The 40,601-nt window shown below is 39.8% G+C and carries 29 protein-coding genes, 3 pseudogenes and 2 CRISPR repeat arrays (1 of these 34 only partly in view); of the genes and pseudogenes, 17 read left to right on the top strand and 15 right to left on the bottom strand.

The annotated features are described in order from the left end of the window. Positions 1–51: 51 nt before the first annotated feature. Positions 52–447 (bottom strand): hypothetical protein, encoded by a 396-nt coding sequence (locus tag QL919_RS06925; RefSeq protein ID WP_290188830.1) that lies wholly within the window; start codon positions 445–447, stop codon positions 52–54. 258 nt (positions 448–705) lie between these two features. After that, positions 706–1,018: direct repeats of the CRISPR family, unit length 37 nt; unit sequence AGTCTTAATCCCTTACGAATCAGGGAGCGTTTCAGAC. A gap of 519 nt (positions 1,019–1,537) precedes the next feature. Here QL919_RS06925 and QL919_RS06920 point away from each other — a divergent pair. From QL919_RS06920 to QL919_RS06895, 6 genes are all read left to right on the top strand, one after another. Then, the gene (locus tag QL919_RS06920) at positions 1,538–3,316 is read left to right on the top strand and encodes a hypothetical protein (protein WP_290188829.1); all 1,779 of its coding nucleotides are present in this window, start codon (positions 1,538–1,540) and stop codon (positions 3,314–3,316) included. Between the two features lie 2 nt (positions 3,317–3,318). Next, positions 3,319–3,996, top strand: coding sequence for an RAMP superfamily CRISPR-associated protein (locus QL919_RS06915; RefSeq protein ID WP_290188828.1), 678 nt, complete (start codon positions 3,319–3,321; stop codon positions 3,994–3,996). Positions 3,997–4,000: 4 nt separating this feature from the next. Next, positions 4,001–5,659 (top strand): type III-B CRISPR module-associated Cmr3 family protein, encoded by a 1,659-nt coding sequence (locus QL919_RS06910; RefSeq protein ID WP_290188827.1) that lies wholly within the window; start codon positions 4,001–4,003, stop codon positions 5,657–5,659. Further along, positions 5,659–7,101, top strand: a complete 1,443-nt coding sequence (locus tag QL919_RS06905) for an RAMP superfamily CRISPR-associated protein (protein ID WP_290188826.1) — start codon at positions 5,659–5,661, stop codon at positions 7,099–7,101. Before QL919_RS06910 ends, QL919_RS06905 begins: the two co-directional genes overlap by 1 nt. Then, positions 7,101–7,610, top strand: a complete 510-nt coding sequence (locus tag QL919_RS06900) for a hypothetical protein (RefSeq protein WP_290188825.1) — start codon at positions 7,101–7,103, stop codon at positions 7,608–7,610. The genes QL919_RS06905 and QL919_RS06900 overlap by 1 nt, the downstream gene beginning before the upstream one ends. Positions 7,611–7,741: 131 nt before the next feature. Continuing rightward, entirely contained in the window at positions 7,742–9,871 is a 2,130-nt protein-coding gene (locus tag QL919_RS06895; RefSeq protein WP_290188824.1) for a TIGR03986 family CRISPR-associated RAMP protein, read from the top strand. A gap of 39 nt (positions 9,872–9,910) precedes the next feature. Here QL919_RS06895 and QL919_RS06890 read toward each other — a convergent pair whose 3' ends face one another. The 10 genes from QL919_RS06890 to csx16 all read right to left on the bottom strand — a co-directional run bounded on the left by QL919_RS06890 (position 9,911) and on the right by csx16 (position 19,313). Further along, positions 9,911–10,495, bottom strand: a complete 585-nt coding sequence (locus tag QL919_RS06890; RefSeq protein ID WP_290188823.1) for a hypothetical protein — start codon at positions 10,493–10,495, stop codon at positions 9,911–9,913. A 61-nt stretch (positions 10,496–10,556) separates the two neighbouring features. Next, the gene (locus QL919_RS06885) at positions 10,557–11,060 is read right to left on the bottom strand and encodes a hypothetical protein (RefSeq protein WP_290188822.1); all 504 of its coding nucleotides are present in this window, start codon (positions 11,058–11,060) and stop codon (positions 10,557–10,559) included. Between the two features lie 109 nt (positions 11,061–11,169). Beyond that, the gene (gene csm6, locus QL919_RS06880; protein ID WP_290188821.1) at positions 11,170–12,279 is read right to left on the bottom strand and encodes a CRISPR-associated ring nuclease Csm6; all 1,110 of its coding nucleotides are present in this window, start codon (positions 12,277–12,279) and stop codon (positions 11,170–11,172) included. Positions 12,280–12,381: 102 nt separating this feature from the next. Beyond that, the gene (locus QL919_RS06875) at positions 12,382–13,587 is read right to left on the bottom strand and encodes a DUF1887 family CARF protein (RefSeq protein WP_290188820.1); all 1,206 of its coding nucleotides are present in this window, start codon (positions 13,585–13,587) and stop codon (positions 12,382–12,384) included. A gap of 72 nt (positions 13,588–13,659) precedes the next feature. Beyond that, positions 13,660–14,349: a hypothetical protein gene (locus tag QL919_RS06870; protein ID WP_290188819.1), complete on the bottom strand. Its 690-nt coding sequence runs from the start codon at positions 14,347–14,349 to the stop codon at positions 13,660–13,662. A gap of 77 nt (positions 14,350–14,426) precedes the next feature. Next, the gene (locus QL919_RS06865) at positions 14,427–14,942 is read right to left on the bottom strand and encodes a GreA/GreB family elongation factor (protein WP_290188818.1); all 516 of its coding nucleotides are present in this window, start codon (positions 14,940–14,942) and stop codon (positions 14,427–14,429) included. 57 nt (positions 14,943–14,999) lie between these two features. Then, positions 15,000–15,461 carry a hypothetical protein gene (locus QL919_RS06860; protein ID WP_290188817.1) on the bottom strand — a complete coding sequence of 154 codons (462 nt, stop codon included), beginning with the start codon at positions 15,459–15,461 and terminating at the stop codon, positions 15,000–15,002. 47 nt (positions 15,462–15,508) lie between these two features. After that, positions 15,509–16,318, bottom strand: coding sequence for a hypothetical protein (locus QL919_RS06855; RefSeq protein WP_290188816.1), 810 nt, complete (start codon positions 16,316–16,318; stop codon positions 15,509–15,511). Between the two features lie 107 nt (positions 16,319–16,425). After that, complete coding sequence (gene cas6 / locus QL919_RS06850) at positions 16,426–17,439, bottom strand: CRISPR system precrRNA processing endoribonuclease RAMP protein Cas6 (protein WP_290188815.1); 1,014 nt, start codon at positions 17,437–17,439, stop codon at positions 16,426–16,428. A gap of 349 nt (positions 17,440–17,788) precedes the next feature. Next, positions 17,789–18,724: direct repeats of the CRISPR family, unit length 36 nt; unit sequence GTCTGAAACGTTCCCTGATTTCTAAGGGATTAAGAC. Between the two features lie 295 nt (positions 18,725–19,019). Beyond that, a complete protein-coding gene (gene csx16 / locus QL919_RS06845; RefSeq protein WP_290188814.1) occupies positions 19,020–19,313 on the bottom strand; it encodes a CRISPR-associated protein Csx16 in 294 nt (97 codons plus the stop codon). Between the two features lie 53 nt (positions 19,314–19,366). On the opposite strand from csx16, the gene QL919_RS06840 reads away from it, so the two are divergent. The 3 genes from QL919_RS06840 to QL919_RS06830 all read left to right on the top strand — a co-directional run bounded on the left by QL919_RS06840 (position 19,367) and on the right by QL919_RS06830 (position 20,565). Further along, positions 19,367–19,834, top strand: coding sequence for a hypothetical protein (locus QL919_RS06840; protein ID WP_290188813.1), 468 nt, complete (start codon positions 19,367–19,369; stop codon positions 19,832–19,834). Continuing rightward, the gene (locus tag QL919_RS06835) at positions 19,785–20,111 is read left to right on the top strand and encodes a S24 family peptidase (RefSeq protein WP_290188812.1); all 327 of its coding nucleotides are present in this window, start codon (positions 19,785–19,787) and stop codon (positions 20,109–20,111) included. Before QL919_RS06840 ends, QL919_RS06835 begins: the two co-directional genes overlap by 50 nt. Positions 20,112–20,301: 190 nt before the next feature. Continuing rightward, positions 20,302–20,565, top strand: a complete 264-nt coding sequence (locus QL919_RS06830) for a type I restriction-modification system subunit M N-terminal domain-containing protein (RefSeq protein WP_290188811.1) — start codon at positions 20,302–20,304, stop codon at positions 20,563–20,565. An 82-nt stretch (positions 20,566–20,647) separates the two neighbouring features. Here QL919_RS06830 and QL919_RS06825 read toward each other — a convergent pair. Further along, a pseudogene (locus tag QL919_RS06825) lies at positions 20,648–21,099 on the bottom strand (transposase); the annotation flags it as partial. 78 nt (positions 21,100–21,177) lie between these two features. Here QL919_RS06825 and QL919_RS06820 point away from each other — a divergent pair. Then, positions 21,178–22,288 (top strand): annotated as a pseudogene (locus QL919_RS06820) (IS256 family transposase); the annotation flags it as partial. A gap of 129 nt (positions 22,289–22,417) precedes the next feature. Here QL919_RS06820 and QL919_RS06815 read toward each other — a convergent pair. The 3 genes and pseudogenes from QL919_RS06815 to QL919_RS06805 form a co-directional block, all read right to left on the bottom strand. Next, entirely contained in the window at positions 22,418–22,570 is a 153-nt protein-coding gene (locus QL919_RS06815) for a hypothetical protein (RefSeq protein ID WP_290188810.1), read from the bottom strand. 308 nt (positions 22,571–22,878) lie between these two features. Continuing rightward, positions 22,879–25,632, bottom strand: a complete 2,754-nt coding sequence (locus tag QL919_RS06810) for a leucine-rich repeat domain-containing protein (protein ID WP_290188809.1) — start codon at positions 25,630–25,632, stop codon at positions 22,879–22,881. A 160-nt stretch (positions 25,633–25,792) separates the two neighbouring features. Then, positions 25,793–27,017, bottom strand: a pseudogene (locus QL919_RS06805) (IS3 family transposase). 896 nt (positions 27,018–27,913) lie between these two features. Between QL919_RS06805 and QL919_RS06800 the strand changes: the two are divergent. The 7 genes from QL919_RS06800 to QL919_RS06770 all read left to right on the top strand — a co-directional run. Then, a complete protein-coding gene (locus QL919_RS06800; RefSeq protein WP_290188808.1) occupies positions 27,914–31,432 on the top strand; it encodes a TM0106 family RecB-like putative nuclease in 3,519 nt (1,172 codons plus the stop codon). 86 nt (positions 31,433–31,518) lie between these two features. Then, a complete protein-coding gene (locus QL919_RS06795) occupies positions 31,519–32,022 on the top strand; it encodes a hypothetical protein (RefSeq protein ID WP_290188807.1) in 504 nt (167 codons plus the stop codon). Between the two features lie 248 nt (positions 32,023–32,270). Continuing rightward, positions 32,271–33,893, top strand: a complete 1,623-nt coding sequence (locus tag QL919_RS06790) for a leucine-rich repeat domain-containing protein (protein ID WP_290188806.1) — start codon at positions 32,271–32,273, stop codon at positions 33,891–33,893. Between the two features lie 165 nt (positions 33,894–34,058). Then, on the top strand, positions 34,059–36,341 hold the full coding sequence (locus tag QL919_RS06785) for a leucine-rich repeat domain-containing protein (protein ID WP_290188805.1): 2,283 nt from the start codon (positions 34,059–34,061) through the stop codon (positions 36,339–36,341). Between the two features lie 296 nt (positions 36,342–36,637). Beyond that, positions 36,638–39,073, top strand: coding sequence for an AAA family ATPase (locus tag QL919_RS06780; protein ID WP_290188804.1), 2,436 nt, complete (start codon positions 36,638–36,640; stop codon positions 39,071–39,073). Positions 39,074–39,077: 4 nt separating this feature from the next. After that, positions 39,078–40,241 (top strand): 5-methylcytosine-specific restriction endonuclease system specificity protein McrC, encoded by a 1,164-nt coding sequence (gene mcrC, locus QL919_RS06775; RefSeq protein WP_290188803.1) that lies wholly within the window; start codon positions 39,078–39,080, stop codon positions 40,239–40,241. 120 nt (positions 40,242–40,361) lie between these two features. Beyond that, a protein-coding gene (locus tag QL919_RS06770) for a hypothetical protein (protein WP_238049402.1) crosses the window boundary here: on the top strand, positions 40,362–40,601 show its 5' portion. 507 nt of this gene lie beyond the right edge of the window; only the first 240 of its 747 coding nucleotides appear in the window; it begins with the start codon at positions 40,362–40,364; its stop codon lies beyond the right edge, outside the window.

Genomic DNA, 40,601 nt, shown 5'->3' with positions numbered 1-40,601 from the left:
GGGTAGTCGTCTTTAGCTTCAATTAGCATACGGACGGCTCGCTCTTGCATTTCAGGGGTATAGTTTCGTGTTTTCATTGTCGTATTCTCTCAGAAAATTGAGTCTCCGACAATCCCGGGGCGGTTCAATCGTTCTAGTGACTGCCTCTGTGCGTTTGTTTTTACCCATTATCTGAGCTATAACACTGTTGAAGCGGTCAAAATGGCTTTTGCCATATAAGGTTGTATACATCACTGCTTGCTCTACAGAGGTCAGTGGTGTCTGCGCGCGGTTGGTTAGATGCGCAAAGGTTGAGTATGGCAGCCTCTTATATATACCTGACACATAAGCACCGACCATCGCATTATAATAGCGATCAAAGCCATGGAGTTGTAGCTGATCGGCAGCATGAGCAACGTGTTGTGCGACGCTCTGTACGGCTTCTTGTGCTTGGTTATATGCGATCATCGGTCTCTCTCCAGTAGGCGGTTGATGAGCCAATTATGGAGGAGAAGATACTAGTGCTAGTAAAATCACAAGCTTGCGACAATCTATTCATTAAACGCAAAAAACCACCTCGAAAGGTGGTTTTCTGTTTATCAGCTTTTTAAAATAGAGCGGTCTGTCTTCAAACAATCCTATTTAAAGGATTGTTACTTGCGAAGCTATGAGCTAGGAAACAATAAAGGTCTGGGAGACCTTTATCCTAAAAGGAAGTCTTATGGAAGTCTTAATCCCTTACGAATCAGGGAGCGTTTCAGACCAATTCATATTCATTCATTAGGAGAATTACCAGTCTTAATCCCTTACGAATCAGGGAGCGTTTCAGACTTCACATTCTTCCATTTACCACAAGTTTTAGTAGTCTTAATCCCTTACGAATCAGGGAGCGTTTCAGACGTAGTAATACTGTAGAGATTACTCTTCTCTCTGAGTCTTAATCCCTTACGAATCAGGGAGCGTTTCAGACACCAGGAGATCGATATGACCGAGAACAATAGCCGTCTTAATCCCTTACGAATCAGGGAGCGTTTCAGACTGCACAACGATTTTTATTATCAATAAAATCAACAACTTACAACCAATAAATTAACCGACAAAAGTCTTCTTAAAAGTTGGTGTTTTTTTGACCAATTTTTAGGTAGAAATTGCATAAATAATAACCAATTCTACATCTGAAACGTTAAATAACCACTATAATCTTCGTCAGATTATGTCTGAAACGCCCTGATAATTAGGGGCCGCTTAATAAAAAGCGACGCTGTTATAGTAAAACAAATATATGGTTTTTGCAATAACGAGTCAATCACTGTGCCATAGTGATATGAGGTTAATAAAGACTCTTACGATACTAATATAGTGAAGCCAAAATATGACAAGCTTGTGACAATAATTAATTGACCAGTTTTGCGTTATTTTAGCTATATAGATGATTTATTTCTGCTATGCTGACAGCCAAAATAATATGGTAAACAAAAGTAAGCGTAGCTGAAGATGTTTCTGCTAGGTTTTGACTTGGCTTAGAATATAGTTTACTTATCGAATATAAGGATGTGATATGAAAAACGCTTATCTTTTTGAAACCAGAGGTATTCAGCGGTTTTTATTTGCTACGGGTAAGCTCAAAGATATGCTTGAGGGCAGTGAGCTAATTGATTATATCTGTGCAGATAATGGTCTATTAGATGAGGCTTTAAGCAGTTTAAAATTGATGGATAAAGTGACGTCACCACGTAAAGCAGGTGGCGTTTTTTATTTGGTCTTTGATGAGTTAGCAGATGCAAAAAGGTTTCAAAGTACTTGGCGTTTACTCATGTCACAGTGGCTGCCGTCTGTTGAGCAGGTCGATGTGGTCAGTCAAGCAAGCTCTGCTAAAGAAGCTATTAATAACGGCATCAAGCAACTTGCCCAGCAGCGCAACATCATTAGTGTAGCGCTACCCAATGCAAGTCCCATCACAGAAAGAAGCCCAAGAACGGGACAAGCGGTCGTCAGACGAGAGGTACATGGCAAACGCGGAACTGAATCGCTTGATTTGAGTACCTCAATATTACGCAGCTTTCAGAGGCCTGCTAAGAGCCAATCACTAACCGAAAGATTTTTATACGGTTTTTCTGAGCGTGCAGAACACGACATTAATAATCAAAAAGTACATTTTCCTAACAACTTTGAGTCAGATGCCAAAGCATCAAAAAAGTTCCCTTTAGGCCGTCGCAAATTGGTGGGGTTGATTCATGCAGACGGTAATGGTTTGGGTGAGATACTGCGCTTGCTCAATGAAGCGTGTCAAGATGCCAGTGATGAGGTATATATTGATCTATATCGCACTTTTTCAGAAGGCATCACCAAAGCGACGATTGAGGCAACTAATCAAGCCGCAAATGACACGCTAGTGTCCAATATTACAGATGATAATGTAATTCCTGCCCGTCCATTGGTATTGGGAGGTGATGATTTGTCTGTCATTGTAAGAGCTGATATCGCTATCGAATTCACCCGTGCATTTTTACAAGCCTTTAAACAGACTAGTCAAGCTGAACTGGCACAGCTCAAACAGAAGTTTATAGACAATGGACTGACAACATCAGCAAACAAGCTGCCTGCTTATTTGACCGCTTGTGCAGGCATCGTCTATATGAAGTCCTCACAGCCATTTTATCAAGCCTACGAGGTGGCTGAAGGATTGTGTAAGCAAGCAAAAATGTTCTCGCGCAATCACAAGCAGTCGGTTGCAGATAGTGATGCGTCCATTATTCCATCGAGCTTAGCCTTCTATAAGATTGGCGACAGTCTGATAGAAGAGGTGGACATGATGGTCGAAAATAGCATGACAGTTACGACCGATCATGAAGTGTATCACTTATCTGCAGCTGCTTATATGGTGGATGATATACAGCAGCCAGAAGAAGGTGCGCAAGTAGCAAGCTTAAATCAGTTAGAAGAAATCAACGACTTATTGGTTAACTCTGCAATCAATCCGCGGGCACTCAGAGAGATTGCAACATTAATGTATCTCAATATAGATCAAGCACAGCATGTCTTTAAGCGCTGGGTCCAATATTCTAAGCGCTCTGATGAGCAACTAAAAAACGTTTCTAGAGCTGAACAACGAGAAGTCAAACAAATCAATGTGTTTCTACAAAAGCTTGCACAAGTCATCGGTGAGCTCGAAAGCGATTTACCCTTTAGTAAAGTTAAACCCAGCAGCACTGACATAGCTCATAAGCTCGAATATCAAAGCGTTATAGCGGATTTATTGACCTTAATGACTATAGCAGAAGAAAGAACCACCTACCAAAGTAGCGATCAAAACCCTAAAGACGATGAGGGAGTATAAATATGCAGAATGCATTAGAAAAAATAATTCATTTGGATTTTCAGGGCTATTGGCACGTGGGTAGTGGCAAAGGGCGGGGCTACTATCTCGATGAGGAATGCCTAAAAGACAATTATGGACTACCCTTTGTTTCAGGAAAACAATTAAAAGGTTTGCTGCGTCATGCGGTAAGACGCGCAGAGGCGTGGGGATGGTATAAAGACATTGGCTTAGCGAACTGTGATGGTGAGGCTACGAGCTTTGAAGACTTGTTATTTGGTAGTGCCTCTCAAAGCGAGGGTCGGTTTGAAACCTCTTCAGGTATGATCTTTGTAGGTAACGCTGAGCTTGCAAAATCAGAATACGACTATCTACGAGATGCTGAACAAGCATCATTACGTCAGTACCTGTATCAGCCACTATATAATACCAAAATAGAGCACGATAGTGGCACTGCTGAAGATATGAGTTTGCGCGGTATAGAAGTTGCATTGCCTATGTCACTATACACTGACCTACAGTTAAGGCTTACAGCACTTGATGACACGCTGTTGCAACAACAACAAGCAATGCTGGCTAGTAATCCTAATCCTTGGCAGATCATAGAAAAAGCATTACCGCTAATAGATGCTATAGGCGCGCATAGAAGTCGCGGTTTAGGAGAAGTAGTGCTCTCATTTGTTCAAGAGTTAAAGGACTAACCTTATGAAAACCAATCAATATCTCCTTACGCTTCGTCAACCTGTGATAATCAGTGAACAATCTGCATCTGTTGGCGCTCATCAAAGCTTAGATTATATCAAAGGGTCTACATTACTCGGTTTGCTGGCAAGTCGCTTGTATAAGAAACTGTCAGCAGATGAAGCTTTTTTAGTTTTTCATAGTGGAAAAATTAGGTTTAACGATGCGCTGCCCATGCTAAAAGGCAACGCACAAATTGCTTATCCTGTTCCTATGTGTTTGCATAGTTTCAAGGCTGAAAAGTATGCTGACGGACAAGCGCTGTTTGCCGATAAGATCTTTGACATCTCAAAAGTAATGACCGACGCGACTTTAAAAGAATCTATCAGAGAAAAACAGCCCGTACAGCTACGTAACTTTTATATCACTATGGATGGTATGCGTATCAGTCCAGATAAAGAGCATACACTCAAAACAGCCATTGACCCCGAACAAAATAGAGCAAGAGATGCGCAGTTGTTTGGTTATGAAGCGCTATCAGCAGGTCAGGTTTTTAGCTTTAGTATTGATATAGATGATGATGTTCCTAATGAACTGATTGATAAACTGTCAGCTATAGTGGGTAAAGCGCATTTAGGTCGCTCCCGATCGGCGCAGTTTGGCGCTGTAGATATCGAGCAACAAGATTCGGTACAAACCAGTCAAGCGACGATTCAGTCGCAACAGCTATTGACCTTATGGCTAACAAGCGACATGCAACTACAAAATAATGGACAACCGACCCTAATACCAGAGCCGCAAGTACTTGGAATGCCAGAGGGTACCACATGGATAACAGAAGCAAGCTTTTTGCGTACTCGTCGATACAGTATGTATAACGCCTATCGCCGTCATTATGACAAAGAATGTCAAGTCATCAGCCGTGGTAGTGTATTGAGATATCAGTTACCATCAGACTTTGTTGATTTTGATACGTTGTATCAAAATCTATTAAGAGGTATTGGCATACAAACAGAATGCGGCTTAGGTCAGGTATGGATCAATCCTGAAATCTTATCAAGTACGCATCCCTCTTGGTACACTCAGGATAATACGGCAAACATTGCGCATGCAACGTCAGCTGCCCAACCAAAAAACAGTACGCTAGTATCAACACTTTTAAGAAAACAACAAACGGCTGAAGTGGGTACTAAGCCACGCCAGATCGCTGCTGATATCTTTGAAAAGCTGTGCACCAAAATTACTCAAGCCAGACGCTTCCAAGGATTGGTTAGAGGCATGCCATTAGAGCCTACGCCCCCCTCAAGAACCCAGTTTGGTCGATTGAAGGAGCTAGCCAATCATCATCGTAGCGATGTTAACCAGTTATGGCAAAACTTATCAGTCAATAAAAATGCAATGCTGAAAATCGGTACGGAACAAGACCGCGATAACAGACAAAGTGGGTCATCGTATAAAAGTGCTGGCTGGGAGATTAAGTATGCGCCTAGTACTCACGCAAGCCTTGGTCAGTTTATGCAAGATGAGTTGGCCACACACAAGACCAAAAGTTATTTTGCTTATATTGTTGCTGAGCTGGCTATATTAGGGTTATCAGACGCGTGGGATGATTACTGTATCGGTATTAGACCGACAGCAAATGAGATGCAAGCAATGGCAAAACAACGTGAGGAGCAAGCGTAATGATCAGTTCTCGTCCAATATTCCACTTACTAAAAGTGACATTAGAAGCAAAGAGTGCTCACGCCATTCATACAGGGCATGGTGATACCGTTCATGATAGCTTGGTTATGCGCGACGCTAATGGACTACCTACCTTATCAGGGTCTAGCTTGGCTGGTGTATTACGCCATGAATATCAGCGTCAGTATGGTGAGTCTGCTACACAAGCATTGTTTGGTTATGCAAATGGTCAAGATGGTCAGACCTCTTGGTTAAACGTCACTTGGGGTCTAGCGCATAATAGCTTAAACCAAGCGCAAGAAGGATTGCTAACCTCAGCTCAGTTAGATGACCCTTTATATACTGAGCTTAGTGATGCCAAGCTGATTGTGCGTCAACGCGTTCGCTTAAATGACCGTGGTTCAAGTGTGGATTCCGGCAAGTTTGATGTTACCTTAGTACCCGCTGGCACTCGCTATAGCTTTAGCATCAGCTATTGGGGTGATGGCTCTGATGAGTCTAACAAGCAATGGAGTCGCTTACTCAAGCTGTTTGTTGAGCGAAATATACGCATCGGACGTGGCACAAAAAACGGCTATGGACTGTTTGAAGCGGTAGCGTTACACCAATCGGTATGGGATTTGACCACCGATGAAGGCCAAAGCGCTTATAGTAATCGTGGGCGTACGCGAATGGATTATAAGTACATGGAACCTCTCAACACTCAACCTGAGCTGGACGGCAACGAGACACCAATACAGCTATCAGCTTCGCTTGAGCTTAGCGCTGAGTCTGCTTGGCGATTGGGTGGGGGTGAGCGTTATTTGGCTAATGCCTCGTCATACAATGACGATAGAGAGCCTGACATGCTACCCATGCACGAAGCTAAAATATACTGGACAAAAAAGCCTAATGGTACACAAGTAGGTGAGATAGGAGAGCAGCAATATCTATTGCCTGCCAGCGCAATTAAAGGTGCCATTCGTCATCGTGTTGCTTATCATTATAACTGTTTGACCTCTCGCTTTGTAGATGATGACTCAGCTTATGAGTCAGATGAAAGCCCAGCGATAACTGCATTGTTTGGGTATGCTAAAGACAACGAGTCGAGAGCGGGGATATTGGCATTTCAAGATATCTATTTAGAAACACAAAAGCAGCAAGTACTGATGCACAACAAGATAGATAAATTCACAGGTGGCGTAATAAATGGGGCGTTGTTTAGCGAAAATGTCCTTTGGCACACCAGCATCAAAATAAAACTTGATGTGGTAAACCCTGACAAAGTTACAGATCCAGATATTAAATTGGCGCTACACAAATCATTGACAGACTTAGCAAATGGTTGGCTGCCTCTTGGTGCATCAGCTTCACGTGGGTTAGGTGTGTTTTTAGATAAAGATAATAAAGGTATTCAATGGTCAGATAACCAGACATGGATTGAGACAAGAGGAGCGGTGTAATGACGACTCAAAATTGGTTGTCTGAATTATTAGACGATATCGCCACGCTAAGCCAAAATAGCAGCTTAAAAATAGATATGAATAAGTTTAGAGCGGTGCACAGTAGTACCAGTCATCAAACGCTTGATAAAGATCAGCTAGCCGTGAAGGTTCAAGAAATAAACAACGTATCAGGCTGGGTGCAAGCAACGGGTGAGGTAAAGACGCTTGATAATGAGACTATCGTAGTGAGCAGTCCACTACTCAATGGTGAATGGGTAGAAGGTGATGCACAAGCGGATACTCAAACAAGCTATGTGCTTGAGTATATCGGTAACAATAAATGGATGTTGCAACAATGCGTTTTGGATTTTACCGATACAAAACCAGCTAATAGCTTAGCGGAGCGTGTGATACATAAAGAAGTCGGCGTCAAAAATACACGTAATCTGATTTATCAAAAGCTTTGGATTTATAAAGACACTGCCGCTGTCGCTGATATGGCTTTTTTTGTCGGCTTTGATTCATAGTGTCGTCATATTGATCTGATATTTGGCATGTTAGGTGTTGTGACGGTTTATATCAATTGCCATGGCACAAAAACGCTAACAATAAAAACGAGCAAATGATTGCTTAGTAACTGTACAAAAAGGAAAATCAAATGCCAGAAGTAACTGCCCCATATAGATTTGTACCGCTATCGAATTTAATTGTTTACCCAAGTTGGGCGAATAAAGTCAGTCATGATAAACCATTTAAAGATGGTATCTGTGGTGAGATCACCATAGCACTTAAAAATCAGACACCGCTATGTGTGGGTGGTCAGCAGTCTTCCTCATCGGAATATGAGGCTGGAAAAATACATTTTTATAGAACACCAGATGGCAAACCATCAATACCTGGTAGCTCATTAAAAGGTATGCTCAAAAACGTACTGGAAATTGCTAGTTTTTCGCCCATGCGTCAGATTGAAGATCAAAAACTAGGAGTTCGTGATTTAACGGACTCAAGAAACTTTTATATGGATAATATAAAAAGTCCTAAATCCGGGTGGCTCAAATTTGATGAGAAAAAAGGCTGGGTTATTTACCCGTGTTCTTATGCTCGAGTACATCAACAACAGATTATTGATACTTTTAATATTTCTTATAAAGACTGGGTAGACAGTCAAACGGTTATGGATAGATACTACAAAATAGGAGTTTGTCCGGACATTAAGTTTGAACAGACGGAAGAAAAAAACGGCAAGCAACTGACTGATATTAGTCATACTCAAGGTAATTCTGGTGTATTAGTCATGACAGGACAGCCAGGCGCTGCATTTGATAAAAGCAAAGGTGCTAAAAAATACGAATTTGTATTTTTTAATACTCAAGAAGGTGCTGTAGAGGTGAGTAGTACGGTAATGAGTGGCTTTCGCCAAATCCATCAAGACACCAAGGAATGGCAGTTTTGGCAAAATAACATCAATACACTAAAACATGGTGTACCTGTTTTTTATCATACTGATGGTAAATCGGTGCGCTCTTTAGGGCTAGCGATGATGTATAAATTGCCTTATAAGAACAGCATTCATGATGCAGTAGGACATACCAATGCGCAGCATATCAATGATAGTCATAAGGCTGGCATGGCTGACTTGTTGTTTGGGTACTTAGATGAGCAAGAAGGGGCATCAAGTTTAAGAGGTAGGGTGCAAATAGGATTTGGTATGTGGCAGGGTAATCAGCCATTATTACAGTTTAGCCCTGAGGTGGTTTTGAGTGCGCCCAAACCAACCTACTATCCTGCTTATATCTATCAAGATGGTAAAGGCAATGGCTTTAATCAATTAATGCAAAATCATGCAAAAATTGCAGGATGGAAAAGATACCAAGCTAAAGCCTGTGAAGACTATCCAAGGTTAGAGTCCAAGGTATTACAAAATAAAAAAGTACAAGTTAAGCTAGAGACATTAGCCAATGACAGTCAGTTTCAATTTAAAATTAGACTGCACAATATACGCCCTGTCGAGCTTGGCGCATTATTATGGTCTTTAGACTTTGGAGAGAGTGATAAATGCTATCACACGCTAGGTATGGGCAAGCCATTCGGTCTAGGACAAGTGAAGCTATCAGTGGTTGATAGCCATTTAATGCGTAATGATAGTAAAGATATAGAGGACGAGACTGCATGGCTAGCAGGATGCCGTATTGAGTTTCGTAATTATATGAACAAAGTGTTTGAAGCCAATGATATAGCTACAATTACTAAATGGGAAGACTGTGATGTCATAAAGGCCCTGCATGAGTATGCAACACCTAGCCATGATATTGACAGCTATCAGTATTTATCAACTCCCAAAGAATATGCAGACCTCAAAAAACAACAGTATTTAGATGACTTCGCTAATAATTTTCATCGTTATGTACCCGTCGAAATTCATGATCCAAAGCAAATCAAGGCGGTTGAGTATCAGTCTAATATTGATAAAAGTATAGAGGATGCAAAGGTACAACTAGTAGAACTAGCTAAGGCTAAAGTACGCGAGCAGGCAAAACAAAGCGCGACAGAAGAAGAAATGGCGTTATATGAGATTGAGGACTTCATTGCCAAAGCAAAGCAAGAGCTGACCAATACTATGAAAGAGGATGCTCATAAAATTCTAAAAGAATCGTTTACGACGTATAAAAACACCTTTACCGATGAGCAAAAGACTAAGCTGCAAACGCTATCGAGTGAGCTTTCTGAAATAGTGGGTACAAAAAAACAACTGGATAAAGTGGTTAAGCAAATTAATAAATGGAGCTGACTGATTAATTAAATAATCTGAGACACAAAAAAGCGGTCATCACGTCACGCCTTTAATAGCCGAGCGCAACCTTACGCGCTCGATACCACGCTCATACCAGTCGCGGCCTTTTTGACCGCAATAGTCTCGAATATATAGCTTGTACTCACGTGTCGACTGATTTATTTGGCGAATCTGAATCAACTTACGCTCTTTTTCTTCTGCTAGCATGACAAGATATTCTTTAGCTTCATTAAACTGCTCTCGCATTTGCAAAAGTTGTTCTCTGATGGCTTGTTTTCGTATACCCTTTGCAGCATCGCGTTGTTTCTTAAGCTCGCCAATGCATTGACCAAACGACTGTTGTTTCTCCCTAAACATAGCGACAATTTTTTTATGGCTTTCAAGTTCTTTGTATAGGGCGTCAGCCGTCAAATGAGAAGCATGGTGCAGCTCAATATGCTCATAGAAGTCTTGATTCTTTGCATAATTGGCGCGTCGCTCAGCTATTTGCTGCTGGCGCTGAGAAGTCTCTGTAGAGAGCCTGCGACTAGACGAGTGGTAGTTTGCACAGGCTGTCTGCTCTTCACCACTTAACCATGCAATAACACCAACTGCGGCAGCGACACCAACAACCCAATACATATGCTTCTCCTTAGTCAAAAACCAACATACATCACGTTATCAATCAACCTTACAGACGATATTAGCTGACGTCAGTAAAAGTGCGCGGTTGGTTGTCATTACGAAGCTCATCTATTACTATAACTAAAGCATCAATAGGCGCTCGTGAGTTCTGGATGTGACTATTTGCTAATTGCATGTTTTGCTGTGACAGTTGAGAAATCACAGTCATCATGCTTTGCTTAATATCATCTGAAACATCAGGAGAGACAACAACACTTAAATACTTATCAAGCTCTAATTGACCCCTTTCAATCATATTGACGACCTCCTCATTAGAGGTCTTTATACCATCAAGCGTGATTTTATGTGCATGAGCAATGGTATTTAGCCTAGCAATACTAGAGTTATATTCATTTTCAAGTTGCTGCATAAAAGCATTGGCCTTACTATGCATATGGGCGCGTTGTAACTCAATTTGTTGTGTTGCTATACGATAACTTATGATTGATTGGCACAAGCTTAGGCCTTCTTTTAAAGCGGCGACAGCAACAGTATGACTAACAACGATAGCAGGTAGAGCCATGGGATCTTCTCCTCAGGTATTTAATATTGGGTAGCTGATGACATTAAATATATCGTGTTTTAGCCTAAAAAACTGAGACGGCAAGCTTGTGCTTTACTTCTTGATTCTCTTAAGACATCTCATTAATGGTGATAGCGTCTGGTGCTATACGAAGTTGAAAGGGCGAGCCTTTGCCAGCATCAGATGTGATATCAAGCTTAGCCGCGAGCTCTATACCCAAAGCCTCCTTTAAAGCAGTTTGCAATCTTGATTTTGCACCGTCAAAAAAGTTTTTATCAACACTAACCATAATATTTTCATCGTTTTTATGGTCGTAATAATATTCTATGTATTCTTCAGACAACTGCTTGATATATTTTTCGTCAGCATTCTTAGTAGGTGCAACAATGCCACCTTTACTATCTTTGCGTCTATCAGCAAACCAGTTTAGTAGCGCCCACTCGCGTGGAGGCAGATCATCTATAATAAACTTGCCGTTGACGACGGCTTTGCGGCTAAAGGTATTTAGCTCCAAGCTCACATCCTCATAAGACTCGTTGATTTTTTGTACCACTTCGCTAAAGCTGTCTTCTTTTCTCAATTGATGCTTGGGTAGTATGGCTTCATGCATTCTTACAAATGGGATTTTTGCCAGCCAAACTTGTGCTTCTTGGGCGTTTCCGACGACTGTTGAATCACGATCAGAAACCAAGTGCTCCTTAGGAGTGGGATAAAAGAAGTTGACTGCTTTCTCAAACTCTGACTGTACTAAAACGTGAGACATACTGTCCTGTGCACGTCCATACAGAGATAAGGCATAGCCTGCATAAAAGCCCATAGTCTTGCGACCGCCAGCGATGGAGACGTGCACACTGGTGTCATCGATACTAGTAAAAGACTTGACCATCTCACAAATAATATCGGCTGATCTCTCATTGTCTTCAGGCGTTTTGAGATCCATCAAAGGCTTACCATTTTGATCAGTAATCACATGTAGATGAGTGGCAGGATCAAAGTCAACCTGTTCTAGGATAGGGTAGTCACGCTTAAACTGCGTAAACACACCATCTTCAAACAAGCGTTTACGAATTTGGTTGAGTCCATCTTGGGTACTCAAAACATGCACTTCATCAGGCACCCAGTTTTCTTCGGCACTATCGTCACAAGCAAGCGCCCAAATGGTTTCGGTAATGATTTGCGGGGTCATACCAGTAACCAAAAATAAAATATTGCGTGACATAAGCATTCCTTTTGTTAAATTTAACAGCGATTTAATGGGTTAAAGTGTAGCAGAGCTTATGACGATTTTGGCTTATTCACAAGCTTGTGAGATTGATAGCGATTAGGCGATGTAGCGACCAAAGTCTTGTAACTGCTTACCCATAATGACTCTTATACCTGTATCCTTGGCGACAGCGAGAGACTGATCTGAGATGTCAAACAAACTGACAAAGTATTTATGCGTATTAAGTCCGCCCACTTGACCAACAGAGTCAAATTTACGTAAGTCGGCATTGACCTTGGTCGTTGGGTTGTCTTGGCGCTCCCAATTTACGGTCTTACATTCAAACAGATGCAGATAGCTTGAATTAATATAGGCGACATCCACTTCGTTGCCATCACTGGTTTTTTTGAACTGTAAGCCAATTTGTACGTCAACCTGCTGCTTTTGAGCAAGATAATGCTGCACAATAAGCAAACCAGTCAGTACCTCAAACCATTTACCCCCAACGAATTCTACCGCTTCCTTATTCTCCCAAGTAATCGTGGCAGCTTCGCTATCATAGCTAAAGTAAGGCTGTGGTAGCTTTGTCAGTAGTTTTAACCAAGTGATACACTTTTTTAATCTATAGCCATCGCGCACTTCAATTGTCTGTGGAAAGCTATGCTCAGGCTCATTCATCACCTTAGCCGTCAGAGCATTGAGCAAAAACACTAAGTCTTTGGCTTTATCGATATTGATATCTAGATATTTATACATCTGCTGAATATAGTGATACTGCTGGGCTGGCAAGTCCAAAAACGAAGTCTCAGCACTGACAGTTTGATAGCCGCGCCCTTTAAGGCGTGCTTCGAGGTTTTCGGGCAGTACTAAATCGTAGCATTGCTTACCAGGCGGGCGGTTGTACCAGACCAGCTGATTGCTACCTCGGCTTTGATACACACAATCGTAGCGGCTGCTAATTTGTGCAATCTGATCTTGAGCAATACTCATAAGCTTGGTACCACCTGTGATATTAAAGATGATCTGCGAGGCTTTGTTGTGTGCAATCCACTGTAGCAGGACATCTTTGATAGCCTCGACGTTGTTTTCCTCGATACCGTTTTTTAGAGGCAGCTCTTCTATGGTGACAGAGGAGTTCTCAGAGCCAACTTGAAGGGCGTTTAAAACACTGGTCAAATTGTCCACATAGCCTTTTTCACGAGTAAAATCGGTACTGATAATGACGATTTTTTTTATGTCAGTATTACTTTGTTTAAAAAAATGCCAAATCAGGTAATAGTTGGCTTCGGTTTGAGCAGTGGCTGAGACAAATAAAGTTTTCATAAAAATACTCCTAAAGGTGTCAAAAAGTAGCAAATAAATGTGCTAGAGGGATCCAGTTGATAGATGAGTCTGTTATGCGCTAAGACTATACGAGTTTTTATGTGCTTTTTCACTAACAATATGAGACAAGTGTTGTCCTATATCATTTAGGATATGGTCACAAGTTTGTTCAGGCGTATGATAGGCTGTGTCGTATTGATAGAGCTCAATAGGCTTGTCAGTAACAGTTTGTGCTTGATGGCTAGCTAGCCAAGCGTACATTTGCTTATAATTACGCCGTAAAGTACTAATTGCAGCAAGCGTCTCTTCTTGTTTTCCATAGATACGTGTTCGCGTCTTATAGCGCGACATTAGTATGTCATCTGGCGCATCAAGCTGTATGGTGATGTCGGGCAGCGGAATAACAGACTCAAGCACTCGTATCTCTTGATAGTGCTGCAGCGCTGATAGCATCTTATTCTCTGAGTGGTGCCAACGAACGGCTAGGCTGGTAAACAAGCTGCGATCACTAATGATCAGATCAGCATTCCAATCTATATTGCTGGCGTGATGATTCGAACGCTTAGCATATAACTCCTGAAGGTAGTTATCATCATCTTGACGCGCAAAAAAATGCGCTTCCAGCGGATGATCTGGTATAGGCGTAGTCGGTGACAGTGTTTGGATGTCACAGGCTGCCAGTTGCTCTTGCAGTAACGGCAGCAGTGTCTGCATGAGCGTGCTTTTACCCGTACCTTTGAGTCCTTCGATAGCAATATACATACGTACTCCTGATTTTTTTATGCTGACGGGTCGTATTGGCTGGTCATCCATAGCTTTGATGTATAGGGTGTATGACGCTAGGTATGTGCATGTAGTGCTACCACTTCAATCTCCCACGTCTGATTACCCAATATCAGCTCGTCTGATATATCGCCAGCTTGCAAACCTATGATTGCTTTAGCCAGTGGCGCGTTATAACCGATTTTTCCTATCTCAATATCTGTCTCATCAAATCCGACAATCTCCCAAGTCTCACGTATCCCGTCGTCATCTGCTAAATTTAGATTCCAGCGGATGATATCGACCAACGACCCAATCGCCACATGAGTAGTCGGACGCTTGTTTGGGTCAATGCGCACCGGACGAGCAAATTGCAGGCGTTCTGTAAGCGCTTTTACGGTGTGATTAAGGTTGGCTTCAAGCTGCTGCTGACGGTTAAATTCAGGATTGTCATGCCAACCATCACCTGATAGCTCAAATGCGACTTGGCGATGGTCACGCACGTCTGCGTATTCTTGCTTTTTACGAGCTAAAAGTGCTTTTAGGTTATCAAAGCCGGTGTCGGTCATATAAACAGTGTTTGACTGGGTCATAATCTCTCCAATATGCATGATGATAAGTACAAAGGTGTTATGTCGTTGAGGGTTATACTATAGCGCTCGCCGAGCGGTCTGCTTTTTTTGACAAGCTTGCGAGTCGATAGGGTCATAAATCGCTAATAGTGAGGACAATGTCTGTAAGCACGAATGATAATGAGCACTATCGACCTCATCATCAGTCTTTTTTAGCCGATGGCGCAGCGCAATCATTTGACTGACGTGTGAGGGTTTTTTATATAAGCTTGCAATGCTGCGCAGCGTTTGGTGCGGTTGATGATCGCTTAAGGCATAGTGATGAGACAGCAGTGTCAAGCTAATGTGCCGAAACAGCCGGTCATAAGCGTTAATATAGACAGAACGAGGATCTATAAGCGATCGGGCTGCACGTAGCCTGCGTAAGCTCAGGGTTTCTTGTAGGCGCAGATCATGTGTTTGGCTGACAGGCTTGATACGCTTATCACGCTGCAGCTGAATGATAAGGTGCTGTGGCAATACTATTGATGGCTGGCTCATAATACTCCTAACAAAAGTGGTGTCTGGATAGACAGTCGATAGTTATGCTATGCGGCCTGCGGCATGGTGTGCGTCTGTGCCAGATAGCGCAGTAACGCCTGCTTGAGCTCAGTCGTATTCAGCTTAGCCGGATGTAGCTTTGGCATGTCTGTGTTGGGAAACAAGCGATTGGTCAGTACCGCAGTTGGCGCAGTGCAGATGATCGTAGCAACCAACTCTTGACCAGGGTGGTTGATACGGTGCAGCTGATCTTGCGTCATTACATAACTTGTGCCAGCGTGCTGGGTGATATCTTGCTGCTTGAGAAGAGCGGTGTGCCCAATCAGCTGTTTGGTCGCTTTAACGATATTTTTGTGCTGAGTATGCTCTGCGGTATAGCGATACTCGTTAGCTGTAAGGGTAGGGGTGTCATCGTTTGCCGCATCCGTCCACAGCTCGCTTTTTAGTGCGCCTGTTAGCACGTGGGATGCAAATGCCCAGCGATGGCTATGGATGTTTTCTTCGCAGGCGCTGCCCTTGAACCAAATATGCAAGCGTAGCTTATAGCCACGATCGAGCAGCACGACTTTTAAAAAGCCATTGCCATGATAATAAGAACGTGCGGCAATCTTATCGAGCAGTTTTGGACTGCCGACGACATCACGTAGTAGCGCATGTATGCTATCGGCATGGCAATGTGTGCTCAGAGTATCGGCAAGAGGGGTCAGTGCCTCACGTGGTATGGCCACATGACTCGAGTGCGCACGAGTAAATTGGGGCGCATCAAAGCAGTGCTGCAGTTGCTTATGAATATGTTCAAGCTGAATGCTGGCACGTGCTGTTGCATTGTGAGATGCGTCACCAATCATCGATATCATAAACGTCCTAATAGCTGCCCTGTGATGTGGGACTATTAAACCGTATATGAGAGGGGAGTGTTCAAACCCACAAGCTTGTGGCTAAGGAGTGGTGATGGAGGCTAGGATTAAGCGTTTGGCGTATAAGCCATTATCTTATATTGTCCAAGTCCAAGAGTGGTGCTTTTACCAATATGAAGCTGCTCGCCCAGTCTTAGTGCAGGCAATAAGCGCTCTAGTGCGCCACTACGATCGGGGTCGGACAGATGAATACAGCCAATCATTGCGTGTAGATGAATTTTGCGCTGCTGACGACTGGAGCGCCGAGAGATATTGGCGGGGCGTACATCGGCTGTCATATCAAGCTGTAAAATATCTGCTTTGAACGCATGATAATCCTCATAACCGATACGCCACGGAATATCAGGACTATGATGCCGCTGACACAGGCGGATACGGTTGTATAAAGATGCCAAAAATGTCACAGTATCTAGCACTTGTGCCTGATTGACAATGTGTCCTTTTTGTTGATGACGAAATGGTGTCAAAAACTGTAAATCAAGCTGATCTACTGATGCTGGCGTGCCAGATGGGTGACAGTCTATCTGTGAGTGCGTCACGGGTAGTGCTTTGATTTTGCCGCTGTTCTTGTCACTGTTGTCAATGTCGCTATGATCAAAGAGTAAGGTTTCACCCAGGCGCACGTATAATAAGCGTGCCCGCTGAAAAGGCGCACGCACACCCAAGCCTTGCGCTAGTGCCTGCTGCCATGCTCGAATAATCAGCGTACTATCACCAATGGCATCGCCCATAATACTCATCTTAAAATGCCAAACATCCCCACTGTGATAGGTGGATGGTGGCGGGGTATGAAGCACATAAGGATTGACTGCTTGCACGCTCGCTGGCATAAGCGCCGGCCTCTCAAAAATACGTGGAAAACGGCAATGCACCTTGAGTGGACAGTCTCTGCAAGCTGGCAGGTCAGTGACACAAGTTAGCCTGCGTAGCGCCGTACCAAATGCTCCGCGCAGCATAGACCCTGAATATTCAGGTATACGTAAGCCATCCACTTGCTGCACATCAAAGTGCAACGTGACGAGGTTGGCTATGCTAATAATACTGCGCTCAAACTGAGACATACATACTCCAATATAGCATTTATAACAATGACGTTATCATAACAAGCCCAAAGCAAAATGTACGACTAAAAAATAGCGTGCATCTTGTTGCTTAAGCGTACGCTATCTATTATGATAGACCAGTAGCGTGCTTAAAGGTGCGCTGCTCCCTGATATCAGGGACGGTTTCAGACATTATCTGATGAAGGTAGTGGTCACTATTTAATGTATCAGACGTATAATTGGTTGTTTTTTGAGCAATTTGCTCTTAAAAATTGGTTAAAAAAACAACAACTTTTAAGCCAACAATTGTCGGTTAAAATAATAGCAGTAAGTTGTTGATTTTATTGATAATAAAAAAGCTTGTGCAGTCTGAAACGTTCCCTGATTTCTAAGGGATTAAGACCCACCACGGTGATCACGTAGGCACATCCAAAGGTCTGAAACGTTCCCTGATTTCTAAGGGATTAAGACAGAATCTTCTCTGTAAAGACGAACTAAAGCTTCGTCTGAAACGTTCCCTGATTTCTAAGGGATTAAGACTGTTATGCGTTTCCACATTTATACGGAACTGACCGTCTGAAACGTTCCCTGATTTCTAAGGGATTAAGACAGCTACGGTGATATGAGGGTGTCTAAATGGAAGGTCTGAAACGTTCCCTGATTTCTAAGGGATTAAGACCATTGAGCTCAGCCTTGACGTTAATGCGCTCTGTCTGAAACGTTCCCTGATTTCTAAGGGATTAAGACCGATCTCACGCTTGCGATTTCTTAGAGAACGAGCCGTCTGAAACGTTCCCTGATTTCTAAGGGATTAAGACTCTGGATTTTCCTCCGCCATCTTGAGAATCAACGGTCTGAAACGTTCCCTGATTTCTAAGGGATTAAGACAGATTATCTGAGCAGACAGTTTGCCTTGAATCAGTCTGAAACGTTCCCTGATTTCTAAGGGATTAAGACGTCTACTAACGTACTATCTACTAAGTCACCTAGGTCTGAAACGTTCCCTGATTTCTAAGGGATTAAGACAAAGTTGATTTCAAAATTACCTCAGATGTAAATGTCTGAAACGTTCCCTGATTTCTAAGGGATTAAGACTAAAGCCTTTGGTGTACCTAAGTCGACTAAGGACGTCTGAAACGTTCCCTGATTTCTAAGGGATTAAGACAGGTTGGCGTAACCGTCAGGACGTTTCTTGTTAGTCTGAAACGTTCCCTGATTTCTAAGGGATTAAGACGCATTGCGGACGCTTTTAATGGCGTTGTTAGTAGTCTGAAACGTTCCCTGATTTCTAAGGTGAGAGACGTTAAGAAAAAGCACTGCTTTTTTAGTCTCGCAAGAGAGAATCCTTTAAATAGGATTCTCTGAAGGAAATAACGAAACACTGACTCAATCGAGTGCAAGAGGATTTATATTTTTGCAAACTTGATTAACTTGGTTAGAATGGCTTGAAGGTTTTTGAAAGACTGATTGCTTCTCAGGTGTTTATCATATACTTATTACCAAGCCATAAACCAAAAAAGCCACCTAGCTAGGTGGCTTTTTTGGTTTATGGTTCATCTGGTGTTATTGACAGGGCGGCAGTCGCAGCACAGTGTTATCTAAATCCGCTTGACCTCGTACGGCTCAAGCTTAGCATCAAGTGCGGATAGCTGCGCAGCTGTCAGCTCCATCCCGCGCAAATGCTCTGGGATGTATAGGCTTAGATGCTGATAACTCACACCTAACTCATTGAGATCAGCGACGATATTGATCGGCAATGACCCGATGATGGTATCACCAGCCGACAGCGCCTGATAATCAGTCAGATGCGTTAAGTGGGTATCATACAGATGCCCCATGTGGTTCATCCAATCCACTGCACCTTTATGACGACTGACCAAATAGATACTCATAACCGCTCCTATCTAATAAATGATGTTATAAAAACCAACTAATAGCGATTATAGTGCATTTCAAGCGGTCTAAAGGTTTTGACAAGCTTGTAGATACCTTTACTGAGATAACCATGTATGCGCTCATCGACTGCAACAGCTTTTATGCCAACTGTGAGAAGCTCTTTCGCCCTGATCTAAGAGATAAGGCGGTAGTAGTGCTCTCTAACAACGACGGCTGTGTGGTGGTGCGATCAAGCGAGGCAAAGCAGCTCGGTATCAAGATGGGTGTGCCATACTTTAAGGTTAAAGACTTCTGTGCGCAGAACAACGTTACCGTCTTTAGTTCTAACTACACCCTCTATGCTGATATGTCTCACAGAGTCATGAGTACCCTTGAAAAGCTGTGTCCTACCGTTGAAGTCTATTCTATCGATGAAGCCTTTTTATACTTAGCTGATTATCCTACTGCGATGACTGATCTTGATAGTTATGGGCGTAAGCTCAAAAGTATCGTCGAGCAGTACACTACTTATTCATAGCCCAACGACAACCTACTTGGTAGAAGTCGAAGGCGATAGCATGATCGATATGGGTATCTATCCTAATGATATCTTGATTGTGGATCGCTCATTAAGCGCTAAAAATAAAGATATCGTGATTGCACTAGTCGATGACGGCTTTACCGCCAAGCAGCTGATACTCGGTGAGCATATTATCTTACGAGCTCATAATGAGAACTATGCAGATATCGTGGTGAAAGGATCGCTTGAGCTGTTTGGGGTGGTGGTGAGTAGTGTTAGGCGGTTTAAGAGGTGAGGGTAATAGGTATAAGAAAGTTTTCATAACCCATCCCAAACAACGCAGTACCCCGAAAATTAGTTGGTAGATAAGCTTGCTTAAACGCATAATACCGCTAGAATTGTTACCACTAAGTAAATTCATCTCTTGTACGGCTAATTATTCATTCGTTGCATAATTACGTATCAAAATATAGAGACCCTAAAGCATGGCAAAAACAACCAAAAAGAGTGATAAAAAAGAAGTGCGCTTTGAAGAATCCTTATGGGATGTAGCCAATAAGCTACGTGGTAGCGTTCAGTCATTAGAATATAAGCACATCGTCTCACGTCTTATCTTCTTAGAGTTTATCAGTGATATTTTCAAGAAGCGCAAGCATGAGCTGATAGATGCAGGCCAAGAGAAGTGCATTGACGTAGTGCAGGCATACATCAAAGAGAACGTGTTTTATTTGGCAGAAGATCGATCGTGATAAGGTATATACAGAGATATTCGACCAGGCTGAGCAGTTTAAGAAGAGTAGAATAGGGAATTAGGGCATGGCTGAACAACAAACCCCAATTTTTATGACTGCTTGTTAAGTCAGTCAATAGCTTAGCTATCTGCTCATTCTCATCCGCTGTCTTTGGCTGATAGTAATAGCAGGTTATGCTGATATTAAAGATCAGACAGGCTAAACGGATGCTAATACCTCTGGCTTTGATGTAATGCTGAGCTAGCTCTTTGCGCCTAGAGGGCGCTACCACTTTTTTGACATGGCATCCTGTAGGATATCTGATTTTAACCGTTCTTCAGCGTACATTTTCTTTAAGCGAGCGTTCTCAGCTTCTAATTCTTTAAGACGGGTAATCAGTGAGGCATCCATGCCGCCGTATTTACTCCGCCATTTGTAGAAGGTGCTCTGACTTATATTGTGCTCACGCAGTATGTCACTGACAGGCACGCCTTGTTCTGCTTGTTTGAGTATATTAACTATCTGGGTGTCGGTAAATCTTGATTTTTTCATGTCGAAATCTCCTGCTGGTATTTTAGCAGTTAGTTTCTACTTTTAAGTGTTATTATTTTTTGGGGTGATTACCCAGACAGGCCTAATAAGCGCAATGGGTACACTAAAAAGAGAGTCCGTAGCGACACAGGCGAGCTTGAGATCTCCACCCCCAGAGACCGCGACAGTAGCTTTGAGCCTGTACTTGTCAGTAAGCATCAAACCCGTATTTCAGGTCTTGATGACAAAATCATATTTCACTACAGGCATAGCCTTACGTCTTGCGCTTCGGGCAAGTGTCTCCCAGACACTTGCTGATCCTCGCTCATACGCCAAAGGTCAAACCACTACTGAGATTGTCGAAACCATCAAGGACATCTACGACGTCGACATCTCAAGCAGCTTGGTTTCCAGAGTCACTGACAACATCTTGGATGACATCACCGCTTGGCAGAACCGGCCACTGAGCAGCGTCTATCCTATCGTCTACTTAGACTGCATTGTCGTCAAAGTTCGTCAGGACAAGCAGATCATCAACAAGGCGATCTATCTGGCGCTAGGCGTGGGACTTGATGGTAAAAAAGAGCTGCTTGGTATGTGGCTATCAGAGAACGAGGGCGCTAAATTCTGGCTTGGTGTTCTCACTGAGCTACAAAACCGCGGGGTTCAAGATATTCTTATTGCCTGTGTCGATGGTTTAAAAGGCTTCCCTGATGCCATCAATACGGTCTACCCTAACGCTCAGGTTCAGCTGTGTATCGTGCATATGGTGCGCTATTCGATGAAGTTCGTACCTTGGACGGACAAGAAGGCCGTAGCAGCTGATTTAAAGGCCATCTACGGTGCTGATACGCTTGAGATGGCAGAGGCCAATCTCGAGCACTTTGATGAGACTTGGGGCACAGAGTACCCGCATGTCATCAAGTCTTGGCGTAATAACTGGGAGGGCTTAACGGTGTTCTTTGAGTATCCGAAAGATATCAGAAAAGCCATCTATACCACCAATGCTATTGAGTCTTTAAACAGCGTGATTCGGACAGCGGTGAATAAGCGTAAGGTGTTCCCGTCTGATCAGGCAGCATTCAAGGTAGTCTACCTAGCAACTCAGCAGGCGTCGTCAAGGTGGTCGATGCCCATCCGTAACTGGACGTCTGCTCTTAATCGCTTTATGATTATGTTTGATGATCGTATCAGTAAGCATTTAATCTAAAGGGCAGTTACACAGAATTCGGGATGGGCTCTCTTTAGGTTCTGACTTGCCAAAGATGCCCGCAATTTTTGAAAAAAGACTAGACATAGAAATCTCCTTTTTTTGAGTATAAACAGTGGATTTGCTAGCCTAGCAGTTAAAGTACATGACAGGCTGGGCATTTCCTTTTTTAAACAAATGCTTAACCGATGCATTCAGATACTTATCTCTAATAGCATCTTCAGCTACTGTCCCAACGAATTCATAGCGCCCAGAACCTATAATGTCTTCACGTTTTGGCATAAAAGTAGTTCCCGCATCATACCACCCAGATACTTTATAGACTTCTTTTACAATACCTTGGTGAACTGATAATACATACTCTACGTTATTCGCACGCTCTAGATTAATTCTCCATGCACTGCGAGTAGTGTTGTACAGGTCTTGCGCACTAATATTGTCTGAGTCTTCTAGATTGATACGAATAATCAGCGCAGGTTCCGTTATTTCAAAAGAGTCATAAGTAGCTATATTGGATGAGTCATCTTCAGTTTCTGATTCGTAGTCTTCATCATCTTCCTCGTCATAATCCTCATCATATGGGTCTATTCCTAATATGGGTCTATTCCTAGGTATTCAGAAAAAGCATCAGAGACATCAAAATCAAGGCTTGTTAATTTATCGTATACAAACTTAATGGATGTATAGTAAAAATAGTCTAAAAAGTCATATTGTAATTGACTGTAATTTTCATCAATTAATTCATCAGCACTAAAAATTGACTCAGGTTGTTCATTGACTATATGGAGAAGACGAGCATACTGATTTTTATTCAGTACTTTTTTATAGATACCGTCTTCATACATAATGTAGTGAATCAAGCTTTGAAGGCTCATATCATACGAACCATCAACCCAGTCTAAATAGAACTTATCATAACCATAGCCTGGCCTGACTTTAAAATCACCTTGCTCTCTAAAGTGAGCAATATTATTAACAATGATTTGATCTAAGCGGTCTATAATTTCTTGTTCTAGTTCACTAAGGTCAAAGTCATCTAAATTAACAGTTTCTTTTACCTCATTAGGTACACTGTGAATATATGACTCAATAATATTGTCTGTCGGTTGTTCTTTAACAAAATCTTGAGGTTGCCAATCATCAAGAGCATTGTTATTAATCAGTTGAATTAAAAAATCCTTAACTTTATCGGAATAATTATTAAGCTCGTTACCTGAAAGTGAAATATAGAATAATTCAGTGAGATTGATGATGCTTTCAGGCAGTGATGTTAGCTGGTTATCACTAATGTCTAAGGTTGTTAAGTTTTCTAAATTACCAATACTTTCAGGCAGTGATGTTAGCTGGTTACCACTAATGATTAAGTATGTAAGATTTTCTAGGTTGTCAATAGTTTCAGGTAATAATGTTAGCTGGTTATTCCAAGTTTCTAAGCGTGTCAGTTTTTTTAAGTTACCAATACTTTCAGGCAGTGATGTTAGCTGGTTACGACTAATGTTTAAGTCTGTAAGATTTTCTAGGTTGCCAATAGTTTCAGGCAGTGATGTTAGCTGGTTATCACTAATGTTTAAGTCTGTAAGATTTTCTAGGTTGCCAATAGTTTCAGGTAGTGATGTTAGCTGGTTATCACTAATGATTAAGTCTGTAAGATTTTCTAGGTTGCCAATAGTTTCAGGTAGTGATGTTAGCTGGTTATCACTAATGATTAAGTCTGTAAGATTTTCTAGGTTGCCAATAGTTTCAGGTAGTGATGTTAGCTGGTTACCACTAATGCCTAAGCTTGTTAGGTTTTCTAAGTTAGCAATACTATCAGGCAGTGATGTTAGCTGGTTACGACTAATGTTTAAGTCTGTAAGATTTTCTAGGTTGCCAATAGTTTCAGGCAGTGACGTTAGTCCAAAACCCCTGATAGTTAGTGATTTAAGATTGCTAAAGTTACCAATAGTTTCAGGCAGTGATGTTAGCTCGCTAAAACTAATATCTAAGCTTGTTAGGTTTTCTAAGTTAGCAATACTATCAGGCAGTGATGTTAGCTGGTTATCATCAATACTTAAGTCTGTCAGATTTTCTAGGTTGCCAATAGTTTCAGGCAGTGATGTTAGCTGGTTACCACTAATGTCTAAGCTTGTTAGGTTCTCTAAGTTACCAATAGTTTTAGGCAGTGACGTTAGTCCAAAACCCCTGATAGTTAGTGATTTAAGATTGCTAAAGTTACCAATCCCATTAGGGATATTACTTAAGGAGCCTTTTAAGTATATATGAAGAAAATCCAAATTCTTTAGTTGTGCGAACTTATTACAGAACTCAGATAACTTCTTGGCAGTTAAATTATCAAGGGTAATTGCATAGGGGTTCTGTAGAAACTCAACATCTCTTGGAATATCATATTCGGATATCTTAGATTTATCAGCCCAATCCCAAAGCTCTAGCATCCAAGGTTCGGCGGGTTCTTTCTTTTCCCAACCAGAAACGGTATCACCCAGTTGAGTGAGAAACTCAGTGACTCCATGAGACAGACGGTCTAAGGTATTCATATCACTAGGACCTAGCTCTAGCTCTTCTAACTGGGTTAAATTAACAAAGCTTTCTGGGAGGCTTTGTAAGCTACAGCAATCTAGCGAGAGGTGCTTTAGATTGGTTAAATTACCGAAGCTTTCAGGTAGCTTAGTTATACGTTCGTTGACTCCTAAGTCTAAATACTCTAACTTTGTGAGCTCACCAATTTCTGAAGGTATCTCTGATAGGGCTCCCTCATTTAAACACAGCTCAGTAAGTTCTTTTAAATCGAATATCCAGACAGGAATTTCGTATAGATCTCCTGAAAGAGATAGCTTTTTCAATTTCTTTAATGAACCTATTTCATCTGAGTAAAGCTCAGTACTATAAAGTAGTAGCTCCTCTAACTGCGTAAGTTGAAAAAAATCATCTGGGAAATCTTGAAGCACATCACACGCAAATAGGTCTATGGACTTAAGATTCTCAAGTCTAGAGATATTCTCAGGTAACCTTTCTAATGCTGACTCATGTATTTTAAGCTGTTCGAGAGAGGTTAGATTAACAATTTCCTCTGGTAGAGATTCGCCTCCATAATAACTTAAGTCGAGGATTTTTAGATTGGGTAATTTTGAGATTAACTTAATTAGTTCAAAGGCCTCAGCGTCTAGATCTTCTAGTTTTAAGTCTAGATCTTCTAGTTTTAACTCATTTAGTTGTTCTAGTTTTAACTCATTTAGTTGTTCTAAACCTACTGCATCGCGAGGAATAACATCATCAGATATTTGGAATTTATCAGCTAGGTTCCAAAGCTCTTGCATCCAAGGTTCAGTGTTTTTATTATTAGTCATTATTTCATCACCTTTTATATAGTCTATGTTATTTTCAGCATAGAAAGCACTCATCCAATGTTGAGTGCTTTCAGACTTTAACTGTCTTATTTCTAGCAGTTAACATACATGGTATGACCCCTGCCGTCAAATCCGTACACATAAACTTGGGAGATTTTAATTACGCAGCCTGACGATAATAATCAAACCACACCTGTCTTGGCGATTGATAGCCCAAACCCTTTTGAATCCTCGTCTGGTTGTAGTACAGCTCGATGTATCTAATAATATCGTTGATCGCTGCAAATCTAGTCTTATAATCCTGATGATATACCAGCTCGTTCTTTAAAGTGCCCTAGAAGCTTTCTATCGGAGCGTTATCGAAACAGTTGCCTTTGCCGCTCATTGAGCCTATAAATTGATGCTGCTTAATGGTCTTGTGGTAGGCGTGACTGCAATACTGACTGCCTCTGTCTGAATGAACGATTAGCCCTTTGCTTGGACGTTTATTCTTGATGGCCATGTTCAATGCGCGACAGACCAAATCTGCGGTCATGCGTTTGTTGATCGCATAGCCGACCAGCTCTTTGGTATATAAGTCTTTGACTCCCGCTAAATACAACCAGCCCTCATGTGTCCAGATATAGGTGATGTCGCTTACCCATGCTTGGTTAGGGCGACTGGTGTCAAACTTCTGATCGAGCACGTTTGGATAGACCAGCTTGTTGTGATTGGAGTCGGTGGTGACTTTAAAGCGCTTATAACGACGACATTTAATGCCGTGTTGCTCTTTGATGCTTCTTACCATATACAGGCTAATGTTATGGCCTTGCTCGCTTAGATGAGCATGCAGTCGATCTGCGCCATAACGTTCTTTCGTTTCATTGTGAGCCGCTTTAACCAGTAACTCGCACTGATTACGATGTACCTGCTGACAGCTGAGATCACGACTTAGCCAGTCATAGTAGCTTGAGGGTTTAACCTGTAGTACGCGGCACATGCTACTAATGCTAAAGACTTGCTGGTTGTCTTTGATAAAGGCGTACCTGACTAACTGTTTCTCGCGAAGTACGCCGTCGCCAACTCGAGCATAGCTCTCCCCTTGCGTCGGGGCGAAGCAGTGCTTCGCTTTATCCCTCCTCATTTAGTATTTCGCGTTCCTCTTCAGCCACTTTGAGCTGCCGCTTGAGCTGCTTTATTTCTTGAAGAGCACTCATAAGATCAGGATCATATTGCTCTGTGCCAACAAGCTTTCCTTGATTGGCTTTGTTATGCCAATTTGAGAACGTTTGCATGGCAATGCCAAGCTGCTTTGCAGTCGCTGAAATATTGCCATTGTTGTCTGCTATCTTCTTGACGGCCTCGGCTTTAAATTCGTCACTGTAGGTTCTTACTTTCTTGGTCATGATAAACTCCGATTAATACGCTTAGTTTACCAAGTTTACCTCTACGGTTTCTTCAGCATAGCTCATTGTCCTTGGTCTCGAAGATCATAGCTCACAATTCTAATAGTCTTAGAGAAGTATTCTGTTTGATGAGCGAACATTGTTTGATCAAAAAATAGGGAGTGACACATCACTAATACTGGTGCGTCTTTCGGACCTTGATCACTATAAACGGTGGTGTGTTAAAAAGTATGCTGATTAAAATTTGAACAATTTTTGAAGCCTTGAAAGCCCTATAGAATCAGATAACTTAGCATAGATCTTTTATTGACTTTTATCGCCAGCATACTTTTTAGAACACCACCCTATAAACAAGCATAGTTCCATTAACGTTAATATTTGGCATGGTTCTCATCCTTGTAGTAAAAACTTTGAATTCAAATAGATATAGTCATGTGAACTTATTTATAGTAGCACTAATTTACTTAAAGAGATGATAGGTTTATAGCATCGAGCATTGTTTTTCCAGTCAATTTATGTCGAACAAAATTTAGTTACTTTATATGTTGATAAATGTAAGATAAGTAAATAATATTGTTACTGCTCAGTTGGTATTAAAATTATTATTCTTGGATTTAGTTTTACATAATTAATGATAAGTAAGATATTAATATGAATTGAAAAATAAATTCTGCTAATACCTAGATAGATAATTATTAATTTTTATTCTACGAAAAAAAGACTATTTAAGACCCCACTCTCAACTTATTTTTCTAAGGTATTGGTTTACTTAGTTTTTAAAATTTCAGTTAAAACAATTAGAATTTTAAATTCTATAAAAATCAAAAGCCTACGATAAGTTGAGATTGGCGTATTTAAGAGAAGATTTTAATAGAGCCATAAATATAAGGCAAATAATGTATAAAAAAGAGGGTATGTTTTACTCACCATCAGATCTAACCAAATACATGGAAAGTCCTTTTGCATCATGGATGGATAGACTCGCTCAAGAGTATCCAGAGTTAGCACCTAAGCCAGATCCTAGTGACGAGCTTATGGTGATGTTGCAACAAAAAGGTTATGAGCATGAAGATAAGCTAGAGACGCAGTTCATAGCTGAAGGCAAGAGCTTAGTCAAAATTGAGGGCATTACCAAAAAGGATAAATATACCAAAACTTTAGCGGCAATGAAGCAAGGTGCTGAAGTCATTGTACAAGGAAGGTTAGAGCTTAGTGAGTTCGCCGGCTATGCTGATTTTCTGGTGAAAGTGGAGCACAAGTCAGATCAACCTTTAAGCAATCTCGGAGATTGGCATTATGAGGTGTGGGACACTAAGCTTGCTAGTCACGTCAAGCCAACATTTATAATCCAATTATGTTGCTACGCTCAAATGCTTGAGGCCATTCAAGGCTGCTTGCCTCAAAATATTACCGTTGCTCTTGGCAATGGTGAGAAGCAAATACTAAAGACTCATGATTTTTATTACTATTATCTATCTCTTAAAAATACTTTTTTGGTCGAGCACTCTCGCTTTCATCCCGATCAAAAACCAGATCCTGCTGACTCGAAAAGTTGGGGTAATTGGAGTAACCATGCCGAACAAATTTTGCTCGATAAAGATCATCTGTTTCAAGTGGCGAACATTACCAAAGCACAAATTAAAAAACTCAATAAAATAGGTATTCACACTATGCAGCAGCTTGCAGAGCTGCCTTTGTTATCAGTGCATGGTATTCATTCCACATCTCTCGCTAAAATTAAAGATCAAGCTGCTATACAAATCAAAACCCATTTAAAAACTAAAAATTCAGATGAGCCTAATGGTAACGCTATACCAGAGTTTGAAATACTCCCTCACACAGAGGATGAGAAAAAAGGACTAGCAGTATTACCGCCACACTCTGCACTAGATGTATTCTTCGATATTGAAGGGTTTCCACTTGATGAGGGTGGTTTAGAGTATTTATGGGGTAATAGTTATTTTGATGAGCAGGGTGATCGTCAATTTAAAGATTTCTGGGCTCACAATCCTGAACAAGAAAAACAGTGTTTTGAGGCGTTTATTCACTGGGTATATGATAGATGGCAACAAGACCCAAGTATGCATATCTACCACTACGCCAATTATGAAATTGCCGCGTGCCGAAAGCTTATGGGTCGCTATGGCATTTGTGAATATGAGGTTGATCAACTTTTAAGAAATGAAGTGTTTGTAGACTTGTATAAAGTGGTGAAGGGCGGTTTACGATTAGGCGCGCCTAAATATTCTATCAAAAATGTAGAGCGTCTATATCGAAGCAAGCGTAACACTGAGGTAGGCAATGGCGGTGATTCTATCGTTGTTTATGATCACTGGCGACAGTTATTTGAGCAAGGTCTAGAAGGAGATACTTGGCAAACCTCGAAGATTCTAAATGATATTCGTGATTATAATATTGATGATTGCGATTCTACGCAGGAGCTAACAGTATGGTTAAGGGAGCAGCAAGCAATACATCGTATTGAGTATCTTGGTAAAACTGAAGTCATTGAGCCAGCAGTCTCCGAAGAAGTGACCATGGTTACCGCATTGCGTGACCGTCTATTAGACCAAGCTGAAACAGAGTTACTAGATAACCCTAAACAAGCACAACTCACTGAGAATCTAGCATGGATGTTAGAATTTCATCGAAGAGAGTCTAAACCATTGTTTTGGAAGCTTTTTGACCGCCTTGGTTCAGACGAGATAGAGCTTTTTGACGACTTAGACTGTCTTGCTCTTTGTGAGCGCACGGATAGAGCGCCCTTTAAGTCTCAACCCAAAGCTAGAAACTTAAGCTATGAGTATAGTTTCGATGTCGAGCAAGAATTTAAAGGCGCTGCGAAAAGCTTCTATTTGCTTGGAGTTGAAAAATTAGATGGCAAAAATGCTACGGTTAGCTTTGTTGCTGAGGAGAGTGATTTAGATAAGGGTATAATCGTAGTTAAAACTAAAGACGAACCATCGAAGATAGTATCACTGATACCAAACGAATATATTGATACAAGTATAATCTCAGATGCCCTTTTTAGAACGGTTGCTGAGTACGAGCAAGGGTTATTTAGACAACAACAATCTGCCGTTATAGACTTTTTAACGGGTTCAAAGCCGAGAATATCAAATCATACAGGCGGTGATATTGTCGATAGTGATGAACCTAATGCACGCTTAGAGCAAATCATCACAGCGATTGTTAATCTAGATAATAGCTACTTACCTATACAGGGCCCTCCTGGCGCTGGCAAGACTTTCACTGGTAAACATGTCATCGCCCATCTGCTTAAATCAGGAGCAAGAATAGGCATCTCCAGTAACAGTCATAAAGCGATCAATAACTTATTACTCAGTACTGCTAAATATTGCAAACTCCAAAATATAAAAGCAGCTTTTATCTGTACACAAGATACTGATGATGAGCTTGCAGATTATGATGTGACTATCTCAAGCAATAGTAAGTTAATCGGTCATATAGAGTCATCCTGCGTTATTGGGACGACTGCGTGGGGGTTTGCGCGGGAGGATATGACTGGGCAGCTCGACTATTTATTCATTGATGAGGCAGGGCAAGTTTCAACGGCAAATTTGGTAGCTATGAGTCGCAGTGCTAAAAATTTAGTATTAATGGGTGATCAGATGCAGTTAGGTCAACCTTCACAAGGCACCCATCCTGCTCAAAGTGGGTTATCTATATTAGATTATCTACTCCATAAAACACCGACAATACCTGCAGATAGAGGTGTGTTTTTAGATACGACTTATCGTATGCATAGCAAAGTAAATACTGTTATCAGTCAGCTAATTTATGAAGGTAAACTCAAGTCACACTTTGACAATGATAAGCGAATTCTTCAAACAGTAGATGCAGCTACTCAAAATACTGATCAGCAAACTCTAGAAGCGCATTTAAACTCTGAGGCAGGAATCATCTTTATCCCTGTAGAGCATGAAGGTAATACTCAGGCTTCTGATGAGGAGGTGATAGTGATTAAGCAATTAGCTGAATCGCTATTGGGGCGTCTATTGCATACTGGTGCGACTAAAGATACTGGAGAGCCAGAAACTCGAATCATAACTTGGGACGATATTTTGTTTGTCGCTCCCTATAATCATCAGGTTAGTAAGTTAAAAATCGCCTTGGGCAAACAAGCCAAGATTGGTAGTGTTGATAGGTTTCAAGGTCAAGAAGCGCCTATTATATTTTTAAGTATGTGTAGTAGTGATGCTAGTGAATCGCCTCGCGGCATTGATTTCTTACTGGATAAAAACCGTATTAATGTCGCGATCTCTAGAGCACAAACCTTAGCTATCGTAGTAGCAAGTTCTAATCTTGGTAATGTATCGGTCAATAGTGTTGAGCAGCTTAGAAAAGTAAATTTGTTTAATGCAATGAGTTTCATGAAAGATAGGGTGGTTTAATGACTAAGTTAAAATATTGAGTTATTCAAAGAGTACGATAAATTGAATTTTAAATCTTAAGATAACTACATACAGGAGTCATGCTTATGATAGCTAATGCTGTGCAGAGAGGTAGTAGTGTTTACCTGTATGATGAAACAGGCCAAGATTTGCCAGTTTCAATTTTTACTAGAGGGGGTAGGTTAGTAGGGTTTACCGCTTCTACAGTGAGCATTCAAAACGGTACCCTTATTTATACTTACGATGATCGGGGTAATATCTTAGGCACTCCAATTTCTACTGCCTCTCAAGGGACTATTGAGTCTGATGCAACGAATGATAGGGAATCTAGCAGATATAGTAATAGAGGAAATAGTAATACATCAGATTTTGGATTTATTGATGGATATATCGAAAGTTTAACGAATTACGTATACAGGAAGGGATGGAGTCAAAAGAGTATATTTGGAAAACTACTAACATTGATATTACTACCTTTTGCAGTTTGCATCTCTGCTATTCAGATTGCTTTCACAATTTTAAGATGGCTATTGATTGCTGCGGTAATACTTGTAGTGCTATATGTATTTTATATAGGGATCTTTAGTTAAATTCACTACTTTTTAAATGTTATCACTACAATAGAAAAATTTCCCGCCAGTTCAATATATAAAGATAGCCATTCGAGATTTAAAAACATACAATCATAGGGTGGCTCTATTAGTACAGGTTCATTAGCTAAAGAAAAGAATCTGTCAATTCAAAGTTGTTGAATTTTTGGATAATGACTACTTAAATTTCTATGAGCCGATCATAGCTGATAAACAAAAACTAATTTTATTTAATAAAGGGATTTATAATGGAAAACGTAACTAACTCAGATAATGAAAAATGGATGAAACAAATCTGGAATTGGGCAGATAAGGCCTATATTGATGAAAGTATCATACCTAGAGAGCCAAAAAAATTATTAGAATTAAAAGAGATAAATATTAGCCACAATGATGATGTAAAAAATATACCTGAAAGTATTGGAAACCTTAAAAGTTTAGAGAGGTTTATCTTAGTAGGAACTAATGTAAAAAAATTACCAAATAGTATCGGTCATTTATTGAACTTGAAATTTTTATATATTAGTTATGTTGAAAAATTAACTGATTTTCCTGAAAGTATTGGAAATCTTAAGAATTTAGAACATTTAAGTTTAGATGGAAGTAATTTTAAAAAATTACCAGATTGCATTGGTCAGCTATCTAACTTAAAAAAACTAATCCTTGATGATAACGTCAAGCTTACTGAAATTACTGAAAGTATCGGAAACCTTAAGAATTTAGAGGAATTTGTTTTAGAAGGTAATAAAGTAAAAGAATTACCAGATGGCATTGGTTATCTTGAAAATTTAGAAACTTTAAAAATTGAAAATACTAGCATTAAAAAATTACCCGATAGTATTGGCCAACTGTTAAAATTAAAAAAATTGGATATTTGTGATAACAGTAAACTAACGGAAATTCCTGAAAGTATTGGAAGTATTAAAAATTTAGAGAGGCTTGTATTATTAGGAAATAAAATAAAGCAATTACCTGATAGTATTGGTCAACTATCAAAATTAATAGAATTATATATTAGTGGTAATAAACTTACTAGTCTTCCTGAAAGTATTGGAGATCTTAAGAATTTAAAGATCTTAGAATTATATAGTAATAAGTTGAAGTCTTTTCCTGAAAGTATTATAGGTATGGAGAATTTAGAATCAATAGAGATATCTGATAACCCTCTTAAAAATATGTCTAAGCCTATATTAGATTTTCTGCAAAATCTAGGTGTTTACTCTGATGAAGTTGACGAATCAGATTCTTCAACTTCAAGTGTCTCTAATGAAAATGATACTTCAACATTTCTTCAGGTCAATGGCTATGGGGTAGAGACCTTTGCCGGTACTGTAGAGGCTGCAACATATCAATACTTCGAAGATAATGATATCGATCTTGAAGACTATAGCAATGATGCTGAGTGGGGTGATGATAACTGCCAAGTTCCAGAGGAGCATAACTTTGGTGGGGGTGGATTATATGAAGTCGATAATCTATGGCATGTCAACGGCGCTTATTTAACAGAAGATACTCAAATTGAGTTGGTGAACGGTTCTGAAGATACAATCTGGAGTTCGAACTGTGATACTGAATCGCTTGAATCGCAAGGTATTAAGTTGATTTGCGTTTCAAGTCAAGAAGATATTTTTGATAGTTTAGATTTAAAGACAGTTGTTATGGTTGGTAGAATCTTCCAACAAGGTTGTACTTTTGAGAATCAACTTCAGGACGTTGAGAATTTTGAGCCAAATAACCTGACTATTTATTACCATGAAGATGAAAGCGGACGTATTATCAAGAAAATAGAATACAAGGATACTGAGCTTGAAAACGGCAATAGTAGTACTTCTGGTTCAGGATCTGAATATTCTTGGGAAGTTATTGGATAGCAGATTATGAAATGCTTTTCAATATAGAGTTTTATCGAAGCGCTAATCGAGAGAACTCTTCAATTCAAAAGCTATTCATATTTTGTACAGTTTATACTGTCATTATTTTGAAGCAAATTTTATCGGATCGATGGTAATTAATATTATTTAATAAAGGAATTTATAATGAAAAACGTAGCTGACTCAAATAATGAAGAATGGATGCAAGAGATTTGGGATTGGGCAGATAAATTTAATATTGAAAAAGATGTTATTCCTAGAAAGCCAAAAAAATTAATTAAGTTAGAAGTACTGGAAATTAGTTACAATGATGAAATAAGTACAATACCTGAAAGTATTGGAAATCTTAAGAGTTTAGTAACTTTCGCACTAGAAGGAAGTAAATTAAAAAAATTACCAAACAGTATCGGTGAATTATCTAACCTGAAGCAATTAGTAATTAGCAGTAATAATAAACTAACTGAACTTCCTAAAAGCATTGGTAATCTTAAAAATTTGGAAGAACTTCAGTTGGGAGGAAATGGACTTAAAAAATTACCAGATAATATCGGGCAGCTATCAAACTTAATTTATCTAACCATTAACGGTAACTATAACTTAACTGAACTTCCTGAAAGTCTTGGAGGCCTTAAAAACCTAGAAAGCCTTACTTTAGGATATATGGGGCTAACAAAATTACCAGATAGTATTGGTCAGCTATCAAAATTAAAATATCTAACTATTGAAGATCTTGAAAATATAATTGATCTTCCTGAAAGTATTAAAGACCTTAAAAACTTAGAAAGCCTTACTTTAGAGAATAGTGGTTTTAAAAAACTACCAGAAAGTATTGGTCAGTTGTTAAATTTAACAAATTTAACTATTAACTATAATAATAATCTCACTGAATTTCCTGAAAGTATTGGAAATCTAGACAGTTTAGAATATTTTAGTTTAGGAGGTAATAGTGTTAAAAAATTACCAGCTAGTATTGGGCAACTGTCTAGTTTAAAAGAGCTAAACATTAGTAACATTGAAAAACCGCTTGAAATTCCTGAAAGTGTTGGCAATCTTAAGAATTTAGAAAGCCTTAGTTTGGGATACATAAATATTAAGAAATTACCTGAAAATATTTTTCAATTATCAAGTTTATTAAATTTGACTATAGTAGATAATATGAAACTCACAGAAATTTCTGAAAATATTAATAAACTTAAAAATTTAGAGACACTCTATTTAAAAGGTAATAACTTTAAAAAATTACCTAGCAGTATTGGTCGTTTATCAAAATTGATAGATTTAAGTATAGAATATACTGGAAAAATTACAGAAATTCCTGATAGCTTAATTGAACTTGAAAATTTACAGAGCCTCACCTTAAACGGTATGGAAATAAAAAAATTACCTGAAAACATGAGTCAAATGATATCTTTAACAAGTCTAACAGTTGCAAGTAATAAAAAACTAACAGAAATACCTGAGAGTATTTTTGGTGTTAAAAATCTAGAGGTTTTAAATCTAAGCGATAATAATTTAAAAATAATACCTGAAGGCATAAATAATTTAGAAAATTTAAAGTATTTGTATTTAACTTCTAACTCTTTAAAGTCTTTACCTGATTTATCCAATTTAATTAAATTAGAATATTTGGAATTAGATAACAACAAGTTGAATTCTCTTCCTGAAAGTATTATAGGTATGGAGAATTTAGAATCAATGAGTGTCTATGGTAACCCTCTTAAAGCTATTTCGAAACCTGTATTAAGTTTTCTAAAAAATTTAGACGTTTACGTTGATGGAGTTGATGGAGTTGATGGAGTTGATGAGGTTGATGAATCAGATTATTCAACTTCAAACATCTCTAATGAAAATGATACTTCAAGATTTCTTCAGGTAAATGGTTATGGGGTAGAGACCTTTGCTGGTACTGTAGAGGCTGCAACTTATCAATACTTCGAAGATAATGATATCGATCTTGAAGACTATAGCAATGATGTTCAGTGGGGTGATGATGACTGCCAAGTTCCAGAGGAGCATAACTTTGGCGGGTATGGATTATATGAAGTCGATAACCTATGGCATGTTAATGGTGCTTACTTAACAGAAGATACTCAAATTGAGTTAGTGAACAGTTCTGAAGATACACTTTGGAGTTCGAACTGTGATACTGAATCGCTTGAATCGCAGGGTATTAAGTTGATTTGCGTTTCTAGTCAGGAAGATATTTTTGATAGTTTAGATCTAAAAACAGTTGTCATGATTGGTAGGATTTTCCAACAAGGTTGTACTTTTGAGAATCAACTTAAGGATATTGAGAATTTTGATCCAAATAACCTGACTATTTATTATCATGAAGATGAAAGCGGAAGTATTATCAAGAAAATTGAATACAATGATACTGAGCTTGAAAACGGCAATAGTAGTACTTCTGGCTCAGGATCTGAATATTCTTGGGAAGTCATTGGATAGTAGGCTTTGTAATATTTTTTAATTTAAAGTCATATCAAAATATTTATAGTGCGCTTAGTGAAAAACACAATTTTGCTAAGCGCACTTTCAAATAGCATTAATTTTTTAAAAATAGTATTTATCACCAATAAAGTGTTTTTTTAACGTATTAAGTTCTCAAAATATCAAGCAACGATGAGTATTATTTTTAAGTATTAGCCAAAAATTATTACTCATTAATTCAGGTTTTACGCTCTATAGCCTAAGTAGTTATCGAATACTATAATCAGAAAATACAACATTAACAGGGTTTCACAATGACTGAAAATTTTGAAGCAATAGATGTAAATTCTTATTGGTTTGTTGGTGCTGCCTATGATGGAGTAGACCAAACCTCTCGATTTGTTGAAACAGGTATCTGGGAGATTAATCCTGAAGCCAATCAGATTGATTCAGTAAAGTTTATTGAGGCTGGCGATAGAATTGCTATCAAATCAACGTACACTAGAAAAAACGAACTACCCTTTGATAATCGAGGCCACACGGTTTCTGTGATGTTAATTAAGGCTATTGGCACCGTTATAGAGAATGTAGGTGGTGGTAACTCTTTAAAAGTAGATTGGGACAACAGCTTTACTCCTAAGGAATGGTATTTTTTCACTAGTCGAAATACAGTTTGGAGAGTCATTCCTGAGACTGAGTTAAGAGTTAATTTGATTGATTTTGCATTTGACGGTAAAGCTCAAGACATAGATATGTTCCGTAACAATCCTTATTGGCTTGAAAGATTTGGCGATTCACCTTCAGAGCATTCCGCTTTTGAGTGGACAACTTTCTATGAAGAAATGGCCTCTAAGCTTCTTGCTTTTCGATATCGTCGAGATGAGCTTGTTACTGGTATTCATAAAATATCTGAAACAAGTGATGTCATGTCTATTCTTAACGACCAATACGAAGAGGGGGTCGAAGGAGGATTATTAAAAGATATATGTCCATTTACAGTCATGGCTATTTTCAATCGTGGAATTACTGACGATAATCGTAAAATTATCGCTAAAGCATTGGCCGAACTACTTGATATAACAGAGCCTGTCCCTGAATCTTTTGATGGCATTCCTATAGTTAACAATCAAAGAACTTGGTTTTTTGGTTATCACCACAAGCGACAAGCTGATGATATAGATATTATATGGGAAGTCTTTGAACGCGCTATCGCATTTGCCGATTTAGAAGACGAAGGTGAGAGTGAAGAAGCTAAATCTCGATTCGTTGCCGCATATGACAGCGCTACTAACTGTTACGGCATAGGCTGGAATTTGACTATGGGTCTATATTGGATTAGACCGTGGAGCTTCTTAACCCTTGATGGACAGTCTCAAGAATACATCAATAAAAAGCTCAATATAGAAATTAATAAAAACGGTCCAAAAGCACGTTGTGATGCTAATGATTATTTAGAGTTGTTAGAGAGTCTTGAAACCAGATTTTTAGAAGAAACTTATCCAGTGCACTCCTTTCCTGAACTCTCGCTCGCAGCATACCAATATAAACCAAGTGACTTGAAAGATTTATCTAATAGAACTTGGAAAGAGATTGTTTTTTCACAACTGCAACAGCTTTGCCATGATAAGGATTCTTTTGAATTTACAGATAATGAGTTTTTGGAAAGATTTACTAGCGCTCTTGCAGAAAGATTCCCAAAGAGAAGCGATGTTAAAGGAACGGTTAAATTCTTACTAAGAGAGCTAGCGAGTGATGGAAAGTTAGAGCTGATTAGTAAAGGTAGGTATCGCTGGCTTAACGAAGATATGGTTAGTAGTTTTGATACACAATTACCTTTTAAGACGGATGCTCAAGCGATGTTAGAAACTTATTCTATTGATGATATTACATCTGATGGGTGTTTTTTGCCTAAAGCTAAGATTGAGATGATACTCAAACGTTTTCGAGCTAAGAAAAATCTAATACTACAAGGGCCTCCCGGTACTGGTAAAACTTGGTTGGCTAAAAGATTAGCCTTTGCTTTAATGGGTCAGCGTGACGATAGTAAAATACGAGCCGTGCAGTTTCATCCTAATTTGTCTTATGAAGATTTTATTAGAGGTTGGCGTCCATCAGGTGAGGGCAAGCTGACATTGGTAGACGGTCCTTTTATGGAAATGATCAAAGCCGCTATTGATGACCCTGAATCAAAGTACGTTATTGTCATCGAAGAGATTAACCGAGGTAATCCTGCTCAAGTGTTCGGTGAGATGCTCACACTACTTGAAACCGATAAAAGAACCCCAGATGAAGCGTTAGAGCTGTCTTATAGAAAGTTCGATGGTGAACGTGTTTATATTCCCAGTAATTTATATGTCATAGGCACAATGAATATAGCTGACCGCTCGCTGGCTTTGGTTGATCTTGCACTACGTCGTCGTTTTGCTTTTATTGATCTTGAGCCAACATTAGGTAAGCCATGGCATGATTGGGTCCAATCCAAAAATGGCATTGATTCAAATATTCTAAATGGAATTGACAGTCGCATTAGAGCTCTAAATGAGGAAATTTCTACAGATACTAGTCTTGGTGCTCAGTTTCAAATAGGCCATAGCTATGTCACGCCAGCCGTTGGGATGACTATAACGAATGCTAAAGAATGGTTTAGTGAGGTGGTACAGACGGAGATCGGTCCTTTACTTGATGAGTACTGGTTCGATGATCTTGAGAAATCTCAAAAAGCACAGAAACGCCTGATTGAAGGTCTGTAAGTCTATGTCTACTGAAGTCGATCATTTGTCTGAACCTTATGATTATGATGAGATCAAGTCTATAGGTGAAATACCCGTACGCAATCTTTGGCTGCTTATGCTCTACGCCTCGGATATGTATAGAGAGTTTAAAGCGGCTAAGATCTCAGTTGAGAATAATCCTGATGATATTCCAGACCTAATTGCAGAAATGCTCTGTCGACGAGTTGAGCATCGTATTCAGCGAAACTTAAGTTACAGTTATCAATCTCGTGATGCTGTGCTCAATCGTGTCCGGGGTAGAATAGACCTGCTTAGCACTGAGAGAAATAGATTGCTTGATCGTGGTAAAGTAGCTTGTCATTTTGATGAGTTAACCCTTGATACCGCGCGTAATAGATATGTCCGTGCTGCCTTAGAGAGTATCTCTAAGATTGTAAAAAATAAGGATTTAGCTCATAGGTGTCGATCACTAGATGTGCGTTTAAGGCGCATGGGAGTCAGTCAAAGACGTCCAAGTCGTAGTGAAGTTTCAGTAGATCGCTTTGGAAGGCATGATGCTGAAGATCAACCTATGATTACCGCCGCTCATTTAGCCTTTAATCTTGCGCTACCGACTGAGTTTGAAGGTATGAAGCAATTACACTCGCCAGAGAGAAATAACTTACCCTGGCTTCGTAAGCTTTTTGAAAAAGGAGTTGCTGGATTTTATGACACGGTGTTGCCAAAGCAAAATTATCGAATAAGCGCTGGCAAGACCCTGAAATGGCAGATAGAGGATAAGAGCTTAGGCATTGATAAGATACTTCCTAACATGAGAACGGATATCTTAATAGATGATATGGAATTAGGACATCGCTTAGTCATTGATACTAAGTTCAATGCTGTCGTAATCAACGGTTGGTTTAGAGATGAAACCTTACGCAGTGGTTATCTATATCAGATGTACGCCTACTTAAGATCGCAAGAGGGTAGTGGGGACCCACTCAATGAAAATGCTTCAGGCCTACTACTTCATCCTTCCGTAGGTAAAAACGTTAATGAGTACATCGTCATGCAAAATCATAAAATTCAATTTGCTACTATTGATCTAGCAGCGACTGCGATCGAGATTCGAGAGCAGCTTTTGCAAGTTATCGGTGTTGAGAAAAAATTAAATTTTGATCTCGCCATAGCTGAAAAATTTTAATAATCTTAAAAATTTACAGTATTTTGAGCTGTTGCCTTTTGGATCAAGTAAATTTGAGGCTAGGTTGATTGAAGGTGAGTATAAATTGACAATAACTGATATAAAACTTGGCAGGTAGATATGAGTGAGTCAATGGAGATTTTAAGGTTGTTTGAATCAGACGGCCGAATGAATAAATTCCAAAATTTATTTAAACAGATCATCTGTTTTTTGTCAGAAGAAAAAATTGAGTATGTGATTATTGGTACAGTGGCATATTCAGAGTACGCACCGCCTCGTGCGACTACTAATATTAATTTCATAATCTCTGAAAGTGACTGCGGTAAACTTGAAAGCGTTCTAAAAGAAAATAACATTGAT

The sequence above is a fragment of the Psychrobacter sp. APC 3426 genome (genome assembly GCF_030408035.1).
Lineage (GTDB): Bacteria > Pseudomonadota > Gammaproteobacteria > Pseudomonadales > Moraxellaceae > Psychrobacter.
This window is presented reverse-complemented; position numbering and strand designations above follow the sequence as displayed.

Coding starts and splice junctions, on each gene's coding strand:
- QL919_RS06925 (WP_290188830.1), bottom strand. CDS start 447: ATGATCGCATATAACCAAGCACAAGAAGCCGTACAGAGCGTCGCACAA.
- QL919_RS06920 (WP_290188829.1), top strand. CDS start 1,538: ATGAAAAACGCTTATCTTTTTGAAACCAGAGGTATTCAGCGGTTTTTA.
- QL919_RS06915 (WP_290188828.1), top strand. CDS start 3,319: ATGCAGAATGCATTAGAAAAAATAATTCATTTGGATTTTCAGGGCTAT.
- QL919_RS06910 (WP_290188827.1), top strand. CDS start 4,001: ATGAAAACCAATCAATATCTCCTTACGCTTCGTCAACCTGTGATAATC.
- QL919_RS06905 (WP_290188826.1), top strand. CDS start 5,659: ATGATCAGTTCTCGTCCAATATTCCACTTACTAAAAGTGACATTAGAA.
- QL919_RS06900 (WP_290188825.1), top strand. CDS start 7,101: ATGACGACTCAAAATTGGTTGTCTGAATTATTAGACGATATCGCCACG.
- QL919_RS06895 (WP_290188824.1), top strand. CDS start 7,742: ATGCCAGAAGTAACTGCCCCATATAGATTTGTACCGCTATCGAATTTA.
- QL919_RS06890 (WP_290188823.1), bottom strand. CDS start 10,495: ATGTATTGGGTTGTTGGTGTCGCTGCCGCAGTTGGTGTTATTGCATGG.
- QL919_RS06885 (WP_290188822.1), bottom strand. CDS start 11,060: ATGGCTCTACCTGCTATCGTTGTTAGTCATACTGTTGCTGTCGCCGCT.
- csm6 (WP_290188821.1), bottom strand. CDS start 12,279: ATGTCACGCAATATTTTATTTTTGGTTACTGGTATGACCCCGCAAATC.
- QL919_RS06875 (WP_290188820.1), bottom strand. CDS start 13,587: ATGAAAACTTTATTTGTCTCAGCCACTGCTCAAACCGAAGCCAACTAT.
- QL919_RS06870 (WP_290188819.1), bottom strand. CDS start 14,349: ATGTATATTGCTATCGAAGGACTCAAAGGTACGGGTAAAAGCACGCTC.
- QL919_RS06865 (WP_290188818.1), bottom strand. CDS start 14,942: ATGACCCAGTCAAACACTGTTTATATGACCGACACCGGCTTTGATAAC.
- QL919_RS06860 (WP_290188817.1), bottom strand. CDS start 15,461: ATGAGCCAGCCATCAATAGTATTGCCACAGCACCTTATCATTCAGCTG.
- QL919_RS06855 (WP_290188816.1), bottom strand. CDS start 16,318: ATGATATCGATGATTGGTGACGCATCTCACAATGCAACAGCACGTGCC.
- cas6 (WP_290188815.1), bottom strand. CDS start 17,439: ATGTCTCAGTTTGAGCGCAGTATTATTAGCATAGCCAACCTCGTCACG.
- csx16 (WP_290188814.1), bottom strand. CDS start 19,313: ATGAGTATCTATTTGGTCAGTCGTCATAAAGGTGCAGTGGATTGGATG.
- QL919_RS06835 (WP_290188812.1), top strand. CDS start 19,785: ATGGGCGTAAGCTCAAAAGTATCGTCGAGCAGTACACTACTTATTCAT.
- QL919_RS06830 (WP_290188811.1), top strand. CDS start 20,302: ATGGCAAAAACAACCAAAAAGAGTGATAAAAAAGAAGTGCGCTTTGAA.
- QL919_RS06815 (WP_290188810.1), bottom strand. CDS start 22,570: ATGCCAAAACGTGAAGACATTATAGGTTCTGGGCGCTATGAATTCGTT.
- QL919_RS06810 (WP_290188809.1), bottom strand. CDS start 25,632: ATGACTAATAATAAAAACACTGAACCTTGGATGCAAGAGCTTTGGAAC.
- QL919_RS06800 (WP_290188808.1), top strand. CDS start 27,914: ATGTATAAAAAAGAGGGTATGTTTTACTCACCATCAGATCTAACCAAA.
- QL919_RS06795 (WP_290188807.1), top strand. CDS start 31,519: ATGATAGCTAATGCTGTGCAGAGAGGTAGTAGTGTTTACCTGTATGAT.
- QL919_RS06790 (WP_290188806.1), top strand. CDS start 32,271: ATGGAAAACGTAACTAACTCAGATAATGAAAAATGGATGAAACAAATC.
- QL919_RS06785 (WP_290188805.1), top strand. CDS start 34,059: ATGAAAAACGTAGCTGACTCAAATAATGAAGAATGGATGCAAGAGATT.
- QL919_RS06780 (WP_290188804.1), top strand. CDS start 36,638: ATGACTGAAAATTTTGAAGCAATAGATGTAAATTCTTATTGGTTTGTT.
- mcrC (WP_290188803.1), top strand. CDS start 39,078: ATGTCTACTGAAGTCGATCATTTGTCTGAACCTTATGATTATGATGAG.